The 57,231-nt window shown below is 60.0% G+C and carries 51 protein-coding genes and 2 pseudogenes (2 of these 53 cut by a window edge); 25 read left to right on the top strand and 28 right to left on the bottom strand.

Annotation, left to right across the window (positions count from 1 at the left end):
• Positions 1–570, top strand: the 3' portion of a protein-coding gene (locus AC244Q_RS32175) for a TetR/AcrR family transcriptional regulator (RefSeq protein ID WP_128406051.1). 78 nt of this gene lie to the left of the window's left edge; 570 of the gene's 648 nt are visible here — the last part of the coding sequence; its start codon lies beyond the left edge, outside the window; the stop codon is at positions 568–570.
• A gap of 252 nt (positions 571–822) precedes the next feature.
• On the opposite strand, the gene uxuA is transcribed toward AC244Q_RS32175, so the two are convergent.
• Both uxuA and AC244Q_RS32165 read right to left on the bottom strand, forming a co-directional pair.
• The gene (gene uxuA / locus AC244Q_RS32170) at positions 823–2,010 is read right to left on the bottom strand and encodes a mannonate dehydratase (RefSeq protein WP_128406052.1); all 1,188 of its coding nucleotides are present in this window, start codon (positions 2,008–2,010) and stop codon (positions 823–825) included.
• Positions 2,011–2,052: 42 nt separating this feature from the next.
• Positions 2,053–2,775 (bottom strand): GntR family transcriptional regulator, encoded by a 723-nt coding sequence (locus tag AC244Q_RS32165; protein WP_012759913.1) that lies wholly within the window; start codon positions 2,773–2,775, stop codon positions 2,053–2,055.
• A gap of 273 nt (positions 2,776–3,048) precedes the next feature.
• On the opposite strand from AC244Q_RS32165, the gene AC244Q_RS32160 reads away from it, so the two are divergent.
• The 3 genes from AC244Q_RS32160 to AC244Q_RS32150 all read left to right on the top strand — a co-directional run bounded on the left by AC244Q_RS32160 (position 3,049) and on the right by AC244Q_RS32150 (position 5,365).
• Positions 3,049–3,453, top strand: coding sequence for a DUF2934 domain-containing protein (locus AC244Q_RS32160; protein ID WP_113546821.1), 405 nt, complete (start codon positions 3,049–3,051; stop codon positions 3,451–3,453).
• A gap of 56 nt (positions 3,454–3,509) precedes the next feature.
• The gene (locus tag AC244Q_RS32155; RefSeq protein ID WP_128406053.1) at positions 3,510–3,761 is read left to right on the top strand and encodes a hypothetical protein; all 252 of its coding nucleotides are present in this window, start codon (positions 3,510–3,512) and stop codon (positions 3,759–3,761) included.
• A gap of 329 nt (positions 3,762–4,090) precedes the next feature.
• Positions 4,091–5,365: an O-antigen ligase family protein gene (locus tag AC244Q_RS32150; protein WP_128406054.1), complete on the top strand. Its 1,275-nt coding sequence runs from the start codon at positions 4,091–4,093 to the stop codon at positions 5,363–5,365.
• A gap of 28 nt (positions 5,366–5,393) precedes the next feature.
• Here AC244Q_RS32150 and AC244Q_RS32145 read toward each other — a convergent pair whose 3' ends face one another.
• From AC244Q_RS32145 to AC244Q_RS32120, 6 genes are all read right to left on the bottom strand, one after another.
• On the bottom strand, positions 5,394–7,409 hold the full coding sequence (locus tag AC244Q_RS32145) for a polysaccharide biosynthesis protein (RefSeq protein ID WP_128406055.1): 2,016 nt from the start codon (positions 7,407–7,409) through the stop codon (positions 5,394–5,396).
• Between the two features lie 123 nt (positions 7,410–7,532).
• Entirely contained in the window at positions 7,533–8,099 is a 567-nt protein-coding gene (locus tag AC244Q_RS32140; RefSeq protein ID WP_128406056.1) for a sugar transferase, read from the bottom strand.
• An 827-nt stretch (positions 8,100–8,926) separates the two neighbouring features.
• Complete coding sequence (locus AC244Q_RS32135; protein ID WP_128406057.1) at positions 8,927–9,691, bottom strand: glutamine amidotransferase; 765 nt, start codon at positions 9,689–9,691, stop codon at positions 8,927–8,929.
• 67 nt (positions 9,692–9,758) lie between these two features.
• Complete coding sequence (locus AC244Q_RS32130; protein WP_128406058.1) at positions 9,759–10,763, bottom strand: rhamnose ABC transporter substrate-binding protein; 1,005 nt, start codon at positions 10,761–10,763, stop codon at positions 9,759–9,761.
• A gap of 51 nt (positions 10,764–10,814) precedes the next feature.
• The gene (locus AC244Q_RS32125; protein ID WP_128406059.1) at positions 10,815–11,825 is read right to left on the bottom strand and encodes an ABC transporter permease; all 1,011 of its coding nucleotides are present in this window, start codon (positions 11,823–11,825) and stop codon (positions 10,815–10,817) included.
• Positions 11,825–14,410, bottom strand: coding sequence for an ATP-binding cassette domain-containing protein (locus AC244Q_RS32120; protein WP_487764167.1), 2,586 nt, complete (start codon positions 14,408–14,410; stop codon positions 11,825–11,827). Before AC244Q_RS32120 ends, AC244Q_RS32125 begins: the two co-directional genes overlap by 1 nt.
• 283 nt (positions 14,411–14,693) lie before the next feature.
• Between AC244Q_RS32120 and AC244Q_RS32115 the strand changes: the two genes are divergently transcribed.
• From AC244Q_RS32115 to AC244Q_RS32100, 4 genes are all read left to right on the top strand, one after another.
• The gene (locus tag AC244Q_RS32115; protein ID WP_128406060.1) at positions 14,694–15,926 is read left to right on the top strand and encodes an ROK family transcriptional regulator; all 1,233 of its coding nucleotides are present in this window, start codon (positions 14,694–14,696) and stop codon (positions 15,924–15,926) included.
• Positions 15,927–16,426: 500 nt separating this feature from the next.
• Positions 16,427–17,212, top strand: coding sequence for an SDR family NAD(P)-dependent oxidoreductase (locus AC244Q_RS32110; protein ID WP_113546871.1), 786 nt, complete (start codon positions 16,427–16,429; stop codon positions 17,210–17,212).
• A gap of 13 nt (positions 17,213–17,225) precedes the next feature.
• Positions 17,226–18,005, top strand: coding sequence for a MoaF C-terminal domain-containing protein (locus tag AC244Q_RS32105; protein ID WP_128406061.1), 780 nt, complete (start codon positions 17,226–17,228; stop codon positions 18,003–18,005).
• Between the two features lie 9 nt (positions 18,006–18,014).
• Entirely contained in the window at positions 18,015–18,404 is a 390-nt protein-coding gene (locus AC244Q_RS32100) for a nuclear transport factor 2 family protein (protein WP_113546813.1), read from the top strand.
• Between the two features lie 21 nt (positions 18,405–18,425).
• Here AC244Q_RS32100 and AC244Q_RS32095 read toward each other — a convergent pair whose 3' ends face one another.
• From AC244Q_RS32095 to AC244Q_RS32045, 11 genes and pseudogenes are all read right to left on the bottom strand, one after another.
• Complete coding sequence (locus tag AC244Q_RS32095; RefSeq protein ID WP_113546812.1) at positions 18,426–19,367, bottom strand: helix-turn-helix domain-containing protein; 942 nt, start codon at positions 19,365–19,367, stop codon at positions 18,426–18,428.
• A 10-nt stretch (positions 19,368–19,377) separates the two neighbouring features.
• The gene (locus AC244Q_RS32090; protein WP_128406062.1) at positions 19,378–20,094 is read right to left on the bottom strand and encodes an SDR family NAD(P)-dependent oxidoreductase; all 717 of its coding nucleotides are present in this window, start codon (positions 20,092–20,094) and stop codon (positions 19,378–19,380) included.
• A 15-nt stretch (positions 20,095–20,109) separates the two neighbouring features.
• Entirely contained in the window at positions 20,110–20,829 is a 720-nt protein-coding gene (locus tag AC244Q_RS32085) for an ABC transporter ATP-binding protein (protein WP_128406063.1), read from the bottom strand.
• Positions 20,829–21,533, bottom strand: coding sequence for an ABC transporter ATP-binding protein (locus AC244Q_RS32080; RefSeq protein ID WP_128406064.1), 705 nt, complete (start codon positions 21,531–21,533; stop codon positions 20,829–20,831). Before AC244Q_RS32080 ends, AC244Q_RS32085 begins: the two co-directional genes overlap by 1 nt.
• Positions 21,530–22,567 carry a branched-chain amino acid ABC transporter permease gene (locus AC244Q_RS32075; protein ID WP_206641050.1) on the bottom strand — a complete coding sequence of 346 codons (1,038 nt, stop codon included), beginning with the start codon at positions 22,565–22,567 and terminating at the stop codon, positions 21,530–21,532. Before AC244Q_RS32075 ends, AC244Q_RS32080 begins: the two co-directional genes overlap by 4 nt.
• Positions 22,564–23,430, bottom strand: coding sequence for a branched-chain amino acid ABC transporter permease (locus AC244Q_RS32070; protein ID WP_113546809.1), 867 nt, complete (start codon positions 23,428–23,430; stop codon positions 22,564–22,566). Before AC244Q_RS32070 ends, AC244Q_RS32075 begins: the two co-directional genes overlap by 4 nt.
• A gap of 84 nt (positions 23,431–23,514) precedes the next feature.
• Complete coding sequence (locus tag AC244Q_RS32065) at positions 23,515–24,771, bottom strand: ABC transporter substrate-binding protein (RefSeq protein WP_113546808.1); 1,257 nt, start codon at positions 24,769–24,771, stop codon at positions 23,515–23,517.
• Positions 24,772–24,840: 69 nt separating this feature from the next.
• A complete protein-coding gene (locus AC244Q_RS32060; RefSeq protein WP_128406065.1) occupies positions 24,841–26,436 on the bottom strand; it encodes a GMC family oxidoreductase in 1,596 nt (531 codons plus the stop codon).
• A gap of 3 nt (positions 26,437–26,439) precedes the next feature.
• Positions 26,440–27,846: an aldehyde dehydrogenase family protein gene (locus AC244Q_RS32055; RefSeq protein WP_113546806.1), complete on the bottom strand. Its 1,407-nt coding sequence runs from the start codon at positions 27,844–27,846 to the stop codon at positions 26,440–26,442.
• 126 nt (positions 27,847–27,972) lie between these two features.
• Positions 27,973–28,917: a helix-turn-helix domain-containing protein gene (locus AC244Q_RS32050; RefSeq protein ID WP_409565786.1), complete on the bottom strand. Its 945-nt coding sequence runs from the start codon at positions 28,915–28,917 to the stop codon at positions 27,973–27,975.
• Between the two features lie 170 nt (positions 28,918–29,087).
• Positions 29,088–29,992: pseudogene (locus AC244Q_RS32045) on the bottom strand (helix-turn-helix domain-containing protein).
• Positions 29,993–30,045: 53 nt separating this feature from the next.
• Here AC244Q_RS32045 and AC244Q_RS32040 point away from each other — a divergent pair.
• Together AC244Q_RS32040 and AC244Q_RS32035 are read left to right on the top strand one after the other, a co-directional pair.
• Complete coding sequence (locus tag AC244Q_RS32040; protein ID WP_128406066.1) at positions 30,046–31,608, top strand: 4-hydroxyphenylacetate 3-hydroxylase N-terminal domain-containing protein; 1,563 nt, start codon at positions 30,046–30,048, stop codon at positions 31,606–31,608.
• A gap of 9 nt (positions 31,609–31,617) precedes the next feature.
• Positions 31,618–32,130 carry a flavin reductase gene (locus tag AC244Q_RS32035; protein ID WP_003550320.1) on the top strand — a complete coding sequence of 171 codons (513 nt, stop codon included), beginning with the start codon at positions 31,618–31,620 and terminating at the stop codon, positions 32,128–32,130.
• 121 nt (positions 32,131–32,251) lie between these two features.
• Here the strand turns inward: AC244Q_RS32035 and AC244Q_RS32030 are convergent, their stop codons facing one another.
• Positions 32,252–33,730 carry an aldehyde dehydrogenase gene (locus AC244Q_RS32030; RefSeq protein WP_128406067.1) on the bottom strand — a complete coding sequence of 493 codons (1,479 nt, stop codon included), beginning with the start codon at positions 33,728–33,730 and terminating at the stop codon, positions 32,252–32,254.
• Between the two features lie 58 nt (positions 33,731–33,788).
• Positions 33,789–35,240, bottom strand: coding sequence for an APC family permease (locus AC244Q_RS32025; RefSeq protein ID WP_128406068.1), 1,452 nt, complete (start codon positions 35,238–35,240; stop codon positions 33,789–33,791).
• 322 nt (positions 35,241–35,562) lie between these two features.
• On the opposite strand from AC244Q_RS32025, the gene AC244Q_RS32020 reads away from it, so the two are divergent.
• From AC244Q_RS32020 to AC244Q_RS31995, 6 genes are read left to right on the top strand one after another with little or no spacing between them, the layout of a single operon-like run.
• Complete coding sequence (locus tag AC244Q_RS32020; RefSeq protein WP_128406069.1) at positions 35,563–36,348, top strand: IclR family transcriptional regulator; 786 nt, start codon at positions 35,563–35,565, stop codon at positions 36,346–36,348.
• On the top strand, positions 36,349–37,620 hold the full coding sequence (locus AC244Q_RS32015; RefSeq protein WP_113546800.1) for a Tm-1-like ATP-binding domain-containing protein: 1,272 nt from the start codon (positions 36,349–36,351) through the stop codon (positions 37,618–37,620).
• Positions 37,617–38,267 carry an HAD family hydrolase gene (locus AC244Q_RS32010; protein ID WP_128406070.1) on the top strand — a complete coding sequence of 217 codons (651 nt, stop codon included), beginning with the start codon at positions 37,617–37,619 and terminating at the stop codon, positions 38,265–38,267. The genes AC244Q_RS32015 and AC244Q_RS32010 overlap by 4 nt, the downstream gene beginning before the upstream one ends.
• A gap of 17 nt (positions 38,268–38,284) precedes the next feature.
• Positions 38,285–39,646 (top strand): aspartate aminotransferase family protein, encoded by a 1,362-nt coding sequence (locus tag AC244Q_RS32005; protein ID WP_128406071.1) that lies wholly within the window; start codon positions 38,285–38,287, stop codon positions 39,644–39,646.
• Position 39,647: 1 nt separating this feature from the next.
• Entirely contained in the window at positions 39,648–40,931 is a 1,284-nt protein-coding gene (locus AC244Q_RS32000) for an aspartate aminotransferase family protein (RefSeq protein WP_128406072.1), read from the top strand.
• A gap of 8 nt (positions 40,932–40,939) precedes the next feature.
• Positions 40,940–41,947 carry a phosphotransferase enzyme family protein gene (locus tag AC244Q_RS31995; RefSeq protein WP_128406089.1) on the top strand — a complete coding sequence of 336 codons (1,008 nt, stop codon included), beginning with the start codon at positions 40,940–40,942 and terminating at the stop codon, positions 41,945–41,947.
• Between the two features lie 14 nt (positions 41,948–41,961).
• Here AC244Q_RS31995 and hpaR read toward each other — a convergent pair whose 3' ends face one another.
• On the bottom strand, positions 41,962–42,435 hold the full coding sequence (gene hpaR, locus AC244Q_RS31990) for a homoprotocatechuate degradation operon regulator HpaR (RefSeq protein WP_051040888.1): 474 nt from the start codon (positions 42,433–42,435) through the stop codon (positions 41,962–41,964).
• 122 nt (positions 42,436–42,557) lie between these two features.
• Here hpaR and AC244Q_RS31985 point away from each other — a divergent pair, with 122 nt between their 5' ends.
• The 8 genes from AC244Q_RS31985 to hpaI all read left to right on the top strand — a co-directional run bounded on the left by AC244Q_RS31985 (position 42,558) and on the right by hpaI (position 51,024).
• Positions 42,558–42,950, top strand: coding sequence for a 5-carboxymethyl-2-hydroxymuconate Delta-isomerase (locus tag AC244Q_RS31985; protein ID WP_128406073.1), 393 nt, complete (start codon positions 42,558–42,560; stop codon positions 42,948–42,950).
• Between the two features lie 43 nt (positions 42,951–42,993).
• Positions 42,994–44,511, top strand: coding sequence for a 5-carboxymethyl-2-hydroxymuconate semialdehyde dehydrogenase (gene hpaE, locus AC244Q_RS31980; protein ID WP_128406074.1), 1,518 nt, complete (start codon positions 42,994–42,996; stop codon positions 44,509–44,511).
• Positions 44,512–44,549: 38 nt separating this feature from the next.
• On the top strand, positions 44,550–45,530 hold the full coding sequence (gene hpaD / locus AC244Q_RS31975; protein WP_113546793.1) for a 3,4-dihydroxyphenylacetate 2,3-dioxygenase: 981 nt from the start codon (positions 44,550–44,552) through the stop codon (positions 45,528–45,530).
• Positions 45,531–45,611: 81 nt separating this feature from the next.
• On the top strand, positions 45,612–47,027 hold the full coding sequence (locus tag AC244Q_RS31970; RefSeq protein WP_113546792.1) for a pyridoxal phosphate-dependent decarboxylase family protein: 1,416 nt from the start codon (positions 45,612–45,614) through the stop codon (positions 47,025–47,027).
• 23 nt (positions 47,028–47,050) lie between these two features.
• On the top strand, positions 47,051–48,505 hold the full coding sequence (gabD, locus tag AC244Q_RS31965; protein ID WP_113546791.1) for an NADP-dependent succinate-semialdehyde dehydrogenase: 1,455 nt from the start codon (positions 47,051–47,053) through the stop codon (positions 48,503–48,505).
• A 20-nt stretch (positions 48,506–48,525) separates the two neighbouring features.
• Positions 48,526–49,395: a fumarylacetoacetate hydrolase family protein gene (locus AC244Q_RS31960; RefSeq protein ID WP_128406075.1), complete on the top strand. Its 870-nt coding sequence runs from the start codon at positions 48,526–48,528 to the stop codon at positions 49,393–49,395.
• Between the two features lies 1 nt (position 49,396).
• Complete coding sequence (gene hpaH / locus AC244Q_RS31955) at positions 49,397–50,200, top strand: 2-oxo-hept-4-ene-1,7-dioate hydratase (protein WP_003554880.1); 804 nt, start codon at positions 49,397–49,399, stop codon at positions 50,198–50,200.
• A gap of 11 nt (positions 50,201–50,211) precedes the next feature.
• Positions 50,212–51,024, top strand: a complete 813-nt coding sequence (gene hpaI, locus AC244Q_RS31950) for a 4-hydroxy-2-oxoheptanedioate aldolase (RefSeq protein ID WP_128406076.1) — start codon at positions 50,212–50,214, stop codon at positions 51,022–51,024.
• A gap of 238 nt (positions 51,025–51,262) precedes the next feature.
• Here the strand turns inward: hpaI and rpsU are convergent, their stop codons facing one another.
• Complete coding sequence (gene rpsU, locus AC244Q_RS31945) at positions 51,263–51,502, bottom strand: 30S ribosomal protein S21 (RefSeq protein ID WP_113546788.1); 240 nt, start codon at positions 51,500–51,502, stop codon at positions 51,263–51,265.
• Positions 51,503–51,893: 391 nt separating this feature from the next.
• Between rpsU and AC244Q_RS31940 the strand changes: the two genes are divergently transcribed.
• Entirely contained in the window at positions 51,894–52,502 is a 609-nt protein-coding gene (locus AC244Q_RS31940) for a J domain-containing protein (protein WP_128406077.1), read from the top strand.
• Positions 52,503–52,577: 75 nt separating this feature from the next.
• Here AC244Q_RS31940 and AC244Q_RS31935 read toward each other — a convergent pair whose 3' ends face one another.
• From AC244Q_RS31935 to AC244Q_RS31915, 5 genes and pseudogenes are all read right to left on the bottom strand, one after another.
• On the bottom strand, positions 52,578–52,796 hold the full coding sequence (locus tag AC244Q_RS31935; protein ID WP_113548380.1) for a helix-turn-helix domain-containing protein: 219 nt from the start codon (positions 52,794–52,796) through the stop codon (positions 52,578–52,580).
• Between the two features lie 139 nt (positions 52,797–52,935).
• Positions 52,936–54,006, bottom strand: coding sequence for a lipocalin-like domain-containing protein (locus AC244Q_RS31930; RefSeq protein WP_128406078.1), 1,071 nt, complete (start codon positions 54,004–54,006; stop codon positions 52,936–52,938).
• Positions 53,996–56,398, bottom strand: a complete 2,403-nt coding sequence (locus tag AC244Q_RS31925; RefSeq protein ID WP_128406079.1) for an ABC transporter permease — start codon at positions 56,396–56,398, stop codon at positions 53,996–53,998. Before AC244Q_RS31925 ends, AC244Q_RS31930 begins: the two co-directional genes overlap by 11 nt.
• Positions 56,395–57,054, bottom strand: coding sequence for an ABC transporter ATP-binding protein (locus AC244Q_RS31920; RefSeq protein ID WP_026157679.1), 660 nt, complete (start codon positions 57,052–57,054; stop codon positions 56,395–56,397). The genes AC244Q_RS31925 and AC244Q_RS31920 overlap by 4 nt, the downstream gene beginning before the upstream one ends.
• 125 nt (positions 57,055–57,179) lie before the next feature.
• Positions 57,180–57,231: pseudogene (locus tag AC244Q_RS31915) on the bottom strand (CehA/McbA family metallohydrolase domain-containing protein) (its annotated part continues 2,005 nt past the right edge of the window); the annotation flags it as partial.

Genomic DNA, 57,231 nt, shown 5'->3' with positions numbered 1-57,231 from the left:
ATCGTCGAAGCGGCAGACACCCAGTTTCACGATAACGGCTACGCGGCGGCAAGCATCGCCACGATCGCCCAGGAGGCTGGTGTTTCCACAAAGACGCTCTACCGGCTGTTTCCGACCAAGGCCGATCTCTTCGCCAGCGTGGTCTCCGAGCGTATCAGCCGCTTCCTACTGGCGCTCGATCCCCCGATGCTTGCCGCTGCCGATCTGAGAGATGGTCTGGAGCGCATGCTGATGGCTTACGGCATGCTGACGCTTTCGGAAGATACGGTCACCATCATGCGCCTCGTTATCGCCGAGTCGGACCGTTTTCCTGAAATTGCCACATCCTTCTACGAACGGGCGATCCTGCGCACCAATGCGCTGATGGAAGACTGGCTGCGCCTACAGGTCGACCGCGGCCTCATTGCACTCGACGATCCGCATCTGGCCTGCGGCATGCTGCGTGGCATGATGGCCATGGAGCCGCAGCGCGCGGCGATCCTGCGCCAGGAGCCGCCGCCGAAGATCGAGGCGATCCAGGCGCGGGCGAAGATGTGCGCCGATCTTTTCCTGAAAGGTTGCGCGCTCTGAAGCATCGCTCGGGCTTCAGAGCGCGATGGTTTTTGTTTACGGGCGAGCACTTGCTCTCCCTTCTCCCCAGCGGGGAGAAGATGCCCGAAGGGCAGATGAGGGGGCGCGTGCACTGAGCGCAAGCGAAGGGCAATATTGAGCGGTGTGCCGTGAAGCCCCCTCATCGCCTCGCTATCGCTCCGGCACTTCTCCCCGCTGGGGAGAAGAGACAAGTGGCAACGTCTTGCCCCCTCCTCGGCCAGAGACAACACCTCAGTTCGGCGGCGCACCGAGCGCATGCAGGATACCGCGCAGTTCGGCGAGGCCGCGCATGCGGCCGATCGCCGGGTAGCCGGGTGTGACGACCTTGTCGAGGTCGTCGAGCATGCGATGGCCATGGTCCGATCGGAACACGATGGTGTCTTCGGGACTGCGGCGGCGGTCTTCCGCGACCAGTTCGCTGAGAACCGCGACCATATCGACGTCGCCTTCCAGGTGCGCGCTTTCATGGAATGTCCGGCCGTCACCCTCGCGCGTCGTGGCACGCAGATGGGCGAAATGGATGCGCGAGGCAAAGCGTCGGGCGATCGCCGGCAGGTCGTTTTCGGCGCGGACGCCGAGGCTGCCGGTGCAATAACACATGCCGTTCGCCGCCGATGGCACCGCATCGAAGAGAGCGGCATAGTCGTCCGCCGTCGAGGCAATGCGCGGCAGGCCGAACAGCGAACGCGGCGGATCATCGGGATGCAGCGTCAGCTTGACGCCGCGGGCTTCGGCAGCCGGCGTCACCGCCTCCAGGAATTCGATCAGGTGCCGGCGCAGTCTTGCGGCATCGATACCACTATAGGCGACGAGCTTGTCGCGGAAAGCCGGAATGGTCAGAGGTTCGGTGGTCGACCCCGGCAGAGCCGAGGTGATGATGCGGGTGATGTCGGCGACCTCGTCGTCCGTCATCGCCTCGAAGACGATACGCGCCCGTTCGCGGTCTTCACTAGAATAGTGCTGCGCCGCATCCGGCCGTTCCAGAATGAAGAGATCGAAGGCTGCGAAACGTTCATGATCGAAACGCATGGCGGTGGCGCCGGTCGGTGTCACGAAATCGAGTTCGGTGCGAGTCCAGTCCACCACCGGCATGAAATTATAGCAGACGATCGGAATGCCACAGGCGGCGACCGCTTCGAGACTGGCGATCCACGCCTCGATTTCGGCCTTTGCCTCCCCGCCCTTGCGCTTGACGGCGTCGGGGATCGGGATGCTCTCGACCACCGACCAGACGAGCGGGGAACGGTCGCCGGGCGTCGTCTCGATCAGAGCTTGCCGTTCGCGCACTTCCTTCTCCGTCCAGGCCCTGCCGATCGGCACCTGATGCAGCGAAGAGACGATATTCGTCGCGCCCGTCTGGCGGACATCATCCAGCGTCACCGGCGCTTCCGGTCCGAACCATCTCCAACCCTGTCGCATCCTTCTTCCTTCCCTCGCTTTTCGTTTCGTGTTGGCCTGCCGTCAGCAGAAATAATCGGGGTAACGCGCGCGCAACTCGTCGACATCGGGAATGACGGCACTCAGATGATGGGTCATCGCGCTGCGTGCAACCGCCGCATCATGGGCGGCGAGTGCATCGCGGATGATCATGTGTTCCTGCACGACATTATCCATGCGCCCAAGCACCGGTAACGTCAGGCGCCGTGCCCGGTCGATCTGCACCTTGACCGTTTTCAGGATTGCCCAGATGCCGGGATAACCCGATATCTGCGTGATCGCCTCATGGAAGGCCTCGTCCTCCTCATGGAAGCTCGAGGCATTGCCGGTCGCGGCATGCGCCCGCTGCCGGGCAATGATGGTATCGAGACGAGCGATATCGGTGGCGGAGGCGGTCAGCGCCGCAGCCTCGACCGTCGTGCCTTCAAGCGCCTTGCGCACGACAACTGCCTCAGGGATCGCCGAGACCGGCACCCGCGACACGACGGTGCCCGATTGTGGGTAGATATCGATCAGTCCGCCTTCGGAAAGCCGGAGCAGCGCCTCGCGCACCGGCGTGCGGCTAACGCCGAAATCATCGGCGATCCGCTTTTCCTGCAGCAGCATACCGGGCGGCATCCGCAGCGACACGATGTCTGCATAGAGGCGATCGTAGATGGCGCCGGCTGTGGTGATCCGGCGCAGCCTGCCCCCGACCTCCCGCAAAGCCGGGGCGACCAAAACTTCAGTTTCTGATGCTTGCCGCATGGATATACCAGGACGCTGAATTTCCGTGGCATACTAGTATATCAGTTTTGTTGCCGTGCCAAGACATGCCACTCAAGGTTCGGCGCCTCGCGAATTGAGCAAGTCCACCCGCGTGCCGTAGGCTCGAGGCAAGAACATGGAACGGCAATTACGGTGCGAAGCCCGGGTGAACGGCAGACCTCGCAGAAAATGGACACCCGATCTCTGCACCAAGGCGCTCTTTATTTGGAACTTAGATCGGGCAAGTTGGTTGAGATCCGCAAGGAGACTTTTATGAAAAAGCCAGCACGACCCGAAACGAGCGAAAATACAACCGATGGCGCCCGACCGGGAGTTCGACCCGCCGCGGAGGCAGGCAGACGGAAAGCGACTCCGCGAGCCTCAAAGGAAGTCAGCCGCCAGAGCGGCGGATCGCCGGCAGCAGGCCGCGAGGAAGAGATCCGAAAAAGGGCATATTCCCTGTGGGAGAAGGAAGGGAGGCCGGAAGGCAAGCACGGGCATCACTGGAGCCTGGCTGAACATGAACTCGATGCACAGCAGGGTGAAGCCGACAATCCTCCAAACCTCGCAGCATTGCGAGAAGCTTCGCGCCAACATACGGATACATTTCTCGTCAAGACCGATCTCGAGGACGCCGATCAACGCGAAGCCTCCCCCGGCACACGCGAGCAGGATTGAGCTTTCCGGCTCGCGCCAATCTCAGACCTCTTGCCAATTTCAGAAAGGTACCCGACATGGTCGACAAACAGAACTTGAACGCCGGATTTACCGGAACGCCCACTGAGCAGCCGGAGGGATTGACCAAGGTAGCAAAGTCAGCGGCCAAAGAGATGAAGCGTGAGGCTTATGCCGTCGCCTTCGGTGCCAGAGAGCACCCGCGCACTGCAAGCGCATTGCTGCTCACCACCGGCATTGTCGCATTCGGGCTTGGATATCTCCTTGGTCGATCATCGGCGGAAGGTTCGACACGCCCATATTGGCGATAGCGGCCGCCGCTTCACTTCAACGAGGCGCATGCATCGGTTTTTCGACCAGCCGTGCCGATCTGGATGTCGCCGCCTCCTCTTCTCTCGGCAACGCCCGTTGGCTGCTTGCTATCAACCTTCAAGCCCGCACTTCAAACGTGTTTTCTGTTGAGGCCGGACTTACCGTCGCAGCCATTTTCCACTGATCATCGAATGGAACCACGTCTGTCCGGACGCCTGTTGCTGGAATACCACGTCGAATAAAGCCATAGATTGCACCCTCATCACAGCTTGACAGCTGTGATCGCGATCCTTAGCGAGGCAGCATCGACACGGTCAGGACCGGCAAAGTGAATTATCTTAGACAACTCAAGATGGCAGTGCTTTGTCAGGGGGATGAGGCCGGAAGCGCACTCGACCGAAACAACCGCATTGCCGTCTTTCTCTTTGCAATCCTTCCAGGGCTTTCTCCGAACTTTAACTCCTTCATCCTCCTCGCGTCGATGGTGTGGGGCGTCTACTGTCTGGCGACGGGCCGCCTCGCCTTGAACCTGTCGAGATCCGACCGGCTGGTTGCCATTGGCATGTCAATCTACCCGCTGGTGATGATCGCCAGCATCTTCATCAATCCGCCTTACTCCGACGTAGCGGACTGGATATTCCGCCTCCTGCCTTTCTTCTCGGTCTGGCTGATATTGCCGCGGATGCGCCAATCTCCCGATGGCCGTCTCGTGCCGCTCTTTATCCTCGGCGCAGGCATCGGCATGATCGTCACCTTTGTTTTCAGTCTACTGCAGATCATGTTTCTGATGGAGAGAGCAGAGGCTGGGACTTCGAACGCTGCGCTCCTGGGTGTGATAGGGATCCTGTTCGGCGGCATTGCGCTTCTCAACGTTCAATCTCCCAGAAGCGTGGAGCAAAGAATTGCGATATTGGGATATGCCGCCGGTCTAGGCTGCGTTCTGCTTTCCGGAACGCGCTCGGCCTGGCTGGTCATTCCCATCCATATCGTCATCTTCCTCTGGTATTTTCGCAAGCACAGCTTCCATCTGAGTTTGCGCAGCCTCGCTATTACCAGCGCCTTGCTGTTGGCGGGACTTATCGCCCTGGGCAGCGGCCAGATCCTCCATCGCATCCAGGCGCTTCAGGAAAATCTGACATCGCTCGAACGCACCGACGGCGAGATCACGTCGCTGAGTGCGCGGTTCGCCTTGTACAAAGGCGCACTATCGGCAATCAGTAAGGACCCGTTGACAGGTTATGGCCCGCAGAACCGGATGAGTTCGGTTTTGGCAGAGCTGCCCGATAACATAAGGCCGCAGCTGCCTTACTCGCATGTCCACAACGGCTTTCTGACCGCGGGAATCGACGCCGGTGTTTTCGGCATTGCAGCGCTTTCGCTGATGCTGCTGACACCGGTGATAGGCGCGTTGAGAAAAGAAGCGGGACCGGGCCGGGATTTAGCGATTGCGCTCGCTCTTCTGCTCGTCAGCAGCTACGTCATCACGGGCAGCTTTGGCATCATGTTCAATCAGAAAGCTTTGGATCCGATCTTCGCTTACCTCGTCGCCCTTATTGGTGCGGATCGCGGCAGCACGCGCTTTGCCCCCGTCGTCCGGAGCTGACGTCTGGCATCCCTTGCGCCTGCAGACTCTACAACGTGCTTTGAATTGGCTGAGGCAGCCGTATTGGCTCGGTACCGCTGAAAGCCAGATCCGAGACCTCACCTGTTGAGGAATAGCCGGAGACGAGTTCGGCCAACATCGCACGTGCCGCGACCATATCGTTCCGATCCAATACCGCATTGAGCGAGTTGAGCTTTTTCGAAAGCTCCGACCAGAAGAGGAAATCCTCGCGCGCCTTCATAATGCGAGGATGTTCGGTTGTTTCTGGGTTGTCGCCGATCAAAAGTTCTTCGTAGAGCTTTTCGCCGGGCCGAAGACCGGTAACGGACAGCTCGATATCGCCTTCGGGATTGTTCTCGTCGCGGACGGCCAGCCCGGAAAGCTCGACCATCTTGCGGGCGAGATCGGCGATGCGGACGGGCTCCCCCATGTCGAGCAAGAAAACATCGCCGCCGTCGGCCATCGCGCCGGCCTGTATGACGAGCTGCGAGGCTTCCGAAATGGTCATGAAATAGCGGGTTATATCAGGATGTGTCAGCGTAACGGGGCCGCCTTCCTTGATCTGCTGCCTGAAAAGCGGCACGACGGATCCGGAGGAGCCGAGGACGTTTCCGAAGCGGACCATGCAAAAATTCGTTCGCATTCTGTCAGTCGCCGATTCTGCTGCGAGCGCCTGCAGAACCATCTCTGCCAACCTCTTGCTGGCCCCCATCACATTTGTCGGACGCACGGCCTTGTCTGTACTGATCAGCACGAAATTCGAGACGCCGCATTTATTCGCCGCGCGTGCCGCGACCAGCGTACCCATCACATTGTTCTTGATGCCTTCCACGGCATTATGTTCGACAAGGGGAACATGCTTGTAAGCGGCTGCATGATAGAGCGTCTGAGGTCGCCAGCTCTGCATGACATGTTCCATGCGATCCTGGTCGCGAACGGAACAGAGAATCGGGACGATCTGCGTATTTTCGTGTTTGTACAGTTCGGCCAGCTTCTGCAATTCGGCATGGATATTATAAAGCGCAAACTCGTTCTGATCGATGAGGATCAGGCTCGAAGGCTCGTTGCGCAGAATCTGGCGGCATAACTCGCCGCCGATCGAGCCACCAGCACCCGTGACCATTACCACCTTTTTACGCATCGCCTTGTCGAGCAACTCCTGCCGTGGTGCGACCGCTTCCCTCCCCAGCAGATCTTCGATCTCCAGCTCTCTGATGTCGGAGACGGCGATGCGTCCCTGAGCCAGGGCCGTGAGATCCGGCAACGTGCGAACATTGACCCTGGCTTTACGGATGTGCTCCAGGATTTCATTGCGACGCTGCCGCGATGCGGAGGGAAGAGCAAGAAGCACGTTGTGCACGCCGAGAGATTCTGCAAGCACCGGAAGGTCCGAGGGGTCGTAGATCGGCAAACCACCCATGACGCCGCCCTTGAGACGCGGGTCATCATCCAGATAGCCGACGACATTGAGTTCGGCACTGTTGATCAAGGCGCCGGCCAGCTGCCGCCCGGCCGTCCCTGCCCCATAGATCAGCACCTTGGCGAGCATATTCTTGTGAAGGATGCGCTGGTAGGCATCCCCGAGCCAGTAGCGGATACTCAACCTCGACAGCCCGATCGCAATCAACAGCAGGAAGGGCTGGAGGATACCGACGGTTCTGGGAACACCGGGGACGCTGAGGGCAGTAAATATCGTCATGAAGGCGAAGCCGTAGATCGCAATGGCCTTCAGAACAGTAATGAAAGCAGCCATATTGGCATAACGGAAGATCGCCCGGTACATGCCCATGACGATGAAGATGGGAAGGGCCATGCACAACGAAACGACGACCGGCAACCATTGCACGCCGGTCAGCACCGTCCATTCGTTGAGGCGGAAGCAATAGGCGAGCCAGATGGTCAGAACACAAAAGCTGGAATCCACCAGCAAAGCCAGGGCGCGTTTGGCAACACGCGGCATCGCCAGCAGAGGGGCGACAAGCGCTTGCAGCGGCATTAAGAACCATCCCGAGCGCGGCGTCTCAGTGGGAGTATTTTCAGGCATTGCTTACCAGCGTCTCGCAGATCAATAGACAACCACCTTCTTGTCGCTTTCTGCAACGAGCGCAACTGAAATAATCGGAAATCAAGGTCTTCTGCACCGACTTATCTATCAGAAGTAGGTAACCTAATGCCGTATGCCCTTACGGCGGATGACCTTCTCGGCAGTCATAAACAGGATGTTTATGTCGAAGCCGAACGAGCGACGTTCGAGATATTCGACATCGAATTTTACCTTCTCTGGAATCGGCAATTCGTCCCGGCCATTGATCTGCGCCCATCCCGTCAATCCGGGCAGGAGCTTGTCGACACCATGGGCGGTGCGCAACTCTATCAGATCATATTGATTGTAGAGTGCCGGCCGTGGCCCGACGAAACTCATCTTCCCCTCGAGAATGCACCAGAGCTGTGGCAGTTCGTCGAGGCTGGATTTGCGCAGAAACGAGCCGATGGGTGTCAGAAACCGATCTGGATTTTCGAGCAGATGCGTGGCAACCGTCGGTGTGTCGACGCGCATGCTGCGAAATTTCGGCATCAGGAAGATCTGATTGAAACGGCCGACACGTTTTGACCAATAGAAGATCGGTCCCGGCGAGGTAAGGCGAACACAAAGACCGACGACAAGGATTGGAACGAGCAGGATCGCCGCCGCAATCAAAGCCAGGAAAAAATCCACCGCCCGTTTCAAATCCATGCTCCGCAGTTCTTCCGCCTTATTGACCGACCATCCGCCATTCGGCCTATCGCGTTGCCGTATCGTCAAAAACCGTTTCGCGTCAACTGCCATCATTCTCCGGTGGCGGACGGACGAGGATCGGCAAATCTTGACCGCGCAGGCAGATCGCCTCAAGCAATTCGCGAAAATCGTTCACCATTTTGCGCCAACCGGTCCGTCACGAACGAATCTTCGATCAGGGCGGGATCGAGATCAATCGACGTCTCACCGGTCGCGAGCTTGACCGCGATCGCGTTTGCCGCACCCGCCTTGCAACCAGCGCATCGATACTGCGCGCTGACGGCGCCGAGAGCGCCGATCCCCTTATAGGTGATTTGCTGTTTTCTCGTCCCTGTGCTGAGCCTGGCCGCCTTCGCGGTTCCCTACGATTGAGTAGGATGAGAGCAATGCCAGCGCTTGCAAAGTAACGGATGAGGCAGCGATCGTCGCTGAATAGAGTATGAACCCGACCTGGCGCGGAGGCTATCGGACGTCGGCTACTAACATCGCCATCCGCGTCCTTTCGAACGCGACAGAGCTCAAGTCCTTTCGGACATCGGTTTTTCTACATTGCGCTGCCATCTTGACGCATGTCTCAGCTCACCGTAGCGCGGCATAATTGTCGCCGACGGCCTATGGCCGCGCGATTGGAATGTTGGCGCTGCGCCCTAATTTATATCGACGCCAATGAGGGGAACAGCATGACAAAGCCGAGCTCAGGCAGGGCGTCCCTGACGAGTGACCGCACCTTGCTTCAAAGAAACTGCGGAAGATTTTCGGCGCTCGCCGTCGTTCGAACGATCACCCTAAATTTCTCGAGCGAGCCAGCGGATCATGTTGGCCATCAGCAGATCGTAACCGGGCCATTGCATGAAGTCCTGGGACAGCCAGTGAGGACCGATGTCGGTCGTCCAAGCTAGAGTCCGGCCGGCGCCATAGTCGCGAACCGATAGGAGCGGCATTTGTCCGGTGCGATGGCCGCAATTAATCAGTGTTTTTGTCTCCATGTCGCCGCGGGCAGCAACGCGGTTCATGCCAAGGACATAAGGTATCGGCGATGGCACTCCTGCCAGTATCGGATGACCGATTTCATGAATGACCGGATCCAGGCCCTCTGGCGCCTCCAAGCCATCCGGTCCAGGAAAACACTCGATCGGCAGGCATTCCTCCACCGCCGTGCCGCGGAACATGGCAAGGCCATCGATGCCTTGAAAGCTGCAATATCCGCCTGCCATCATCAGCGCCCCACCTTTATCAACCCACTCCCTCAGAAGCTCGAGGCGGTTCACGGAGCGGCGGCCTGCCCTCGTCTGCGGGGTGTAGAGAAGCGACAGCGCGCCCACGTCGGACAACACGACCGCCGAATAGGCGTCAAGTCCGTCCATCGTCGTCGGAAATTCGCTTTCGCAACGCTCGCCGCCGATCTGGACGACCACGACGCCATGCGCCGCAAGGCCCTGAATATAGCGCTCGGCACCGTTCGAATATCGCGCAGACGCTCCAACTTCATATCCCTTGGAGGCAAAGGAGGTGACGTGAAATGTCTCGCCGGCAAGCAGAACTGGCTTCATGGTGGTCTCCCGATGTCAGTTGAATTGGGTGGTGCCACTGCGGCGCCACCCCTCACGTCGATGGATTTCAGAACTTGAATTCTTCGACGTTTGCCGGCGTCACGATATCCGCAGGTCCAAGAAGAACTTCGCCGTTAGCTCCAACCTTGTAGGAACCGAGCCTGCCTGCTTCGAAGGTCTCGCCCTCCTTGCCGGTCAATTTGCACTGCGCGACAGCCTGGGCCGCATAGTAGGTGAGGTAGCCGAGATCCTTGACGTTCCACCAGATATCCTGAACGGAGCCGTTCTGGATATACTTCTTAATGAGGGTTGCCGGCGCCAGACCGGTCAGCTTGACCTTGCCGAGAAGGCCCGCCTGGTCCATTGCACGGGCAGCTGCGGGCAAGCCGATGCCGGCCGGGATGATAATGCCCTTGAGGTTCGGAAATGCCTGCGCCAAGGCCAGCGCCTGCTGCTGGTTGACCTGCTCGCTCTCCTGGCCATAGGCGACCTGAACGAGCTTCATCTTGGAGTATTTCTTGTCGCCCGCCATCGTCTTCTTCATGAAGTCGATCCAGGCATTCTGGTTCGTGGCCGTCGGGGTCGAGGACAGGATCGCAAACTCGCCGTCATAGTTGATCATCTGCCCCATCGATTCCAGCATCATTTCGGCCAGGCTGTCGCCGGCCGCCTGATTGAGGAAGACGGAACGGGCGGCAGTCGATACGTCGGAATCATAGGATACGACTTTCACACCCTGCTTGGCCGCGCGGCGCAAGGCGGGGGCCACGGCATTGGCGTCGTTGGCGGAGATCGCGATGACATCGACTTTCTGCGAAACCAGATTGTTGATGAAATCGATCTGCGCCTCGGCAGTTGCCTGCGACGGAGCCTGCTTGATCGCCTTGCCGCCGATCTCCTTTGCAGCCTCTTCCGCACCTGTTTGTGCGACCTGGAAATAGGGGTCTGTGTCGAGCTTGGGCAGGAAGCCGACCGTGACCGGTTCCTTGGCGCATTCCTGCGCGTTTGCCGCCGCGATGCTGGCGATCAAGCTGCCCGCGACAAGTAGAGTTTTGAAAAGATGCGATGTCATGTCGGTTCCTCCTCAAGATATCCGGTTCGGTGAAGCAGGCTAGCCCCGGAACTACTCGCCTGTTTTGACTTTGAAATATCGCGTTCGAACGCTGGTGAAGACGCGTTCCGCCGCATTGCTGGCCAACAGCGAAACGATGAGCAGAAGGCCGATGACCGTCCCCTGCGCGTCGCCGCCGATCTGCAGCAGCCCAAGGACGTTGCGAATGGTGGCGACCAGCAGAAGTGCCCACAGCACGCCGGTCAGCCGGCCACGCCCGCCGAAGACGCTGATCCCGCCCAGAAGCGCGATGGTGATAACGTCGAGCTCGATACCGACTGCGTTGTTGGCGCGAGCATTTGCAAGCCGCGCCGCGTAGACCATGCCAGCCGCCGCACAAACCACCCCTGATGTGACGAACAAGCCAAACACCGTTCGGGCGAGACGAATGCCGGAATAGCACGCGGCGTCGGGACTTCCGCCGATCGCATAGATGCGTCGGCCGAGCGGCATCTTTTGAAGCGCTATGGCGAAAATCGGGGCAAGCAGCAGAAAGGGAAGGATGGTCAGCGGCACCGGCGATGTGCCGACAGTATCGATACCGAAATCGAGGAAGCTGTCGGGAAAGTCGTTGATCGAGTCCGAGCCGAGCAGAATATAGGCAATGCCGCGAAACAGAGCCATCGTTCCGAGCGTCACGACAAGGGAGGGAAGACCGAGTTTCGTGACCAGCAGGCCGTTGAAGGCGCCGCAAATTCCGCCGGCGACAAGCGTCACCGGAATGGCCAGCAGGAGTGGCGCGCCTGCCTGGATGAGCAAGCCGAAGATCACGCTGGTCAGCGCTAATATACTGCCGACGGACAGGTCGATTTCGCGCGCAATGATCAGCAGGACCATCGGCAATACAATGAGCGCGCGCTCTGAAATGCCGGCGACAGCCTGCGAAATATTGAAGACGGAAGCGAAGTTCGGCACGCCGAGGAGAGCGTAGGCGACGACGACGATCGTCAGCGCCGCCAGGAAATTATCCCAGTTGGCAAAGCGGGTGACGAAGTCGGGATTGCGCTCGGAGTTCGTGCTCATCAATGTGCTCCCTTGCGCTTGCCGGCGGCGCGGCGGGCGACGAGCGCGTCGATGCCGATGGCGGCGAGAATGACGAGGCCATAGACCCCTTGCAGCCAAAGGGGATCGACACGCACGAGCGTCAGCCCGTTGTTGATGATGAGCAGCATCAGGGCGCCGGCGGCGACGCCCAGCACCGTGCCGGAGCCGCCGCGAACGGCAATGCCCCCGACGACGACAGCCGCAATCACGGTCAACTCGAAACCATATGCAACGCGTGCATCGACTGTGGCGTAACGAGAAGCCCAGAGCGCACCATCGAACCCGGCCAGAAGCCCGGCTGCTGAAAAGGCCATCAGGATGCGCGCACGCGAGGGAATGCCGATGAGGCTCGCTCCGCCGGGATTGGAACCGATGGCAAACAGTTCCCTGCCGATCGAGGTATTGCGGAGGATATAGGCAACGACGAGCAGGGTGGCGATGGCGATCAGGAGCACAGCCGGAACTCCGAAAATATTCGCTGCCGTCATATCAAGCCAGGCTTGCGGCACCTGGTCGGCGCTCACCTGCGTTCCGCCGGCCCAAAGGCTGTTGATGCCCCGGAAGATGGACATGGTGCCAAGCGTGACGACGATGGCCGGCACGCGGCCGTAGGTCACGATGAGCCCGTTCAGGAAGCCCGCGGCGAGCCCGATCGTACAAGCCAGCGCGACACCACCCATCACGCCGATCTCGGGATACAGATGGATCGTCGAGGCCGCTCCATAGGCTGCAAGACCGATGATCGCGGCCACGGAAAGATCGATGCTGCGGGTGATCACGACAAGCATCTGGGCGACGGCGACGATCATCAGAAGGCCGGCGTCCATTGCCAGGGCGGACAGGTTTGCGCCGCTCAGCATGCGTATGTTCAACATCGAAATGGGAATGACGACAGCCGCAATGGCCGCAAAGAGCCCCAATTCCCGGCGGGCCAGAACCCGCCGCCATGTGCCCTGCGCTGCTCTTTCCGGGATCACCGATTTTTCGTCCCGATGCGGGACCGGCTGGACAACGATCTCGCCATCCACCTTCTTCACGATCGCGTCGGTCGCTGCACCGATCACCTTTTCCTGCGTGGCCTCATCGTGCCGAAACTCGGCCGTGACCGAGCCTTCCCTCAGCACGATCATGCGGTCGGCCATGCCAAGCAGTTCCGGCAGTTCGGATGAGATCAGGATGATCGCCATGCCTTTGGCGGCGAGATCGGTCATCATCGCATGGACATCGGCCTTGGTCTGAACGTCGATGCCTTGCGTCGGCTCGTCGAGGATTAGGATGCGAGGATTGGTCGCTAGCCATTTTGCCAGAACGACTTTTTGCTGGTTGCCGCCGGACAGCGCGCCGACCGGCTGATCGAAGGACTTGAAACGCAGCCGAAGACGGTCAAGAAACGGCTTTGCAATGCCAATTTCCTTTTCGCGCGACATCAACCCGCCTCGGGTCGCCTTGTCGAGCACAGTCAACGACGCGTTGTTCAGAATAGGGAAGTCCATAACCAGGCTCTGCCCGATCCGGTCTTCGGAAACATAGGCTATGCCGTTGCCCATGGCATCTTTCGGCGAGGCAAAGCGCATTGTTTTGCCATCGATTGCAATCGTTCCCCCTGTCGGCTGATCGATGCCAAACAGGACCCGGGCGATCTCGGTCCGGCCACTGCCGACCAATCCGCCGAACCCCAGGATTTCGCCAGCTCTCAGTTGAAACGACACATCCTGGAACGAACCGTCACAGGACAGTCCTCTGACGTCAAGAACCACATCGCCAGGCGCCGTGTTGTTGCGCGGATAGAGCCCATCCAGGGAACGCCCGACCATCATCTGGACGGCACGTTCACGGGATAGATCCGCTGCAATCTCCGTTCCGACATGGCGACCATCACGCAGGACGGCGATACGATCGGCGACGCGATAGATCTCGTCCATGCGATGGCCAACGAACATCATCGCCACCCCTTGCGGGCGGAGATTGTCCACAACCGTAAACAACCGTTCCACCTCTCTCTGCGACAAGGCTGCGGTTGGTTCGTCCATGATCAAAACGCGTGCGTCGAGCGAAAGCGCACGGGCAATTTCGACGAGCTGCTGCTCGGATGTCCGCAGCCGCCCCAAAGGGGCTGTGACATCCACGTCGAGGCCGACGAGCGTCAGAAGGCGCGCAGCCTCGCTTTGCATCTGCCTGTGGTCAAGTTTCCAGCGTAACCCGGTCTGCCCGATGAAGAGATTTTCGGCGATGCTGAGATCGGGAAAAAGACCTGGATGCTGATGCATGACGGCGACACCGGCACGCTGCGCCTCCAGTGGAGACGCGAACGCAACGGGCTTGCCCAGCATGACGACCTGGCCGCCATCTGGCCGATGGACGCCGGCCAGAAGCTTGACGCATGTGCTTTTGCCTGCACCGTTCTCTCCAAGCAGGGCAAGCACCTCTCCTGCCCGCAGTTCAATCGACACATTTGCGACAGCGACGGTGCCACCAAAGACCTTCGTGACGCCCTCGAGCGACGCGACGACTTGGCCGGTCGCCCTCGTCCCAGCAGCTTTTGGTCTGCCTGAAACATCAAGCATCCGGCGCATCCGGAATGACGAGAATTTCCAACCACGCGCAGCGAGCCATTCCTGGTGCCTCCTCCGACCCCCTAGGGCAGACAACTCCACCCAACTCCCATCGGGCATTTATTAAAGCAGTTTACTATAATAATGCTTGATTGTGGTCAACCCACATTTAAAAGATGGCCTCTAGAGACAGCGTCCTGGCCTGCGCGATAGTTGCGTAAATTCAGCGGTCGCGTTACCGGTGCTGGCACTTAAAGCAACGTGCTTTTGAATGGTCCTTTCACGGTTGGATCGCATGGCAGGAAAAGGCAGTAATTCCGTCCAGCTTCGCCACTACAACGAGCGCGTTGTTCTGGACGCAGTGCGACGCTTTGGCCAAGCATCGAAGGCGGAGATCGCGCGGTTCGCACATCTTACCCCACCAGCTGTTGCGGCGATCGTTGAGGCTCTTGTGGCGGGTGGCTATCTGGTCGAAAATGGCAAACGCTTCGGGGGCAAGGGCCAGCCGTCTGCAATGTACGGACTTGCCAGCACCGGCGCTTATTCGATCGGCTTTCATATCGGCCGCAGAGCGATGGATGCCATCCTAATCGACTTTGCGGGGCAAATCTGCGCGTTCGAGACCCACGACTACGATCATCCGGATCCCGACAGCATAAAGCGTCTAGGCGCCGCCGCCATCGGGCGTTTCAAGTCACAGCTTGGCGCTGTTCATAGCTCGCGCCTGATCGGCATCGGGATTTCCGCCCCTTATTTCATTGGTGGATGGGACGAGGAGCTTGGATTTCCCGGCGATGTCCAACTGGCCTGGCGGTCCTTTGACCTGAAGGGCCATTTTGCCGACACCCACAATCTTCCTGTCATGATCGAGAATGACGCGTCGGCAGCTGCCGTCGCGGAATTGGTGTACGGGTTGGGTAAGAAATTTTCTGACTTCCTCCACATCTCACTCAGCACATTCGTCGGCGGCGGCCTTGTCCTCGATGGGACCCTGCAGACTGGTCCGAACGGCAATACCGCAGCTTACGGGCCGTTCCCGGTGACACATTCGACGCTAAGCTCCGTTCCCAAGCCGGCTGGAAAATTCGAAGTCCTGCTTCATCGTGCCTCAATCTATACCCTCGTCCATCATCTCAGGACCAACGGTATAGACATCAGGCGGGTCCGTGATCTCGACCCGATGCCGCCAGCCGCGCGCACATTTGTTTCCGAGTGGCAGGACGACTGCGCGGATGCTCTTGCCCAGGCGATTATCGGAAGCATTGCCGTCATCGATGTCGAAGCGGTTGTCATCGACGGGCTTCTCCCCGCTCCACTGCTGATGGAAACCGTTGCCCGCGTCCGGCAATGTTTTTCAGAGATGGTCCCCCCCGGCTTGATCGCACCCACGATCACCGCCGGTGCCCTGGGAGCCCGGGGTTCCGCGCTCGGAGCGAGCATACTTCCGCTCTACCTGATGTTCGGTCCGGATACCGGCGTTCTCATGAAAAAAGGCAACGATAAGAAGCCACTTTTGATTGGCTCTTAGGAAAGTTGATCGTGCCTTTGGCTTCCAGGGGTAGAAACGAATACCTGGCGCTGCGGCGGGCGGGGCGAAACAGGATACGCCATTGCTTTTTGCATTCGGCTTGATGAGAAGCAGGCACAAGACTTTCGCCGGTCAGTTTCCCGGCGCTTATTCTTCCACCGGGAATCGGATGAGGGCGGGCGCGAAACACACTTCCCATCGCGGATGTGTCAAGGCAATGAAGATTATCCTTCGTGCGTGGCAGCATGTACATCTTAGCCCGCCTTTCGATTAGAATGTGCCGATCGTATCGGCCTTACTTGATCATCAGTCGCCGAAACCTCCAGGGGATCGTCGCAAGGTCGTGAGCTTCATGCTTGTGCTCTGACATCCGGCGAATGCCTCGGCCATGCAGCCCGCATTCCAAGGCTGTGCACTCTCAGTCAAAACTTACTGCAGAAGTAGACACGACGGCTCCGCCGCTTTGGGCCATGATATTCCTCAAGGTGAGAGGAGACATCATGCGCTTCAAGAACAAGACGGCCTTGATTACGGGCGGGGGAACGGGAATCGGTGCGGCGGTCGCCCGCCGGATTCGATTGGAAGGTGGGAATGTCACGCTCGTGGGGCGACGTCCCGATCCACTCCACGCAGTTGCCGAAGAGATCGGAGCCACGGTCGTTGTGGCCGATGCAGCCGACGGCGCCAGCATGAAGGCTGCCGCCCTTGCCGTCGCCGAGCAGTTCGGCAGCCTGGATATTCTCGTGGCCAATGCCGGCGGCCATGGTGTCGGCCCTACTGTCAACATGTCAGACGAGACTTGGGATCTGGCGACCAGGCTCAACCTCAACACGGCCTTCGTCAGTGCGCGCGAAACGCTGCCGCATTTGATCGAGAGCAAAGGCAATATTGTCGTGCTTGCCTCGATCGCGGGGCTTTTTGCCGGTCCGGATGCCGCAGGCTACGTCACCATGAAACATGCTTGTATCGGCCTGGCGAAGTCGCTGGCTCGGGATTACGGCCGCCTCGGCGTGAGGACCAACACCGTTTGCCCCGGCTGGGTGACGACGGCGATGGCCGACGAGCAGATGGAATTCATCATGGAAAAATTCAAGCTGAAGAGCATCGAGGACGCTTATGCCCTTGTGACGAAGGACGTGCCGCTTGGCCGTCCCGCAACGCCTGAAGATGTCGCCAATGCAGTCTGCTTCCTGGCCTCGGCGGAAGCCGCAATGGTCAACGGCGCCATCCTGACCGTCGACGGCGGAGCCGGGACTGTCGATCTGCCCACGCTCGCATTCACCTGAGGAGGAGACAATAATGAACCAGAATCCGAAAGACTGGAAAACCTACGATCAGTTCGCATACGGGATCGACGCGAACCGACTGTCAGCGACGAATGCCCTTTCCGGCTCATCCCACGCGATCGCCTTTGACGACGGACGCAAGCTTCAACTCACCTTCCACGATGACAATGTGCAATGGTCGGACGGCGATGACAGCGCAACCGACAAGGTCGAAGTCATCGAGGTTGCGCCCGACACCTTCTTCGTCGAAGTCATTTTCGCGGGGCGACCCAAAGAAGCCGAGACCTTGATCCTGAACGTTTCCAGCCGCCGCGTCCTCTCGATCTATTCGATTGTTCGCGAAAAGGAGCAATCCGTCGGAGAGCCGCAGGTGGCGCAGATTTTCCGACCCGGGATTCTCGAAGGCGGCGCAGTCAGCGGACCGGTGCCCGCCGAAAGCCGGGATCTGATCGGGCTAAGGGCGCATTTCACCTATAGCCCGAACCACGTCTACGAACATACCTATCTCTCGTCGCAACGCTATGCATGGCAATGCCTTGTCGGCGTGCAACGCGGGCACGGTGACGTCGACCTGACGACCACCTACAAGTTCGACGATGATCAGTACATCTTCACCTTCCGCGAATTCAAGATCGCTGTCGCCTCGACATTCTTCTACAATTTCAAGGATATGCGTTCGACAGGCAAATTCCTTGGCATCACTGGTGATGGCCATATCCAGAACAGCCCGGCCGGCGCCTTCATCCGCAAGGCGTCGATGACCTACTATCTCCCCGGGCAGGAACCAGTTTGAGGCAAAACGATGCGCACAGCCTATGAAATCGTGAAGGCACACTACGACGCCAACGCGCGCCGGGATATGGACGGCATGCTTGCCGACATCGCCGCCGATTGCCGATGGACGGAGATGGATGGCTTTCCCTGTGCCGGCACCTATGTCGGTCCGCAAGAGGTTTTCAAAAACGTTTTCTTCGCACTCGGAGAAGCCTTCGACGGCTACACGTTCGGCCTGGAACGGCTGCTGGATGCAGGCAGCGATGTGATCGGAATCGGTGATTATGCCGGGACTTACAGACAGACCGGCAAGTCCTTCAAGGCGCGTGTCGTTCACGTCTGGAGCGTCGCAGACGGCAAGATCCGGCGCTTCGAACAATTCACCGACACGCTGCGTGTAGCGGACGCAATGCGATAAACGCGTGGCGGCCTCGCGGATTCACGCCGGGCCGCCCTTTCTCCAATCGGAGGGCGAAAGCGCATAGCGGCCACGAAACGCCCGGGAGAAATGCGCGCTCGAAGAAAACCCAAGCGCAAAGGCAATCTCCGATATTTCGCCCGGGCGGCATGCAGCGTCCCGTAGTCGGGACGCTGCTCTTTCCAGCCGCAGGCTCCAGATATAGTCGGCCGGCGTCGTGCCCTCGGCCTCAAATGCACGATAGACGTAGCGAATGGAACAACCCATACGGCGCGCGATCATGCCGACATCGAGATCTGGCCGCGAGATGTGGTCCGAGACAAAGTCCTTCACACGCCGTCGCAGCAGGTCAAGGGAATGGGCGCTTGATCGTTCCCGCTGCGGATCAACGCCGATCATGGTGCGAACGAGCTCGATCATCGTCTGGCCGAGGCTGGCACGCACCGTGTCGTCCAACCTGCCGATCTCCCGGATTGTCGAATCCATCAGCGAAAGCAGGATGCGCTGCATCCCCGCATGTTCAGGCATGGCGACAAACGGCTCCATCAGCCGGTTGACCGCTTGAACTGGAAGCGCGCGACGCGGCAATTGCAAGAGAAGCAGGCGGACAGCCGTTCTGTTGGTCAGCACATAGGGACGGCTTGGATCATACATGATGCTCGCGCCGGCGCCGACTGGAACGCTACGGCCATTTTGGTTGAGGGACGAAAAGCCATGTGTCTGGAAAACCAACTTGATGGCATCGGGAGAGTCCGAGCCGAGGGTCACGCGCTCGCCAAAAACCGTGTGCGTATCGGCTTCCAGCAGCGTCAGGCGGCAGGTGCCGAGCCTTGCCGACAACAGCCGGCTTTGATCTTCGTCACCCGATTGAAAATCGAGCCGCACATTGCCGAACAAGCTGCGGGCAACGTTCGGAAAATCCCTTCCCCCTGCAACTTTAACGGATGAGAAAACCGGTTCCATGCTGTCTTCCTCATGAGGTCAGGTAGCCGCCGTCGACCGGCAGGCAGACGCCGGTTATGTAGCGTGCTGCCTCGGACGACAGGAAGACGATCGCGTCGGCGACTTCCGCCGCCTCGCCCCATCGTCCCGCCGGTATGCGGTTTCTGATCGGCGCCGAAACGACTTCATCGGCAAACAACGCCCGGCTCAGCGGCGTTACGATCCAGCCTGGCGCGACGGCGTTGACGCGGATATTCTCCGCCGCAAGTTCCTGCGCCAACGACTTTGTCAGTTGTACGATCGCTCCCTTGCTGGCCGAATAACCTGGCCGATCGGCCGCGCCGAACGTCGAATACATGGATGCAATGTTGATGATGGACGAACCGGATTTCATCCGGCTGCGGCCCAAGCGACAACAATCCATGACGGACGTCAGGTTGATTGCTATGACCTCATCGAACTTCTCTTTCTTCCATTCGTCGCGATCGCGGCTGACACCGGTGCAATCTACGAGCACATCAATCTGATTGAGGTTCGCGAAGAAATCGTCGAGAGCGCCGGGCTGAAGGACGTTGATGTCCCGGCTCTCGATCCGCTCGCTGCGTGGTCCGCCGGCGGCGCCAAGGCCGCAGCAGACGACCCGGGCACCGAGCGCAGCAAAACGCTCAGCCGTCGCAGCCCCAATGCCCGATGTTCCGCCAGGGATAACGACCGTGCGGCCGGTAAAAAGATCGTTGGCAAAGGTCATCGTCTCTCCTTGAGATCAGCTGGCGAGATAGGCGCCATGCAGGATTTCGGGATTGGCCCTCAACGTCGCGGAAGCACCATCATAGACCAGCCGGCCGCGCTCCATGACCATCGCGTGATCGGCCAGATCGAGAGCAAGGTTGGCGAACTGTTCGATCAGGAGCACGCCGATGCCGTTTTGGGCCGCTATCTTTAGTGCTTCCGCCAGCCGCTTGACCACAGCCGGCGCCAGCCCAAGCGAAAGCTCATCGACCACCATGAAGCCTGGCTTGGCGATAAACGCCTGCGCCATCGCGACCATCTGCTTCTGGCCCCCCGAGAGATCGGAAGCCAGCTGGCGTTTGCGCTGGGCAAGTTCGGGAAATATTTCATAGGCTCTTTCGAGTCCCTCGCGGCGGGCGGAAGGCGATCCATCGAAGGCAGCAACGAGAATGTTGTCTTCCACCGACAGCTGGCCCAGCACCCGATGGCCCTCCGGCACCAGCGCCAGGCCGGCCCGGCGGATGCGATCGGGAGAAAGCCCGGTGAGCGACGTCGCGTCGAGCCGCATTCTGCCGCCAGCGATAGGTAGGACGCCAGCAAGCGCCATAACGGTGCTCGACTTACCGGCGCCGTTGGCACCCAGCAACGCGGTGATTTCTCCGCTTTTGATGGCAAAGGAGACATCGTGGATGACCCGTTTGCCACCGCGCTCGACGGCGAGGTTTTCAATAACCACGGATGAGATCGCTGCCATCAGAATTCCCCCAGATAGGCGCGGCGCACGTTCGGGTCGGCAAGCACCGCTTCCGTCGGCCCCAGCGCCAGTAGCTTTCCATAATCGAGCACCATCGTCTCGCTGCACATCGCCCGAATGAGCTCGACGTCGTGATCGATCACCAACACTTGCGCTCCGACTTCGACGGGGATGCGCAAAACGAGTTCGCGAAATATGCCGCCCTCCTCTTCCGTCAGGCCGGCGGCAGGTTCATCGAGCAGGATGAGCCTGGGACTGCCGATCACGCATTTGCCGAGCTCGACCAGACGGCGCTGGAACAGATTGAGCGACTGGCCGAGCTTATCGGTCACCGTTCGGAGGCCGACAAAAGCAAGAGCGGCATCGATGGCCGCGGCCCGATTTAGCGGCGCCACTACATGATCCGCGATCGCGGCGAGATTGCCCGACACCGTCAGATCCTCGACGACCTGCTCTGTCTGGAAAGACCGGCGAAGGCCGGCGCGCACGCGCTGGAGCGGTGCAAGGTCCAGCAGTTGTTCGCCATTCAGTGCGACGCTGCCACGAGCCGGCCTGACGAAACCGGAGAGAACATTGAGCAGGGTTGTTTTACCCGCACCGTTCGGGCCAATCAGACCGGCGATTGGCGCAGCGAGGGTCGCAGTCAATTCGTTGATCGGCTTGACGCCGCCGAACTGGACGACAAGGTTGTCGATGGCGATCATCGCGCCCTCTCCTTTGCCGAACCGAATCGCAGCCGGGCGATCAGCGAGGCGATCTGTCCGGCGATGCCGGATGGTGCCGTCGCCAATGCCTGGAACAGAGCGACGCCGAAAATACCGATGGTCACATATCCATCGATCCCGAGATCGGTCAGCAGCGCCGGCACCGCCCGCAGCAGCAGCCCGGCAATCAGCGCTCCGTACCAGTTGTAGACGCCTCCGACGATCGCCAGGGCGAAGAGGTTCAGGCTTTCGAAGGCGCCAAACGCACGACCATCGAGCTGACCGATATTTCCGGCAAGCAGTGCACCAGAAACGCCCGCGAGGAAGCCGCTGAGCGCGAATGCCCATGCCTTGTAGGTCAGCACATTGACGCCGCTTGCAATGGCGACCGTCTCACCCTTGCGGATCAGAGCCCAGGCGCGGCCGGGTCGTCCCAGCTTGTGCCATTGGGCGATCAGCAGAGCGATCGTTGCGGCAAGGCAAACATAGAGGAAATAGCCGACGGCTCCCTCTGCGATTTCCGGCCGGGGGAGCATGGCACGGCCGGAACCGTCGGCGCGGCCGAGAAAACCGTTGCCGCCGTCGGGAAAGCCCCAGGCGCTGATGATGATCTGAAACGCGCCCGCGAGCATCAGCGTGACAAGGGCAAGATAAAGCCCCCTCAAGCGCAGCGCCGGCAAGCCGAAGGCAAGGCCGACCACGGAAGCGACGATGCCTCCGGCCAGAAGGCTGATTTCGAACGGCGGGTGAAAGGCGTGGCCGACACGAAGCGTTACCCAACCGCCAACCCCGACGAGCGCGAATTGGCAGAGCGAGACGAGGCCGAGTTGCCCATAGAGGATCGCCAGCCCTGCCACCGAGAGCGACAGCGCCACCGCCGACGTTGCGGCCGACAGCCAGTAGGAATTGGCAAGACACGTGACCACGGCAGCAAACAGAGCCATCGTCGCGGGAACTTGAAGAAGCTGTTTGGGAAACCGGGCCACCGGAACGCGCTCCGGTAGTGCCTGTATCGTCTGCTGCGAAGTCATCATCGGTCCTTCAACACGGCCTTGGCCGTGCTCCCCAAGATCGTGACCGCGACGAGCGCGATAATGAAAGGTGCGGCCGCGCGATAGGGTGAGATCCAGCCGACCGGGGTGAGCGCAGCTTCGGCAATGCCGATCAGAAGCCCAGCGACAGCCGTTTCCCAAAGCGAGCGCAACTGGCCGAGAATTGCCGCCGCGATCGCTGGGATCACCAGCAATGTCAGGAACGTACCCTGGAGGCGGACGAGGTCGGCAAGCAGCAGGCCGGCGAAACCGGAAAAAATGCCGGTAATGACCCATGCCGCCGTCTCTGTGTAGAGAATGCGAACACCCAGAATTGCGCTCAGGTCGCGGTCGTTGGCCAAGGCTCGCATGTCAAGGCCCAGGCGCGTTCGATTGAGCAGCAGCGTGATCGAGCCAACCATCACCACAGCAAGCAGGATGGCGATGATGCGCGTATAGGTCAGGCGAACACCGAAGAGGGAAACGAACATCTGGTCGGTCGGAAACTGCAGGCGACGCGGCAGCTCACCCCAGATAATTCCCATCAGGGCGATCAGCACCAAGGCCGGCGCCAAGGTCCCGACGGCACGCACGACCGTATCGCGATGCGATAGCATAGGCGCAAAGATCCGCCCGTAGAGATAGCTGATGGCCGTGGACACGACGACGGCCGCGAGGATGGCAACGGAAAGCGGCATTTTCCATTCGAGAAGCTGCCAGGCGCAGTGCGCGCCGATGGCACCAAAGGCGCCGAAAGCGAAGTTAAGGACCCCGGTTGCCCGAAAGAGGATGACAAGGCCGACGCCTGAGAGGGCATAGACGGCCCCAATTCCGAGACCCGATATCAGAAATGGTAAAAAGGTCATGAGCGGATTCCGATGTGCGGCCGAAGAGACGGCGGGCAGCGTATCCCGTGGCTCGGACCACGGGACGATGCGTGATGCCTCAATTTACGGAGCTATTCCGGCGCTCTTTTCAAAGGCGCGGACGTCGGCCAACTCCGGATCAGGCGATGGCGCGCAATCGGAAATCACCTTCCACTTGCCGCCTTCGCTGACTGCCATGCGCGTCGTTGAATTTGCATTGTGGCGCGGCTGACCATCGCCGAAATACCAAGGCGCGCAGAAAATATCGCTGGCAAAGCCCTTGACCTGCCGAATGGCGGCACTGGTGCTTTCACGGCTGATGTCCTTGGGATCAAGTGACATCAGTGCCTTCTCGGCAATCCGGGCGGCAAGATATCCGGCCTGGGCGAACGTGTCGCGCGGATCGGAAGGCTGGCCATATTTGTCCATGACGGCAAGCCAGTTCTGATTGTCGGGCGTCGCGGCTTCGAGATCGTTGAACTCCATGTTGACGTAGAAGTTTCCATCCCAGCCTGCGCCAATTGTACCGGGCACCGAAAGGTCATAAGCCGATGCGGCACTGAGGAACTTGATGGTCTGGTTGAGCCCCTGTTCTTCGGCCGCGGTCAGAAGCGGGATTGTGACGCCCTTGGGAAGGCCGAGGATAATGACATCAGGCTTGGAAGCCGCCGCCTGCAGGATGATCGAGGTCGAGTCAGCCGTACCGGGATCCATCAGGATCGTTTCCGCCGTGAAGCCTTTTTCCTTGGCCAGAGACTTAATGCCGTCGCAGGACCATGTACCGACATTCGGGATGTTCGGACCGATACAGACCACCGACTTTGCCTTGAGCTGATCCAATGCGTAGCCCATGGCGCCCAGCGTAGAGACGCGCGGTCCGGCATTCGTCGCGGCGTAGTTTTCGGCAAAGAAGCATTCGCGAGGAACGCCGACGCCAGCGACGACGACAATGCCGGATTTCTTGTAGAAATCCGCGTTTGCGCCACATTCGACAAAGCTCGAATTGCCGACCATCAGCACCGCCTTCTCGTCGTTGACGAGCTTGGCGGCCAGCTGAGCGGCCGTCTCAGGATTCCACTGATCGTCTTCGACCAGATATTTGACCGGCCGCCCCTTGATGCCGCCATTGGCGTTCAAGCAGTCGAAATAGGCCTTGGCGGCCCTGGTCGAATTCGAAAAATCGTCCGGACCGGTTTTGCCGGTGATCGCACCGATGACAATCGGTTCGCCGGTCGCGGCTTTGCCGGTATTGTCGCCGCAGGATGCAGCGGCATGAGCACTGAACGCCGAAAGCAGCGTCAGGCCGAGGCCGACCACTAGCCCCCTCATATCTATTCTCATCGTTTCCTCCTCCAGTTTCCGTTATTGTCCGCACTCCCCGCGAACGTCTTCCATCGTGGAATCTCTGCCTCAGCCAGCGATCGCCTTGCCTGTCATGAAGGCGGCCGCGCGGGCTGCAATCATCATCACCGGAGCATTGGTGTTGCCCGATACCAGCGTCGGCATCACCGACGCGTCGCATACCCTCAGACCCTCGACGCCGCGCACCTTCAGATCGGCCCCGACAACCGCCATCGGATCGTCTGCTCGCCCCATGCGCGCCGTGCCCGCTGGATGGAAAACGGTCTTGGCGGTCTGGCGGATGTAGTCGCGCAATGCCGCGGGATCACTTTCGACCCCCGGTTTCGGCAGGACGCGTCGCTTGATAAGCTTCGCAAGTGCTGGCGCATCCAGAATGCGGATGGCTGTCTCGACACCGCGCACCAGAGTATCGAGGTCAGCCGGGTCCGAGAGGAGATTGGCGTTGAACTCCGCCCTGTCATTCGGGTCGGCGCTTCTGAGACGAATGGTGCCGCGCGAGCGCGGCCGAAGGTAGCAGGGGCCGATGCTGAGACCATGACCGGGTTCGGGATCGCGGTCGACGAAGCCCACAAGAACCGGCAGGACATGGAACTGAACATCCGGCTGGCCGGTGCCGGCCGTATCGACGAAACCACCGCATTCGACGACGTTCGATGAAAGCAGACCACGATGCGACAGCAGGTAGCGCGCCATGTGTCCGGCGGCGCGAATCCCACTGTCATGCCCGAGGATGGAGATCGGCTCGTGGGTCTCGCCTTGAACCGGCGCTTCAAGATGATCCTGATAGTTTGCGCCGACGCCCGGCAGGTCGGCCACCACATTGATGCCGTGAGATCGGAGATGCTCGGCCTCGCCAATGCCCGAAAGCTGCAGGATCTTGGGTGTCGCGATTGCCCCCGCCGTCAGGGCGATTTCCTTGGAAGCGGTGAATATGGTGCCGTCCTGCAACGTCACACCCGTCGCCCGCCGGCCTTCGAACAGGATGCGAGCGACCTTGCGTTCGGTCAGGACCGTGACGTTCGGCCTTATCTCCGCGTCGCGCAGGAACGCCTGCGCGGAACTCCAACGACGCCCCCGGTAAGTCGTACTCTGGTAGAACCCGACGCCTTCCTGGTCCGCACCGTTGAAGTCCGGATTATACGGAATGCCGACTTCCCTGGCTGCCTGAATGAAGGCTTCGCTCAGCGGATGGCGGTGACGAGGGTTCGAGACGTGCAGGCCGCCGCTGCGGCCATGAAATTCGCCACTGAGGCTCTCGTTATTCTCAAGCGATCGGAAAGCCGGCAGCACATCGTCGTAGGACCAGCCGTGACACCCCATCTGCGACCAGGTATCGTAGTCGTTCCTGTGGCCACGGATGTAGATCATCGCATTGACGGAACTGCCGCCGCCGAGCACGTTTCCCTGCGGGGTAATGCAAGGGCGGCCGTTGAGGCCCTTCTCCGGCTCGGAGGCATAGGGGTGAATGTCGACACCCTTGCCGAGAACCTTAAAGAAGGTGGCTGGAACATGGATCCAGGGGTCGGCGTCGCGCCGACCGGATTCGATCAGCAGGACTTTATTTTCCGGGTTCTCGGAGAGCCGGTTTGCCAACACACAGCCGGACGATCCGCCACCGACGATGATATAGTCGAAGTTCGCCATGGCTCAGCTCAACACCGTCTGGATTGTGGTGAATTCCTTCAGCCCTTCGGCGCCGAACTCGACACCGATGCCCGATTGTTTGACGCCGCCGAAGGGGGCGTTCGGCTGGATCGTTCCGTGCTTGTTGATCCATACCGAGCCGCATTCGAGCTGCATTGCATAGCGCTTGGCCTTTTCGGCGTCCGCCGACCAGACAGAGCCGCCAAGCCCGGCGGGATTGGTGTTGGCGCGGGCGATGACCTCATCGATATCGGTGTAACGAATGATCGGCAGTGCCGGCCCGAACTGCTCTTCGTCGACGAGACGAACACCATGGTCGACGTCGGCAACAAGCGTGATCGGATAGAAGTAACCCGGCCGATCGATCGGCGTGCCGCCGGCGAGAATTCGGCCGCCATTGGCGCGCGCATCATCGACAAGTTCGCGAACTTTGTTGAACTGCATTTCGTTCTGGACCGGGCCAAGAATGCTGGTTTCGTCAAGGCCGTCGCCGATCACGATCCTGCCGGCGTAGTCGGCAAGCCGTGCGCAGACGTCTTCATAGATGCTGTCGTGCACATAAAGGCGTTTCAGCGCTGCGCAGGTCTGGCCGTTGTTGATGAAGGCTCCCCAGAACAGGCCCTCGGCGATCTGTGCAGGGTCGGCATCGGGAAGAACGATACCGGCATCATTGCCGCCAAGCTCGAGCGTCAGGCGTTTCAACGTCGCGACAGCCGAAGCCATGACCTTCTTGCCGGTCTCGGTCGAGCCTGTGAAGGTCATCTTGGCGATGCCGTCATGGGCGGAAAGTGCTGCACCAATGCTGTTTTCGCCGGTGATGACATTGACGACGCCGGGCGGCAGCACTTCATTCATGATCTCGACAAGACGGATTGTCGAAAGTGGCGTCAGCGGCGAGGGCTTGATGATGACCGTATTGCCGGCGCGCACCGCTGGCACGATATGCCAGCAAGCGATCATCACCGGCCAGTTCCAGGGTGTGATCGAACCGACGACGCCAATCGGCTTGCGATGCAATTCGACACGTCCTTCATTGTCGTCCTGCAGAATTTCGATGGGTAGATTCAGCTCTGCCGTATGGCGTGTCCACGCAAGTGCACCACCAATTTCAAACCGGGAACCGAGACCATTGAGAGGCTTGCCCTGCTCCAGCGTCAAAAGGCGTGCAAGTTCCTCGCCATTGGCTGCAATCTTTTCGGCAATGGCGCGACAGGCGGCCTGGCGCTCTTCTTCCGACGCCTGGCTCCAAGTGCGAAAGGCGACTGAGGCTGCGGCAACGGCATGATCGAGATCCGCCGGAGTCGCCAGCGGCATCTGACCGACGACTTCGCGGGTCGATGGGTTGCGAACGTCGGCATAGGTTGCGGTCTCGATGCGTGCTCCGCCGATGAACAGACTGTACTGCTTCACGATTGGCTCCTCCCTGAGCTTTGGAAGGAGTATGACGGGGCAGAAGAAAGCCGTCTTGGGCAGGAGCGCGCCGCGACTTGGTTTCAAACGCAACAGGCCGTCGGCTCATCAACTATTCAAACCGCACTATTGTGCGGTTGATGTCACCGGCCTGAGCAGATCGGTCGGCGCGCAGTCGAACAGATCCTTGAAGCTGCGATTGAAATAGGAAATATCATTGAAGCCGGCCGAATAGGCGACTTCCGCGATCGTCCTTGGGCTTCTTTGATCTTTGATCTGCGCAATCTTTTCACGCACGAGGCGCAACCGCTTGTCACGGATGACCGTGGTGCAGGTCATGCCGATACCTTGAAAATCCTGCTGCAACGTGCGGATGGATACCCCGATCCGTGTCGCCAGCCACTTGGCGCTGAGATCGCTCTCGGTCAGGTGTCGGTCGATCAGTATGTCGACCATTTCCAGCCGCCGCGAAGCGCTGTCGTTGAGAGCGGACATGGCGTCGCCGTTTGAGACGAAGGCCTGTCGCGTCGCATTGAACATCAGGTGCCGCAGATTGGCGGACGCGGCATCCGATGCCGAATTGGACATGATCTTCGCCACCAGCGCACGCAGCATCATTGCCATCGGGTCAAAGGCCTCGAGTTTGCGGGCGATGTCGAAATCGATCGGGCTTTCGGCATACATGATCTGGCGTGGCAAATGCAGCGACAGATGATTGCTGAATTGCCCGCCGAAATGGAATGTCGTGGGCCGGGTCGAGTCGACGAGAATGCAATCACCGACATCCAGGACTGCCTGGAGTCCGACGTGCTCGAGACCACAGGACCCTTCGAGCTGCACGATGAGAAAAAGGTGTTCGTTGGCGTCTCGGCGAATGTCATCCCAATCTCGATGGACGCGATCGAGATCATTGGAAACATGGGCGAACTCCATACCGCAGACATCGATACGCCGGGCTGCCCCCGTTACGGCCTTGCCGCTCTCCATTGCTTTCGGATTGAAGTTGCCGCAGATCGATTGGAGATCACTGGTCCATTGATCATAGGGAACGGTTGCCCATGCGTGTTGCATCAGGGCCTGATTGTTCAAGAGCTCCAACTCTGCCTCCCAACAGTGTCAGTCAACGACATGTCCGTCTCGCGCGACTCTCCCACAAGCGCAAAAAGGCGGCAACACCTGAGACCGGTAAACTGAAAGAGTGTCGAAGATAGATCGCCCTGTCAATATATTTCACATGTTAACTAGAATCCGTCATCCCGACTCTTCTCACCAGCTATGTTTTGCCGCCGCCATTCACTGGGCGGCATACCGGTCCGCGCGCGGAAAAAGCGCGAAAAATAAGCGGCATCCTTCAAGCCCACCTCGTAAGCTATGTCCTCGAGCGATCGGATGGTGAAAAGCAACAGACGTTTGGCCTCGAGCAGGCGGCGCTCGGCGATCATGTCCTTGACGCCCTGGCCGAAAGCCATGTGCCCGGCCTTGGCAAGAAGATGCGGCGTGGTGCCGAGGCTCGAAACGTAGCGCGCAACCGGCCAGTTCTCACGAAAATGCCGGTCGATCAGCCGTCGAAGGTCACCAGCAAGCAGGCGTTGTGGCGATTGTGCCAGCATCGGCGCGTCGGACGCCAGGCGTCCGATCTGGGTCAGCATGGCGGCAACCAATGGTGAAAGTACTCCTCCAGAATTAGTTGCATAGTCCGCCGAAGCCTCTCCCAGAACGCTTCCGCGCCCTGCCCCGTCACCATCACCGGGCGATCCAGCGGCAGCGTCGTCTGACCGGCGATCGACGGCAGCAGACTGTCTGCGATCGACACGACGACCGCGTCTGAAACAAGCGGATCGACGTTGAAGCCGTGGATGACGCCGCTCGGCACAAAGCTGACGGCAGGCGCCAAAAAGTCCAAACGTTGATCTTCTATGAAATAGGATCCGTTGCCGCTGGTCCAGAAAGTGACCTGCATCATCCGATCATGCTTATGGGCTCGAACCTGGCCGGAATGGAGATTTGCGCGCGCCATCACCGTTTCGACATGAAGAAATCCGATCTCCAAAGGGCGATCCGGTTCGCCGTAGACAAAGAAACTTGGGACGATGTCGTTCATGCTGGCCGCCGTAAAAAGTACAAGTGATTTCCCTATTCTGTCCATGGTGGAAAGCGAACGCAAGGACTAGCATTTGTCTCACATCAAGGGAGGACGACATGCGATCAGAAGATTTCCGGGCCGATACCAAGCGGCCCTTCACCGGTGAGGAATATCTGGCATCCCTGCGTGATGGGCGGGAGGTCTACATCAATGGTGAGCGTGTCAAGGACGTGACCGCGCATCCCTCGATGCGCAATTCCGCCCGCTCGCTCGCCAGGCTTTACGATGCGCTGCATGCGGAAAAGACCAAGGAACGGTTGACATCGCCCACCGACACCGGCTCTGGGGGCTACACCCACAAATATTTCCGTGTTGCAAAGTCCTCCGCCGATCTCGTCGCTCAACAGGGTGCGATCGCCGACTGGGCCCGCATGTCCTATGGATGGATGGGCCGAACCGCCGACTACAAAGCAGCATTGATGAATACGCTGGGCGCCAATGCCGACTGGTACGGTCCCTTCAAGGACAACGCACTCGCCTGGCACAAGCGTGCCCAGGAAGCGGCTCTCTTCATGAACCACGCGATCGTCAACCCGCCGATCGACCGCCACAAGCCGGCGGATGCCGTAAAAGACGTATTTGTTCATATCACCAAGGAAACCGACGCCGGCATCTACGTCTCGGGCGCCAAGGTGGTGGCGACGTCCTCCGCTTTGACGCACTACAATTTCCTGGCGCAAAGCTCGGCGACGGTCACGGAAGACCCGTCGCTGTCGGTGATGTTCATCGTCCCGATGAATGCGCCCGGCATCAAGATGTTCTGCCGCGTCTCCTATGAGGAAACGGCAAATCGTGTCGGCACGCCATTCGACTACCCGCTCTCTTCCCGCTTCGATGAGAACGATGCCATCCTGGTTCTGGACAACGTCTTCATCCCCTGGGAGGATGTGCTGGTCCTGCGCGATGCGCCGAAGATCCTGTCCTTCCATCCCGCTTCCGGCTTCATGCACGGCTACTGCTTCCAGGGCTGCACGCGTTTCGCCGTCAAACTCGACTTCCTGGCCGGTCTGCTCGCCAAGGCTTTGCGGGCGACCGGCGGCGATGCCTTCCGCGGCAATCAGGCAGCACTTGGCGAAGTCATCGCGTTGCGCCACATGTTCTGGAGCTTCTCCAACGCCATGGCCTACAATCCGATCCCCTGGGCGAACGGCGCAGTGCTGCCCAATCTGGAGGCGGCTCTCGCCTATCGCACCTTCATGTCGGAAGCCTATCCTCGCGTCATCGAGACGGTCCGCAAGGTCGTCGCCTCGGGATTGATCTATTTGCCTTCCTCGGCCAAGGATTTCGGCAATCCGGAGATCAACCGCTATCTCGGCCAGTATGTGCGCGGCTCCAACGACATGGGCCATATCGAACGCATCAAGATCATGAAGCTGTTGTGGGACGCAACCGGAACCGAGTTCGGCGGACGGCATGCGCTCTACGAGCTGAACTATGCCGGCGCGCCGGAAGAAGTCCGGCTTCAGGTGCTGAAGGGGGCCGAGCGTGGCGGACGGTTGCGCGAAATGGAGGCCTTGGTCGATACCTGCATGAGCGACTACGACGAAAACGGCTGGACCGGTGACACCTGGTTGCCGCCGATCGGCAATGCAGACCAGTTCAAGTCCGCTGCTGAATAGGAGGCGACCATGGAGGAAGCCTTTTCCAAAACCGAGTTCCGCAACGCCATGGCGCGCGTTTGCGCGCCGGTCAACGTCATCACCACCAATGGTCCCGCCGGTCGCGGCGGGTTCACCGCCACGGCCATGTGCAGCGTCACGGATGAGCCGCCGACGCTGCTCGTCTGCATGAATAGCCGATCCGCCCAAACTGCCCTGTTTCTGGAAAACCACCGGTTCTGCGTGAACGTATTAAGTCACGACCACAGAGAGCTAGCCGGGAAATTCGCCGGAGCAACCGCCGATATGGAGGCGCGTTACGCCTCTGCGGATTGGGTCGCAATGCCTTCAGGTACGGATGCTCTCGCGGATGCGATCGTCTCGTTTGATTGCGAGCTGTCCGAGGCAAGACTTGTCGGCAGCCATCACATTTTCATCGGGCGGATCGCCGGCATCCGATCCCGCCCCGATGGCAACGCGTTACTGTATTTTGACCGGAATTACGTTCATGTCCCGACGCAAATTGGCAGCTTCGGAGGTTGAAGGCATTCGCTGTCAGCCGCGTTGCTGCTGGCAGCGGATGGGCTGCGCGCGGGAGCTTTGACTTCAGATGCGTCCGACATTTCAACTGCGACCCCTGCTCTCAGCATAGTGTTCGACCAAGCTAGAGCTGGATCCACGCCGTCTTCAGATTGTGATACTTGTCCATGGCGTGTAGCGACTTGTCGTGGCCGTTGCCCGACTGGCGGATGCCGCCGAGCGGCACGGTGTTGTCGGCGCCGCCATAGGTATTGACGTGGACGACGCCGGCCTTGACCCCTCGCACCATGCGATGGGCGCGAGACAGGTTGCTGGTCCAAACGGCTGAAGCGAGGCCATAAGGCGTGGCATTGGCAATGTTGAGCGCATCCGTCTCGTCATCGAAGGGAATGATGGAGAGGATCGGCCCGAAAACCTCCTCTTTGGCCAGCGTCATCTGCGGCGTCACCTCGAACACGGTTGGCTGCATATAGAAACCGCCGGTGTCTTGAAGAATGCGCCCGCCGCCGGTTCTCAGTCTTGCGCCTTCGGACAACGCCTGATCGGCGAAACCGAGGTCCTTCTCGAGCTGTATCTCGCTGGAGATGGCGCCGGATTCCGTCGAGAGCAACAGCGGATCACCAACCTTTATCCTCGCGGCAATAGCTGAAATCCGTTCTGCGAAGGCTTCGTGGATCGACCGCTCGACCAGGAGTCTCGACCCGGCAACGCAGACCTGTCCCGAGTTTCTGAAGATGCCGAATGCCGAGACCTTGGCGGCCTGTTCGAGGTCCGGCGCATCGGCGAAGACGATGTTGGGCGATTTGCCGCCCAGTTCGAGATAGACCCGCTTCAGGTTGGAGCGCGCCGAATATTCGAGCAGCCGGCGGCCGACGCCGCCGGAGCCGGTGAAGACGAGAACATCGATATCGCCATGCAGGCCGATCGCCTCGCCGGCGACCGTGCCGCGGCCGGTGACAACATTGAGCACTCCCTCCGGCAAGCCGGCTTCAGCACACAGCGCCGCCAGTTTCAGAAGGCTGAGCGATGCGCCTTCGGCGGGCTTCAGCACCACCGAGTTGCCGGCTGCCAGCGCCGGCGCGATCTTCCAGGCGCCGATCATCATTGGGAAATTCCACGGCACGATAGCGGCGACGACGCCGACGGGCTCGCGGTGAATGAGGCCGAGAACGCTTTCGGAGGTGGGTGCAATTTCGCCGTAGACCTTGTCGAGGGCTTCGGCGTAATAGCGGAAGGTGGCGGCGGCGCTGCCTGGCTCGGCTTTCACGGCCATGCTGATTTCCGTACCGTTGTCGCGCACGCCGAGAACCGCCAATTCCAGCGTATCACGCTCGATCAGTTCGGCGATCCGGAACAGGATTTTCTTGCGCTCGCCGGGCGCTGCCTTCGACCACGCGCCGTTCTCGAAAGCGGTGCGCGCAGCCCTAACGGCGAGATCGACATCCGCCGCCCCGGCATCGCCGATAGTCGTCAATTTCGATCCGTCGATCGGCGAGATGACATCCATTGTCGCGCCGCTTAAAGGTGTACGCCACTCGCCGCCAATGAACAGCGATTGCGGCGAGACGACGCTCGAGCGGAGTTGGTCGATCTTGTCCTGCATCTCAATCTCCTTACGAAAGAGATGGCGGACCGGCGTCCGCCATCATGATCCAGATATGTCAGGCTTCCTGTCCGGCGCCGAGCCGGGCAAAACCGGCAGCATCTTCCGACTTCAAACGGGCAGCTGCCATCAAGCCGACAATGGCGGCAATCACCACCAGACCCGGCAGAAGCACCGCGAGCACACCGCTTGCGCCGGCGATCGCGCCGAAATTCACCGTGATATAGTAGACTAGACCCAGCAGGATGATGCCGGTGATCACCGGCAAGATCTTGGTCACCACAACCTTGCCCTCGAGGCCGGGATTGCGGCTGAAGAAGGCGACGATGGCGAATGCGGTGAAGGCCATCAGCAGAATGATGGCAAGCGTGCCGACATTGGTGAGCCACGAAAAGAGGGCAAGCACGGGATCCTGCCCCGTAAAGGCGAAGAGCGCGATGACGAGAGCGGCAACAATCGTCTGGATCACCGAACCGACATGCGGGCTCTGGAAGACAGGGTGGGTGACCCCAACAGACTTCGGCAGCAGACCTTCGCGGCCGGCGACATACATGTAGCGGGCGACGCCATTGTGGAAGGCGAGCACGCCGGCAAACAGGCTGGTGATGAAGAGTACGTTCATGACCGGGACGATCCAGTGACCGACATAGCGTTCGGCAAGGCCGAAGAGGAAGGTCGTAGGATCGGCGAGGCCCTGCAGTTCGGGAACGAGCTTATCGGCGCCGGCGCCGTTGACCATCAGCCACGAGGTCAGCATGTAGAAGAGGCCGATAATAAGGACAGAGATATAGGTCGCGCGCGGCACGGTCTTGTGCGGCTCGCGGGCTTCCTCGCTGTATATCGTGGTTGCTTCGAAGCCGATGAACGCTGCAAAGCAGAAGAGAATGCCTATTGCCGGCGTTCCGCTCATCAAGGCGGCGGGCGTGAAGGGTACGGCTGAGATGCCGCTGTCACCGCCCTTGAGCAAGATAGCGGCGTCGATGACCAGCACGACGACATATTCAAGAATGACGAGGACCGTCAATATCTTAGCCGACAGATCAACGCGCCGATAGCCGAAGACCGCGACGACGGCGATGCCGATATAGGTCCAGACCCACCATGGCAATTCAAGGCCGATGCCCGCGAAGAACCCTGCGGTTGCCGCACCGAAGAGACCGAAAACGCCAATCTGCATGGCATTGTAGGCAAGGATGGCAATGAGGGCGGCTGCACCGCCCATCATGCCGCCGAGACCCTGGGCGGTATAGGCATAAAAGGCACCGGCATTGCGGATGTGGCGCGCCATGGCGACGTAGCCGACCGCAAACAGTACGAGGATCGCCGTGACCAGCAGAAAGGTCAGCGGGATGCCCGGCCCATTGCCGAGCATCATCGACAGAGGCACGCCGCCAGCGACCGCCGTCAGCGGCGCTGCGGCCGAAACCACCAGAAATGTCACGGCGCCGACGCCGAGACTGTTCTTGCGCAGCTGGTTTTCACCTGCGCCTGTTGAGAATTGATTGTCCATTTTGCTCAAGTTCCCCTTGTTGCAACTATCCGATTGGGCTCCGGGAAAACGCGTCCTCCCAAATCGCCGTCATTTCGAACCGGACTAATCTGCCGCGTTTTTTCTTTTGCTCTTGGCCGCGCGCAGGTCAGCGCATATGGTTCATATATTGAACCATTGCTTCAAATATAGACTTGCAAATAACGGCTACACCTGTCAAGTTATTTCGCATGTTAAGTAGTTTGGCCGGCATGGAGGACCGGACATCGACGATGATGACCCAGACAGGTGCCCGTAACACCAACCGGTATCGAACGGCGACCGGACAAAAAGAGGAGACCGCATGAGCACCGTCGGAAAAGCACTGTCCTTGCTGGACAGCCTGTCGCAACTCAACCACGAAGCGGGATTGACGGATATCGCCCGTCTCTGCGACCTCGACAAGGCGACGGCCCGCCGCCTGCTTGTCGAATTGGAAAAGCATGGCTTCGTTGAGCAGGATCCGGAGACGCGCAGATACCGGATCGGTTCAGCGCCGGTTCGCCTGGCGCGGATTCGCGAGGCGCGTTATCCGTTCCTGCGGGTCGCCATCCCCTTCGTAAGGGAGCTCGCTGAAAAGTCTGAGGAAACTGTTCATCTCGCCGAATTCAGCGGCAGCACACTTTCAACGATCCACGTCGAGGACTCACCGCGCGCGCACCGGGTCATCGTCGAGATCGGCACGCGCCTGTCTTTCCACGCTACGGCGTCGGGCCTCGCCTATCTGGCTTTCTCAGATAAGAAATACATCGAGTCGGCCCTGTCGCAGCCACTGGACGCTTTTACCGAGCACACCGTGACCGATCCGGCCGCCGTCCGCAAAATGATAGACGAAACGGTCGCGCGCGGATTTTCGATCAGCAGCCAGGGTCTCGAGGTCGGCGTCGTCAGCACCGGAGCTCCCATTCTTTCGCCGGCCGGTCAACCGATCGGCTCCATCACCATCGCGGCGCCGCTGGCGCGCGCGCGCGCCGCCACACTGGCAAACTTCGGCGCAGCCGTCGTCGACACAGCCAAACGCATCTCAGAAAAATACTACGGGCCGGAGCGGCCTTCGGGAACAAAAATGCAAACAAAGAGGACCGGTTGAATGAGCCCAGCAGAGCCGTCGCCAGAACAATCACGTCCACTCAGCATCCTTCTGATTGGAACCGGCGACACCAAATCCGACGAGCTTCAGTTCATGGCGGGCATCATCCGCGATGCTGGCGCAAAACCGATTTTGGTCGACGTCAGTATCCTGTCAGATCCGCCTTACACGCCTGATTACTCCCGGCACGACATCGCCAAATCGGCGGGAACATCGATCGAAGCGATCATCGGCAGCGGCGACGAAAATTCAGCCATGAGGCTGATGTCAACCGGCGCCGCGGCTCTCGTCGGAACGTTGCACGCGACCGGAAAGGCGGATGGCATCATTGTTCTCGGCGGCTCGATGGGCACGGACCTGGCGCTTGACGTGGCGGCTGCCCTGCCGCTCGGCGTTCCCAAATTCGTGGTCTCGACAATTGCCTATTCGCATCTCGTGCCGCCGGAGCGCATCGCCCCGGACTTGATGATGATACTGTGGGCCGGCGGACTTTACGGATTGAACGATATCTGCCGCGCCGTGCTTTCCCAGGCCTGCGGTGCCGTCGTCGGAGCCGCCCGTTCCTGCGTGAAGCCCAAGGCGGAGCGGCCGTTGATCGGAATGACCTCACTCGGTTCCACCTGCCTCAAATACATGAAACACCTGAAGCCGGAACTCGAAAAACGCGGCTATGAGGTCGCAGTATTCCACTCGACCGGCATGGGCGGACGGGCCTTCGAGGCGATTGCCGCGCAGAAAGGCTTTGCCGCGGTGTTCGACTTCTGCATGCAGGAAGTCGTCAACCACCAGAATGGCACCGTGGTCACCTCTGGTCCGGACCGCATGGAAAATGCGGGCCGCGCAGGCATACCGCAGATCGTTGCACCCGGCGCCGTCGATATGGTTGACCTGCCCGCGTGGCAGCCGCTGCCGGCGGCACTTGCCGACCGACCTTATCACGCACACAACCGGCTGATCGGCTCCGTCACCACCTCGCCGGAAGGACGCCGGGCGACGGCTGCGCTGATCGGAGAAAAACTTGGCGGCGCACAGGCGCCGGTTGCCCTGATCCTGCCGCTCGAAGGCATACAGGAATGGGACCAGCCAGGCGAACCATTGCATGATCCGGTAGGCCTTTCAGCCTTTATCGACGCGATGCGCCTAGCCCTCCCCCAATCCGTCGACTTGCATGAGGTCGATGGCCACATCAACTCCCCCCAATTCTCCACAAAGGCCCTTGCCGTATTCGATGCGTGGGTTGCACAGGGCATCATCCCGGAAGGCAGGCCATGACAGGCGATCGCGCACTCATCCTCGATTTCGGCGGCGTCGTCACCCGCACGCTGTTCGAAACGCACGACGTCACCGAGCGGGCGCTTGGCCTTGCCGCCGGCACACTCACCTGGCGCGGTCCGTTCGATACAACGACTGATCCACTCTGGGTATCGATGCATAACCGTGAGATCACCGAACGCGACTACTGGATGACACGGACCGCGGAAGTCGGCCGGCTGGTCGGTGAGGATTGGACCGACATGAAGACCTTCGTCCAGCGGGCGCGCGGCGCCGATGCCGATCTCGTGCTGCGTCCGGAGGCGGCAGACGCCATCACCCGCGCCAAGGCCGCCGGCCTGCGGCTCGCCATCCTTTCGAATGAACTCGATCTTTTCTACGGTGTCGAATTTCGCAAGCGTTTCCCGCTGATCGATCTCTTCGACGTCATCGTCGATGCCACCTACACCAAGATCCTGAAACCGGATCCGCGCGCCTATGAACAGGTGATCGCCGAGGTCGGGCTTCCGCGCGAAGCCTGCGTCTTCGTCGACGATCAGTTGAAGAACATCGAGGGCGCCGACGTCGTCAAGCTTCCCAACGTCCATTTCGACGTTACCCGGCCCGCGGACGGCTATGCCCGCGCCCTTTCCATGCTTGGACTTTGAACGAAGAGGACTGCGATATGCGCGAAACCAATTTTCTGACCGAAAACAACGCCCGTCATGTCTGGCACCCGATGGCGCACCCGGCCGACATGTTGGCCAATCCGCCGCGCATCATCAGGGCGGCTTCCGGTGTTGAAATCACTGATATCGACGGCAAGACGGTGCTCGATGGCGTCGGGGGGCTCTGGAACGTCAACCTCGGCTATTCCTGCGATCCGATCAAACAGGCCATCCGTGACCAGCTCGAGGAACTCCCTTATTATTCCGCCTTTCGCGGCACCACCAATCCGCCGCTGATCGAACTGTCTTACGAACTGGCTGAGTGGTTCAAGCAAGACGGCCTCAGCCGATCCTTCTTCACCTCGGGCGGCTCGGATTCCGTGGAGACCTGCCTGCGGCTTGCCCGCCAGTACCACAAGGTCAATGGCCAGGCGGAGCGCACCAAATTCGTGGCGCTGAAGAAAGGCTATCATGGGACCCATTTCGGCGGCGCGTCCGTCAACGGTAATGCCAACAACCGTCGCAACTACGAGCCGCTGCTCCCGGGCGTTTCGCACCTGGCGGCTCCCTATGGCTACCGCAATCCTTTCGGCACCGACGATCCGGCGGAAATCGCCGCGGCCATCGGTCGTCAGTTCGAAGACGAGATCGCCTTCCAGGGCGCCGACACCATCGCCGCCTTCATCATGGAGCCAGTTCTGGGTGCCGGCGGCATCATGGTGCCGCACGAAACCTTCATGCCGCTGATGCGTGCCATCTGCGACAAGAATGGCATTCTTCTGATCGCCGACGAGGTCATCACGGCCTTTGGCCGCACCGGCGCCTGGACGGGATCACGCCTTTGGGGCACCAAGCCCGACCTGATGTCGACCGCCAAGGCGATTACCAACGGCTATTATCCCTTCGGTGCCGCAATGATTTCCGACAAGATCGCGGAAGCCTTCGAGGCCAACAAGAACACCGTCGGCACCATCGGCCATGGCTACACCTATTCCGGCCACCCTGTGGGTGCAGCGGCGGCGCTGGCGACGCTCAAAGAAACCAAGCGCCTCAACGTGGCCGCCAATGCAGGCGCGCGCGGCAACGAACTGCTGACCGGTCTGAACAGACTGAAGGAAAAACACGAACTGATCGGCGACGTGCGCGGCAAAGGGCTGATGTGCGCGCTGGAACTGGTGACGGACCGCGCGGCAAAGACCGGCGCGCCGAAGGATGTGGTCCAGCGCCTGCAAGACGCGGCCTACGACGCCGGCGTGATGGTGCGTACCTCCGGCTCCAACGTCATCATCTCGCCACCGCTTATCATCACCACGGCCGATGTAGATCGGATCCTCGCCGCACTCGAGGCAGGCCTGACAGCTGCCGCGGGAGGCAAATGACATGGTGGAAAACGCAGCACTTCTCGCCCGCCGCGAGCGGCTTCTTGGCCGAAACATGTCCACCTTTTATGACGAACCGGTGCAACTGGTGCGTGGAGAAGGTGTCTGGCTGTGGGATGCCGACGGCCGGAAATATCTCGATTGCTACAACAATGTGCCGCACGTCGGCCACTGCCACCCACGCGTGGTCGACGCGATCACCCGGCAAGCGTCGACGCTGAACACCCACACGCGCTATCTGCATGAAGGCATCCTCGACTATGTCGAGCGGCTGACGGCAACATTCGACAAGAGCCTCGATACGGCGATCATGACCTGTACCGGCAGTGAAGCCAACGACATCGCGTTGCGTATGGCGCAGGCGGTTACGGGAAAGACCGGTGTTATCGCGACCAACCACACCTACCACGGCAATACCGCGGCCGTGTCGCAGCTCTCTACCCGCATGCCCCCGGTCGGCGGTTTCGGCGGCCATGTCCGCCACGTGCCGGCGCCCGACAGCTATCGGCCGATGGGTGGTATGCCCGGCGAAGCCTTTGCGGAGGCTTTCGCCGCTGAAGTGGAAAAAGCGATCGCCTCGCTGCAGAGTAGCCCGCACGGCTTTTCGGCGCTCATCATCTGCCCGTTCTTTGCCAATGAGGGATTTCCCGACCTGTCGCCGGGCTTTCTCGACAAGGCAATCACCGCCGTGCGCAAGGCGGGAGGGCTTGTCATATCCGACGAGGTGCAGCCGGGTTTCGGGCGCACTGGCGGCCATATGTGGGGCCACCAGCGCGCAGGCTTCGTGCCCGACGTGGTGACGCTCGGCAAGCCGATGGCCAACGGCCATCCGGTCGGCGGCGTCGTCGCCAATGCCGACACGCTGAACGCCTTCCGCAAGGCCTTTCGCTATTTCAATACCTTTGGCGGCAATCCGGTTTCCTGTGCTGCGGCCCTGGCGGTTCTCGACGTGATCGAAGATGAAGGACTGATGGAAAACGCCCGTGCCGTCGGCGCCTATGCGCAAGACGGCCTCAAACGCCTGTCCGAAAAACATGACGTCATCGGCAACGTGCGTGGCAGCGGCCTGTTCTTCGGGGCGGAGCTGGTTCTCGACCGTGAGAAAAAGACCCCGGCGCCGGACATCGCCACGAAGGTCATCAATGACATGCGGGCGCGCGGCGTCCTAATGGGCAAGATCGGGGTGCATCAATGCGCGACCAAGATCCGACCACCCATGCCATTTTCGAAGGAGAATGCCGATTTGATGCTTTCCACGCTCGACGACGTTTTGTCCGGATTTTGACGGTGGCCATGTCGGAACATGAATCCATCCCTTTCATGGAGGCGCTGAGTGCGCGCGCATGCCAAGCCCTTGGCAGCTGGGAGCTGGGCGCCCAGACACCCCAGCTCCTGAAATACCGGGAGAATGCGGTGTTCCGGGTGACGCTCAGGAACGGCGAGCCTGCAGCCCTGCGGCTGCACCGGCCAGGCTATCGCAACGAAATTGCTTTGGTTTCGGAACTCTGCTGGATGGCAGCCTTGCGCGAAGCGGGCCTGCGTGTTCCGGCACCAGTTTCCACGCCGGATGGACGCCAAATCGTTGCGCTTGCCGCAAATCCTGAGTTCGGTGACCAATACGCCGACATCGTCAGCTGGATGACCGGCAGCCCACTCGGCCAATCGGGCGTCCTTCTCGTGCATTCCAGTGAGCGCCTCGTCGTGATTTTCCGCTTGCTGGGCGAAGCCATCGCCCGGCTGCACACCGCCGCCGATGCCTGGAGACCACCGGCCGACTTCCACCGCCCGGCATGGGACGGCAATGGTTTGCTTGGCAGGCAGCCGCTTTGGGGGCGATTCTGGGATTGTGCGGGACTGTCGCCGAATCAGGCGATGCAATTATCGGATCTCAGGCTTTTGCTGCGGGAGAAAACCGATGCACTCCGCCATCTCGACTATGGTCTCATCCATGCCGATCTCGTTCGGGAAAACGTGCTCATAGACGGCGATCATGTCGAATTGATCGACTTTGACGATGCCGGCTACGGCTGGCGAATGTTCGACATCGCCACAGCCTTGTTCAAGAATCGCGACGAGCCGCACTACGAACGCATCAAAGCAGCGTTGATCGCGGGATACCGCGGCGTGCGGTCGCTGCCGGACAGCGCCATTGAAACCCTGCCACTCTTCATGGTTCTGCGCAGCATCACGTATATCGGCTGGATCGGTCAGCGAATTGACGCGCCGGATGCGGCAGAGCGGCTTCAGCGTTATGTAGCAGACGCTCTGGCGCTGGCAGATGGCCTCGGCGCCAGCAGATAGGAGCGGAGGCCGTGCTATTTGTTCAGCGTCGCCAGTTCGTCGAGCATGTCGAGCAAGGTATCGATGCGCTCGCGGCCGAACCGCTGCTCAAGCGCGGTATAAATCATCCGGCTGTCGGGACTGACCTCGTTGATGATCTTCAGCCCTGCGGCGGTGATCTGCAACAATATCCGGCGGCCGTCTTCAGCATCCTTGCTCTTGGTGATGAAGCCGCGCTCCTCGAGAGAGCGAATGATCCGCGTCAGGCTGGGAGCAAGGATAAAGGCCCGTTCGGACATCTCCGATGCATCCAGTGTTCCGGCTTCCGCCAGAATGCGAATGACGCGCCATTGCTGTTCCGTCACATCATGCAGCGCCAGCATGGGCCGGAAGTGCCCCATCACCGCTTCACGCGCCCGAAGCAACGCAATCGGCAGCGAGCGGCGCGTATCGCGGGGCAGCAAGGCATCCTGCATTATGCCGTTATCGTCAGGGGATTGTTTGGTCATAAGGGTTCTATGGATCAATTTCTTGAACCGCGCAACGTGGCCGGCAGACACGATGCCCTTGACAGAGCCGACAAAATATTTAACATGTTAAATATACTGAGGTCGTGGCGCGGGGAGGAACGATGCCGCATTTCACCATGGATTATTCGGCTAATCTCGACGGAAAAGTGGACTTCGACGCGCTGTGCCGTGTGATCCACGCCGAGATTCTCGGCACGGGTCTGTTCGAGACCGGTGCCGTGCGGGTGCGCGCCATCCGGTGCGAAGCCTATGCGATTGCCGATCTGCTCGATGAAAACGCCTTCATCGATATGTCCTTTCGTATCGGCGAAGGTCGTAGCCAGGAGGACAAGCGGAGGACCGGCGAAGCGATCTTCACCGCCGTCACGGAACATCTCCGCAAGCTGTTCGAGACGCCGCACTTCGCCCTCACCCTCGAAATCCGCGAAATCGACCCGGCGCTGAGCTGGAAGAAAAACGCCATCCACCCGCGCCTGCGCAAGACAAACGGTTAGCGCCGCAGTGATTGACCACAAGCAGGACACATCGGAGAAAAGCATGTCGACACTGGAAGAAAACATCGCAAAGGCCGAAGCCTATTTGGCTCGCTTTCGCAAAGACGGCGTCCTGAACCATATCGCTGGCGAAGCAATTCCTGCAGCCGATGGCACCACGTTCGACATCATCTCTCCGGTCGATTTGAAGGTCTTGGCAAAGGTGGCACACGGCAAGGCTGAGGATGTGGACCGGGCGGCACAAGCCGCAAAAGCTGCCTTTCCTGCCTGGGCCGCGATGTCGGGCGACGCGCGCAAGAAACTTCTTCATAAGATTGCCGACGCGATCGTAGCGCGTTCCGAAGAGATCGCGTTCGTCGAATGCATGGATACCGGTCAATCGCTGAAATTCATGGCGAAGGCAGCCCTTCGCGGAGCCGAGAACTTCCGGTTCTTCGCTGACCGCGCCGTGGAAGCCCGTGACGGCAAAACGTTGCGTGCGGATGGTCAAGTCAACTTTACCAGCCGTGCACCGATCGGGCCAGTCGGCGTCATTACGCCATGGAATACACCCTTCATGCTGTCGACCTGGAAGATAGCACCGGCGCTCGCTGCCGGCTGCACCATCGTCCACAAGCCGGCGGAGTTTTCACCGCTGACGGCACGGCTGCTGGTCGAGATCGCCGAAGAGGCGGGCTTGCCAAAGGGCGTCTGGAACCTCGTCAACGGCCTCGGCGAGGACGCCGGCAAGGCGCTGACCGAGCATCCCGCCATCAGAGCGATTGGCTTCGTCGGCGAAAGCCGCACCGGCTCGATGATCATGAAACAAGGCGCCGACACGCTGAAGCGGGTACATTTCGAACTCGGCGGCAAGAATCCCGTCATCGTTTTTGCCGATGCCGATCTTGAACGCGCCGCCGATGCTGCCGTCTTCATGATCTATTCGCTGAATGGCGAGCGCTGCACCTCGTCTTCCCGCTTGCTGGTGGAGGAAAACATCTACGACCGCTTCACGGCGATGGTCGCCGAGAAGGCCAAGCGCATCAAGGTCGGCCACCCCCTTGACCCAGAAACTGTGGTCGGTCCGCTGATCCACCCCGTGCACGAAAAGAAGGTACTGGAGTATATCCAGATCGGCAAAGCCGGCGGCGCGACGGTTGCCGCCGGCGGCACGAAATTCGAGGGACCGGGTGGCGGATGTTACGTATCCCCCACCCTCTTCACCGGCGCCAACAACCAAATGCGTATCGCGCAGGAAGAAATCTTCGGACCGGTTCTGACCGCGATCCCCTTCAAGGACGAGGACGATGCGCTGGCCTTAGCTAACGACGTGCAATACGGCCTCACCGGCTACCTCTGGACTTCGGACGTCACCCGCGCCTTCCGCTTCACCGATGCCCTGGAAGCCGGAATGATCTGGGTGAACTCGGAAAACGTCCGCCACCTGCCGACCCCTTTCGGCGGCGTCAAGAATTCCGGCATCGGCCGTGACGGCGGCGATTGGTCCTTCGATTTCTACATGGAGACCAAGAACGTAGCTTTCGCCACCAAGGCGCATGCGATCCAGAAACTCGGCGGCTGAGTGCACCGGACACCCTATTGAATTTGGAGGAGAACCCCATGCCCCTGCCCACACCCAATCTTTATCCGGCTTTCAACATCGTGCGCCTCAGCCATGTCGAGCTTGCCGTGACCGACCTTGCGAAATCGCGCGCCTTCTACGTCGATACTCTCGGCTTGCAGGTGACCGACGAGACGGCAGACACGATCTATCTGCGTGCGCTCGAGGAACGCGGGCATCACTGCATCGTCCTGAAGAAAGAAGCCGCCGCCGAAGCGCGCGATCTCGGCTTCAAGGTGTTCTCCGACGAGGACCTCAATAAGGCGGAGCATTTCTTCAAGGGCAAGGGCCTGCCGGTCGAATGGGTCGAGCGGCCCTACCAGTCGCGCACGTTCCGCACGCGCGATCCGCACGGCATTCCGCTGGAATTTTATTCCAAGATGGATCGCCTGCCGCCGATCCACCAGAAATATGCCCTCTACAGAGGCGTGAAACCGCTCCGCATCGATCACTTCAACTGCTTCTCACCGAATGTCGACGAAAGCGTCGCCTTCTACAATGAGATCGGCTTCCGGGTGACGGAATACACCGCCGACGAGGAGACCGGCAAGCTCTGGGCTGCATGGACGCACCGCAAGGGTGGCGTCCACGACATTGCGTTTACCAATGGTCGCGGCCCGCGGTTGCATCACACCGCGTTCTGGGTTCCGACGCCGCTCAATATCATCGACCTGCTGGATTTGATGGCGACCACCGGTTGGCTGCCCAATATCGAGCGCGGACCGGGCCGGCACGGCATTTCCAATGCCTTCTTCCTCTACATCCGCGATCCCGATGGCCACCGCATCGAGATCTACTGCTCGGATTATCAGACGGTTGATCCCGACCTGGAACCGATCAAATGGGATCTCAAGGATCCGCAGCGCCAGACGCTATGGGGTGCTCCGGCGCCGAAATCCTGGTTCGAGGAAGGAAGCCTGTTTGCTGGCGCCCGTGTGGTAGATTCGATCCTCAAGGCCCAGCCGATCGTCGCGCCCTGACCGGCAGGCAGAATACTCATTTGTTCTGATCGCGGCCAAAGCCGCGCTCAGACGTGTAAATTGGTCCTAGCGGAGCGATCAATGAACGGGACAGATTTTGCCGAATGGTCGCGCAAGGCCGCGGACTGGGGCGTCGCCTACAGGGCATCTCTTCGTGACAGGCCTGTGCGTGCGCAGACCGCCCCCGGTGAGATCGCCGCGCGGTTGCCGATGCAGCCACCGCAAACCGGCGAAGACATGGACGCCATCTTCGCCGATTTCGAAAATATCATCCTGCCAGGGATGACGCATTGGCAACATCCGCGCTTTTTTGCTTATTTTCCTGCCAACGCGGCGCCCGTGTCGGTCGTTGCGGAATATCTTGTGACGGCAATGGCGGCGCAATGCATGCTCTGGCAAACCTCTCCGGCAGCGACCGAGCTCGAGACAAGAGTTCTCGATTGGCTGCGGCAGGCGATCGGACTGCCGGAGGGTTTTGCCGGCGTCATTCAGGACTCTGCCTCCTCTGCCACGCTTTCGGCGGTGCTCGTCATGCGCGAACGCGCCCTCGACTGGAATGGTAACAAGGCGGGCCTTAGCGGAAATCCGCAACTACGCATTTATTCTTCTGATCAGGTGCACACGTCCATAGACCGGGCGATCTGGGTATCCGGCATCGGCGAGAATAATCTCGTGCGTATTCCCGCTCGCGGCGCATTGCGGGGCATGGACTGCGACGCTTTGGAAGCGGCAATCGTAAAGGACACGGAGGCCGGGTATGTGCCGGCCGGCATCATCGCCTGCACGGGCGGCACCAGCACCGGTGCCTGCGACAACATTGCCGATGTGGTGCGGATCGCTCATCGACACGGCCTCTATGTCCATGTCGATGCGGCATGGGCAGGATCGGCGATGATCTGCGAAGAATTCCGCCATTTGTGGGCGGGTGTCGAAGAGGCAGATTCCGTGGTCTTCAACCCGCACAAATGGCTGGGCGCGCAGTTCGATTGTTCGGCCCATTTCATTCGAAATCCAGCCGACCTCGTGCGCACGCTTGCCATTCAGCCGGAATATCTGAAAACCCACGGTCGCGACGGCATCATCAACTATTCGGAATGGACGGTCCCGCTCGGCCGCCGCTTCCGGGCTCTGAAGTTATGGTTTTTACTGCGGTTTCACGGACTGGACGGCCTGAGAACAATGATCCGCAACCACGTGGGTTGGTCTGCAAAACTCTGCAAACGCCTACGTGCTGGCGACAATTTCGAGATCGTCACCGAGCCAGCCTTCTCACTGTTTTCATTTCGTCACCTTGGCGCAAAAGATCTCGACGCCCATAACCTTGCTTTGGTGAACGCGATCAATGACGACGGTCGCATCTATCTGACCCAAACCCGGGTGGACGGTCGGGTAGCGATCCGCTTTCAGGCGGGTCAGTTCGAGATGACGGAAAGTGACGTTGACACCGCCTTTGACGTCATTTCCGAAGTCGCGGCGAGAATGCCGAACGCTGGCTAGACTCAAAAGACAGGACCAACACAATGCTTCTGAAAGACCCTTCGCTATTCCGCCAAGCAGCGCTTGTCGGCGAGATGTGGATCGAGGCGGATCCGAAAAACGCGATCGAGGTGAACAACCCGGCGACCGGTGAGATCATCGGTCTCGTGCCAAAGCTTGGTGCCGCCGAGACCAGGACGGCCATCGAGGCCGCCCGCCTGGCGCAGAAGAGTTGGGCTGCCCGCACCGCGAAGGACCGCTGCGCCGTCCTTCGCAAGTGGTTCGATCTGATGATCGAGAACAAGGAAGACCTCGGCCGCATCCTGACGCTCGAACAGGGCAAGCCGCTGGCCGAGGCGACTGGCGAGATCGTCTATGGCGCAAGCTTCATCGAATGGTTCGCCGAGGAGGGTCGTCGCATCTATGGCGACTTGATCCCCGGCCACCAGCCCGACAAGCGCATCATGGTGATGAAGCAGCCGATCGGCGTCGTCGCGGCGATCACGCCGTGGAACTTCCCGAACGCGATGATCACCCGCAAGGCGGGCCCGGCTTTCGCCGCCGGCTGCGCCCTGGTCTTGAAGCCGGCCTCTCAGACACCGTTTTCGGCGATCGCCATTGCGGTTCTCGCCGAACGCGCCGGCCTGCCAAAGGGCCTTTTCAGCGTCATCACCGGCTCGGCCGCGGCGATCGGCGCCGAAATGACCTCGAACCCGGTCGTGCGCAAGCTGACATTCACCGGCTCCACCGAAATCGGCACCGAGCTTTACAAGCAGAGCGCCCCGACCATCAAGAAACTCGGTCTGGAACTCGGCGGCAATGCGCCGTTTATTGTCTTTGACGATGCCGATCTCGATGCTGCGGTCGAAGGCGCGCTGATTGCCAAATACCGGAACAACGGCCAGACCTGTGTTTGCGCCAACCGCATTTACGTGCAGGACGGCGTCTATGACGCCTTCGCTGCGAAGCTGGTGGCGGCCGTCGGCCGGCTGAAAACCGGCAACGGCTTTGACGAAGGCGTCATCCTCGGACCGCTGATCGACAAGGCGGCCCTTGCCAAGGTCGAGGAGCATATCGCCGATGCCTTGGGCAAGGGTGCGCGTATCCTGCAGGGTGGCAAGCCACATGCGCTTGGCGGCACCTTCTTCGAAGCGACCATCCTGGGCGATGTCACCAAGGACATGGCGGTGGCGCGCGAAGAAACCTTCGGGCCGCTGGCGCCGCTGTTCCGCTTCAAGGACGAGGCCGACGTCATCGAGCAGGCGAACGATACCGAGTTCGGCCTTGCCTCCTACTTCTACGCCAAGGATCTCGCCCGGGTATTTCGCGTGGCCGAGGCACTGGAATACGGCATGGTCGGCGTCAACACCGGGCTGATCTCAACGGCAGAAGCGCCGTTTGGCGGCGTCAAACTGTCGGGTCTCGGCCGCGAGGGCTCGAAATACGGCATCGAGGAATTCACCGAAGTCAAATATGTCTGCCTCGGCGGCATCGGCTGAACTGAACAGGAAGAAAAGCGATGTCGCACCCGAAGTTTGTCAGCTTTACCCGCAACGGCCACAGTGGATACGGCCTTCTTGCGGGAGATGGAATTATTGACCTTTCCGCCCGCCATGGCACGAAGTGGCCGACGCTGCGCGAGGTGATAGCCGACGGCGTGCTGCTGAAGCTCGCTGAGGAAGCGGCGAGCTTGGAGCCCGATTTTCCCGTGTCGGACATCCGTTATGAAATCCCTGTTCCCGGCCCGGAGAAGATCATCTGCGTCGGCGTAAACTTCCCCGACCGCAACGAGGAATACAAGGATGGGCAGGCCGCGCCTTCCAATCCCTCCCTGTTCATCCGCTTCCCGCGCTCGTTTACCGGCCACGATCAGCCGCTGATCCGACCGCCGGAAAGCCCGGAGCTCGACTATGAAGGCGAAATCGTCATCGTCATCGGCAAGGGCGGCCGGCGCATTCCCGAGGCTGAAGCATTGTCCCACATCGCGGCGCTGTCGCTCTGCAATGAAGGCACAATCCGCGACTGGGTCCGCCATGCCAAGTTCAACGTCACCCAGGGCAAGAATTTCGACCGCACCGGCTCGATTGGCCCCTGGCTGATCCCGTTCACGCACGAGGCACAGATCGCCGACATCCGGATCGAAACCCGCGTCAACGGCGAAGTCCGCCAGAGCGACCGCACCAGCCGGATGATCTTTTCCTTCCGCAAGATCATCAACTACATCTCGACCTTCACTACGCTGGTTCCCGGCGATGTGATCGTCACCGGCACGCCAACCGGCGCGGGTGCCCGCTTCGATCCGCCGATCTGGCTGAAGCCCGGCGATGTCGTCGAGGTCGAGGCCGATGGTATCGGCATCTTGCGCAACGCGATCGCTGACGAGGTGTGAGATGCTGACTTCAGATGAGATCAGGCAGGCGGCAGAGCGTCTCGACATCGCCGAGCGGACGCGCGAACAGACGGGGCTTCTGTCGCTCAAATATCCGCATATGACCATGGACGACGCCTATGCCGTGCAGTCGGCCTGGGTCACGAAGAAGATCGCTGCCGGGCGCAAGGTGATCGGGTGGAAAATCGGGCTGACCTCAAAGGCGATGCAATATGCCTTGAACATCGACACGCCGGATTCCGGCGTGCTGTTCGATGACATGCTGTTCGAGGACGGCGCGACGGTCCCTGCCGACCGCTTCATCCAGCCGCGGATCGAGGCTGAGATCGCCTTCATCATGAAGGCTCCGCTGAAAGGCCCCGGCGTCACCGTGTTCGACGTGCTGAACGCCACGGACTATATCACCCCAGCCCTGGAAATCCTCGATACGCGCATCCTCAGGGTCGATCCCGGAACAAAGAAGGCTCGCACCATCGTTGACACGATTTCCGACAATGCGGCCAATGCCGGTATCGTGCTTGGCGGGCGCATGGCGCGACCCGACACTGTCGACATGCGCTGGATGGGAGCAATTGTCAGCCGCAACGCCGAGGTCGAGGAAACCGGTCTTGGTGCCGGAGTGCTCAACCAGCCGGCGCGCGGCGTTGCCTGGCTTGCCAATCGGTTGGCTGAATATGGTGATGGCATCGAGGCGGGCCAGATCGTCCTTGCAGGCTCCTTCATTCGCCCGATCGAAGCACGCCACAACGATACGATCGTTGCCGATTTCGGATCCTACGGCACCGTCAGCAGCTATTTCGCATAGGAGGGATGCCCATGCCGGCGCCAAAAAACACCTTCAAAGCGGCCTTGATGGAGAAGCGTCCGCAGATCGGACTGTGGCTCGCGCTCGCCAATCCCTATACGGCTGAAATACTGGGTGATGCCGGCTATGATTGGCTGTTGATCGACGGCGAGCATGCGCCGAACGATATCCCTCTGATGATGGCGCAATTGCAGGCGCTCAAGGGTTCGCCGAGCCATCCGATCATACGGGCGCCGATCGGCGAGGCCTGGCTCTTAAAGCAGATCCTCGATATCGGCGCGCAAACCGTGTTGGTGCCAATGGTCGAGAGCGGCGATCAGGCGAAGGCGATGGTGCGCGCTGTGCGTTATCCGCCGCATGGTATGCGTGGGGTCGGCGCCGCCCTCGCCCGGGCCTCGGCGTTCAACCGCATTCCCGACTACCTGCAGACGGCCAATGAGGAGATTTGCCTGCTGCTGCAGATCGAAAGTCGCGCCGGACTGGCAGCACTCGATGACATCGCCACCACCAACGGCATCGACGGCGTTTTTATCGGACCAGCCGATCTTGCCGCCGACATGGGCCATCTCGGCAGGCCCGGCGATGTCGAGGTGCAGCAGGCGGTGGAAGCGGCGCTGATCCGTATCCAGGCGCACGGCAAGGCCGCGGGTATCCTGACCGCCGATCAGGCGCTGGCCAAGCGCTACCTGGAACTCGGCGCCAGTTTCGTCGCCATTGGAAACGATGTCAGCCTGCTGGCGAACGGCGCCTCGCGCCTGTTGTCCGATTTTCAAAAGGCAAATGCCGCCGGCACCGGAAGTTCGGACACGGCAAAGGTCTACTAAAGCGCCTCGCAACTTTCAGATTGGCTGACGGCGCTATCCTCTGGATCGGCCCCTGAAGCGCGGCGAGCTGTTCTGCAATCAGCCGCCGTGTCGGGTTGCACACCCCGCTTGATAAAAGGGCGCCAGGGGCGTCGATGCTTTCGATCAGTTTCAACTCGGTACGGCGAGTGGGAAAGGAATGTCTCGGACACAAGAAGTCCTATCCCCGACGGACAGAACATCCGTCATTCGATCCCCTTTAGCGACCAGAAGCTCTTACTTTCTTGGGGGCCGAAATACCGCTTTCCCGCTCAAGCTTTTTGCGAGCGAGTTTACGGACACGCCTGATGCCCTCGGCCTTCTCACGAGCACGTTTTTCGGAGGGCTTTTCAAAACGCTCCCGAAGTCGGGCCTCCCGGAATACGCCCTCGCGCTGCAACTTCTTTTTCAAAAAACGGAGCGCTTGCTCAACGTTGTTGTCACGTACCAGAACCTGCATTCTAAAACTCCTAGGATCGCTAACGCGCCTCATTAGATCCACGCGCGTTGATGATCAAGCCTTGGAAGGCCGATTGCCTAAATTCTCTGTCGTCACTGTTTCATGGGCACGATCGCGAATGGGGCTAGAGGTATGCTCTGCCAGCCATTTAAGGGTCGCAGGTTTCGCAGCTAAAGGATGACTGAAAACCTCCCCAATTGGACTGAGTTGCCCGCGTGAAATCGAACGAGATGATTTACCAGTTTCCTATTTGCGCCCTGTTGATGATCACCACGATTGCTCGAAGGGCAGCCGCGGCATTGCCCAATTTGACCGGATTAGGAGATTATAGCCGGGCCGACCGACCGCGTGGCAGCTTGCCGGTTCGATGAAAACCGCCCTATAACGCGCGATGACGTTTGATTCGAAAATTTTCGTCGGCCTGAGGCCAACGGGCAAAAAATCAGATCTTCCCCCCGAGCCTTCCCAGTCGAAATGCCAGTGGGACGGTTGCGAAAGCGGCGGCACCAATCGTGCGCCCGTTGGGCGAGATGCGGAGGGTTTGTACCTGCTGTTCTGCCCGCAACATGCGAGAGAATACAATAAGGGATATAATTTCGCGAGCAATCTGTCCGATCCGGTGACCGCCCGCTATCAGAATGAGGCAGCAAGCGGCGCCCGTAAGACGTGGGGTACCCGCGTTGATCATGCGACAGAGATGCCGCTTCCTTCGACCGTCCGCTCGGGCACGGCAAAAGCCCTTAATGCACGCAAGAGTGCTGCCCAACATCAAGCAACGAAAGCTGATCTCCAGCGACGTAAGCTCAAGGTATTGGAAGCGAAAGCCTTCGAAACGCTCGGCCTTTCGCAGGGCGCGGCGCCCGAGGAGATCAGGCGCCGCTATAAGCAGATGCTCAAGCTACATCATCCAGACGCCAACCGAGGAGATCGAAACTCGGAAGCTGAGCTCCAAGCGGCAATCGACGCCCATAAAATCCTCAAGTTGAACGGGTTCTGCTAAATCGGAGACACAGTCTCTGCGGGTCAACAGATAAGACGTCGCCGTGGAAAAGCTGTGTAGTGCGCGCCGCACGTCTCAAATCTTGTCTAAAACCCCTAGAGCGGCCGCGGTCCTTCGTATCCTTGACGCGTCGAAATCCGTGTCGTTCTCCAGAGCTGTCACTTCGGCCACAGTCAGACCAGTGGTTTCTGCAACGTCATCCAGCGAATAGCCGCGAGCCGCGCGAGCTTCCGCAAGCAAGCCGCCGACGGACAGAGCAACAGGGGATTTCACAATCTTCGAGGCCATGTTCATGTCGTTAAAGCTCCTTTTGGCGGGCCGAAAAACGTACAAAACAGTTTCATAGTTCCAACGCACTGCCCGGGTCCGGGCGATTTCCGCCGGTTCGCACCGTTCGACGTAGGAGCTGTTACCTACGTGTGAGACGTAGCAGCTAATAGCCGGTCATTTCAAGATATCCGACACCCGACGTGGAGCCTGTGAAGTTGATCGGCCCCTCCCAATAAGGCGTAGAGGTCGCCATCCAGGACTGCTCGTTCAGCGGTTTCGTCGTAATATCAAGTGACTTACTCGGCGCGCGTATGCGCCACTCAACCGGCATCCGGCGCCCATCGACCGTTGCCTTCCGCGTCGGCTCCAGTTGGACGTCGTCTTTCGACAAAAGTGTCGTTCGTCCATCCGCCGATATCCAGTTCGCGGAGATAAACCCGTCCTTGTCATCACGAAGGCGAAAAGCCATCAGCTTGTCGCCGGAATTCAGATGCAGTGAGAACCAATCCCACCCCGTCTGATTGGACGCAAGCGGCTGCGACGACCACTCCCGATCCAGCCAGGCTTTGCCAGTGACCTTAACCGGCGCTCCGGATGTCGTGATCGTTCCCGCCACCTCATAGAAAGGCTGCGAGTAATAGTAGCTCGCCTGCCCGTTCGCCGACTTCACGGAAAAGCCGTTTTCCCCCTGAAGAACGAGCGGGCCGTCGGCCTTGAGGTCTAAGGTGTAGCTGAAGTCCAGCCCGCCCGCAGAGACTGAAAGGTTGCCAAAGGCGTCCGAGCCGGTTCGCTCGCTACCCTCCAACCGCCAGTCGTCTATCCAAGCCCGAAATGGTCTTGCGGCAACGCCTGCCTGCCCGACGCCTCCCCGCCCCAAGCGCTCAGCGACGTACTGATGACCTTGGGTGGTGATCGCCGCGTGCCCAGCCCAGATCTGCGGATCCGCGAAACCTGCCTTGTCTCCCGGAGCCAGCGCAGAGCGAAACAGCGTCCACTGCGCTCCATATTGCCTGCCATCCTCGTCTTTGAGATTGGCAGTCACATACCACCACTCAATGCGATAATCAGGATGAGCGCCATGATCGGTGGGGAAAGAAAGAACAGAACCCCGCTCCGGGATCGCAAAACCTTGCGCATCCGATCCCAATCCGGCGAAGCCTTGCGCGAATGCCTGACCGCTCGCGCAGATCATAGCCGCCGCTATCAGGACAGATGCCGACTTTCTACCGTTCATTGGCGAAAATCCTCAGCAGGTCCGCAGGATTGATCGAGGCCAGACGCCGAACCGGCACCAGCACCGACAGCAATGCAGCAGCAAGAGCAATTGCTCCCAGCCAAAACCAGTCCATTGGAAACACCATCATTGGCAATCGCCAACCAAAAGCCTCCACGTTCACGATCGCAAGCAGGACCCACGCCAGGGTAAGACCGACCGGGATCGCAGCCATAAATGTCGCCAGCCAGAGTGCAAGTGTCCGGGCAACTTCGTAGAGCGCCAGATCCCGTCGCCGTACACCCATTGCCCATACCGGCGCGAGTTGCGGAAGCCGAATACCAGACAGCGTCAGGAGACTTGAGAACATGGCAAACCCTGCCACAGCAAGGGTGAGGACGTTCAACGCGCCGGTCACCTTGAACGTCTGATCGAAGATGGCTCTCGATTGCCGCTTAAGTGAGGCCTGGTCAACGATGGCGGTATCCGGAAGGCCAAACTCCTCGACCAGCCGACGCTTGAGATCTTGGGCTTGCTCGGGAGCAACTCGGACACCGTAGCGAAGTTTCGGGACATCGCGGTAATGATCGACGAGCGTTTTGACCCCGACTATCACTTGCCCATTCGGATTTCCATAGTCCGAGTACACGCCGACCACAGTTGCGCTCCAGCCTCCAGGCATGACCAACGGTTGGCCGATCTTGGCTTTGCCGCGACGCCACATCTGTTCGTTGATCAGAGCACCCTGCCCGGCGGCGATCCTTGCCCAAACGTCGTTTTCGGAAGCGATCAACGGCCACTGCTCCCGGTAGGTCGAATCGTCCGCAACGCCAAAGATCTGGGTCTGTTCGCCAAGCACCTCGGCGTCGACGCTCCAGATGGGCAAGACCGCCCTTGAGCGTGGTGGAAGCCAGACGCGGAGACGCGCAGCTTCCTCCTCATCCTTGGCAGTGACGTAAAGCTCGGCGGCCAGGCGTTGATCCAGCCATCCGATGAAAGTCAGCCGGAAGCTCGATACCATCGTGCCGACACCGATGTTTGCCGACAATGCCAGCAGCAGAGCCATCAAAGCCAGCGACAAGCCGGGAAGCTGTATGCGGGTGTCGGCCCAGAACCATTCCATGAGGGCGGTTCGTGCCAAATGCTGCGCTTTGGTCAGGATGACCGCAAGAAGTCCAGGTAGCACCAGAGCTGTTCCAAGAAGCAGGCAGCCAAGTGTCGCAAAACCCGCCACCAGCCCGGACGCAGCTATCGCCAGGATAGCAGCCAAGATCAGCAGAACTCCGCCCGTTCCCGCTTGAAAGGCAAGCGATCTGGCCGACTCTCTTGCCCATGCTCGCGGCTGGGCGGCAGCTAAAATCGGCAGCTTCCAAACCCGCCACAGGCTCTGGGCAGACGAGACAGCGGTTCCTCCGAGAGCAATCGCCAGTCCAGCCAACCACCACTCCGGCCGAATGGATAGCGAGCCTGACACATTGGCACCGTAGAGGCCCCTGAGGGTCGCGGCGACACCCGGCATCAGGAGCCATGCTATGACGTAGCCGAGCATGACGCCGATCAAGCCCGATATCAGCGCCAGCATCGAAAGCTCGATCAAGAGCACCGTGATCAATGCTCGAAGCGAGACACCAAGAGATCTAAGTGTACGAAAAGTGCCTCGACGCTGTTCGAAGGTCAGGCCCGTGGCCGAATACACGATGAAGAGCCCGACGATGAACGAAAGGAAGCCGAAAGCCGTAAAGTTGAGGTGGAAGCTGTCTGTGAGGCGAGCGACGTCTGGTTGTTCACCGGGTTCGCGGATCGTCAATCCCGCCTGATCGATTGCTTCCGCGGTGATCCTTTGATCGGCCGCGACCACCAGGCGGTCGATCTTCCCGTGCTTGTCGAGCAACCTGTCGGCGACCGATATGTCGACGAAGGCAGCACCGTCGGGAACTTTGCCATCGATTTTGACGCTCATGTCGGTACTGCCACGGAGCCGCTCGGCAGTCGCGCTCGACACAAGCAACTGTCCACTGGCTGAAAAGAAGCCGGATAGGTCTAGACTGCTGGCGACGGTCTGGTTCCGGGTGTCCCTTGGCATCGTCAGAGGTTCGATACCAACCAATCTTATTCTTGTGCTTCCGAAGCGGTAGTTGCCCTCGATCACGGGCGAAACATTCAGACCCGCTCGACGCAGGCTGCCATAGACCTCGCTCGCTATGCCGTCACCGTCCTTGGCGACGATCTCCCGGAGGTTGCCTTGCTCCAGAACCGAAGCCGCCCGCGCATAGCTCGCCCTCGCCTCGGCGTTGATAGCCTGAACGCCGGACCAGAGAGCCGTCGCCAGCGCAATCCCCATGACCAGCGTCAGAAGCTGGAGAGGTCTCCGACGCCAGTGTGACAGCAGGGCTGCGAATGCGACGAAGTTCATTCTGCAATCTTCCCACCGCGAAGGACCACTGTTCGGTCCAGACGCGCTGCAAGCCTCGTGGAGTGGGTGACGAGAAGCAGAGCCGATCCCACCGTCCGGGCCAGGTTGAGCATCAGATCGAGGACGGCATCGCCTGTTTGCTCATCCAGGTTGCCCGTTGGCTCGTCCGCAAGGACGAGAGGAGGTCGAGCAGCCAAGGTTCGCCCGATTGCAACGCGCTGCTGTTGGCCTCCGGAAAGTTGCTCGGGATATCGGGCGGTGTATTCTTCCAACCCCAATTCCTCGATCAACTGCCTTTCCCAAGCGTGATCGTACCGGTTTGCAAGCTTGGCGTGGAACGAGATGTTGGCTGCGACGCTCAGTGATGGGATGAGGTTAAACTGTTGAAAAACGAGGCCGACCTTCGTTCTCCTGTATCGGGCCCGTTCGCTTTCAGCAAATAGCCCCAGATCGCTGCCATCCATCACGACCGAGCCGCTGTCTGCACGGTCGAGCCCGCCTGCCAGATGCAGCAATGTGCTTTTGCCACTGCCAGACTCTCCGGTTAGAGCAACACTTTCGCCCGCAGCGACTTCCAGATCGACGCCCTTCAGGATTTCAATCGGGCTCTCCGCAGTGGAATAGGATTTTCTAACGCCTGCGAGGGTGAGGATCATCTCGGTCTTCTCGAACACGGAGTTTGCAGAATGCAAAACCTCCGGTGACCTAAGAACTTTCGAGATGGATCGCAAGATCCGTGCGGCAGCACAAAAACAGCGGCCCGCATCAGCTTACGCTCAGTTCAAGCTGTCATGAACAGCGGTGACGTCCAAATGCGGGATTGATCCCTCTGT

The sequence above is a fragment of the Rhizobium sp. CB2179 genome, assembly GCF_057653455.1.
The sequence above is the reverse complement of the archived record's forward strand: the minus strand, read 5'-3'. Positions and strand labels throughout refer to the sequence as shown.

What these genes read in the sequence shown, in the direction of transcription:
- uxuA (WP_128406052.1), bottom strand. Translation starts at nt 2,010, where the DNA reads ATGCGACAGGGTTGGAGATGGTTCGGACCGGAAGCGCCGGTGACGCTG.
- AC244Q_RS32165 (WP_012759913.1), bottom strand. Translation starts at nt 2,775, where the DNA reads ATGCGGCAAGCATCAGAAACTGAAGTTTTGGTCGCCCCGGCTTTGCGG.
- AC244Q_RS32160 (WP_113546821.1), top strand. Translation starts at nt 3,049, where the DNA reads ATGAAAAAGCCAGCACGACCCGAAACGAGCGAAAATACAACCGATGGC.
- AC244Q_RS32155 (WP_128406053.1), top strand. Translation starts at nt 3,510, where the DNA reads ATGGTCGACAAACAGAACTTGAACGCCGGATTTACCGGAACGCCCACT.
- AC244Q_RS32145 (WP_128406055.1), bottom strand. Translation starts at nt 7,409, where the DNA reads ATGCCTGAAAATACTCCCACTGAGACGCCGCGCTCGGGATGGTTCTTA.
- AC244Q_RS32140 (WP_128406056.1), bottom strand. Translation starts at nt 8,099, where the DNA reads ATGGATTTGAAACGGGCGGTGGATTTTTTCCTGGCTTTGATTGCGGCG.
- AC244Q_RS32135 (WP_128406057.1), bottom strand. Translation starts at nt 9,691, where the DNA reads ATGAAGCCAGTTCTGCTTGCCGGCGAGACATTTCACGTCACCTCCTTT.
- AC244Q_RS32130 (WP_128406058.1), bottom strand. Translation starts at nt 10,763, where the DNA reads ATGACATCGCATCTTTTCAAAACTCTACTTGTCGCGGGCAGCTTGATC.
- AC244Q_RS32125 (WP_128406059.1), bottom strand. Translation starts at nt 11,825, where the DNA reads ATGAGCACGAACTCCGAGCGCAATCCCGACTTCGTCACCCGCTTTGCC.
- AC244Q_RS32120 (WP_487764167.1), bottom strand. Translation starts at nt 14,410, where the DNA reads ATGCTTGATGTTTCAGGCAGACCAAAAGCTGCTGGGACGAGGGCGACC.
- AC244Q_RS32115 (WP_128406060.1), top strand. Translation starts at nt 14,694, where the DNA reads ATGGCAGGAAAAGGCAGTAATTCCGTCCAGCTTCGCCACTACAACGAG.
- AC244Q_RS32110 (WP_113546871.1), top strand. Translation starts at nt 16,427, where the DNA reads ATGCGCTTCAAGAACAAGACGGCCTTGATTACGGGCGGGGGAACGGGA.
- AC244Q_RS32105 (WP_128406061.1), top strand. Translation starts at nt 17,226, where the DNA reads ATGAACCAGAATCCGAAAGACTGGAAAACCTACGATCAGTTCGCATAC.
- AC244Q_RS32100 (WP_113546813.1), top strand. Translation starts at nt 18,015, where the DNA reads ATGCGCACAGCCTATGAAATCGTGAAGGCACACTACGACGCCAACGCG.
- AC244Q_RS32095 (WP_113546812.1), bottom strand. Translation starts at nt 19,367, where the DNA reads ATGGAACCGGTTTTCTCATCCGTTAAAGTTGCAGGGGGAAGGGATTTT.
- AC244Q_RS32090 (WP_128406062.1), bottom strand. Translation starts at nt 20,094, where the DNA reads ATGACCTTTGCCAACGATCTTTTTACCGGCCGCACGGTCGTTATCCCT.
- AC244Q_RS32085 (WP_128406063.1), bottom strand. Translation starts at nt 20,829, where the DNA reads ATGGCAGCGATCTCATCCGTGGTTATTGAAAACCTCGCCGTCGAGCGC.
- AC244Q_RS32080 (WP_128406064.1), bottom strand. Translation starts at nt 21,533, where the DNA reads ATGATCGCCATCGACAACCTTGTCGTCCAGTTCGGCGGCGTCAAGCCG.
- AC244Q_RS32075 (WP_206641050.1), bottom strand. Translation starts at nt 22,567, where the DNA reads ATGATGACTTCGCAGCAGACGATACAGGCACTACCGGAGCGCGTTCCG.
- AC244Q_RS32070 (WP_113546809.1), bottom strand. Translation starts at nt 23,430, where the DNA reads ATGACCTTTTTACCATTTCTGATATCGGGTCTCGGAATTGGGGCCGTC.
- AC244Q_RS32065 (WP_113546808.1), bottom strand. Translation starts at nt 24,771, where the DNA reads ATGAGAATAGATATGAGGGGGCTAGTGGTCGGCCTCGGCCTGACGCTG.
- AC244Q_RS32060 (WP_128406065.1), bottom strand. Translation starts at nt 26,436, where the DNA reads ATGGCGAACTTCGACTATATCATCGTCGGTGGCGGATCGTCCGGCTGT.
- AC244Q_RS32050 (WP_409565786.1), bottom strand. Translation starts at nt 28,917, where the DNA reads ATGCAACACGCATGGGCAACCGTTCCCTATGATCAATGGACCAGTGAT.
- AC244Q_RS32040 (WP_128406066.1), top strand. Translation starts at nt 30,046, where the DNA reads ATGCGATCAGAAGATTTCCGGGCCGATACCAAGCGGCCCTTCACCGGT.
- AC244Q_RS32035 (WP_003550320.1), top strand. Translation starts at nt 31,618, where the DNA reads ATGGAGGAAGCCTTTTCCAAAACCGAGTTCCGCAACGCCATGGCGCGC.
- AC244Q_RS32030 (WP_128406067.1), bottom strand. Translation starts at nt 33,730, where the DNA reads ATGCAGGACAAGATCGACCAACTCCGCTCGAGCGTCGTCTCGCCGCAA.
- AC244Q_RS32025 (WP_128406068.1), bottom strand. Translation starts at nt 35,240, where the DNA reads ATGGACAATCAATTCTCAACAGGCGCAGGTGAAAACCAGCTGCGCAAG.
- AC244Q_RS32020 (WP_128406069.1), top strand. Translation starts at nt 35,563, where the DNA reads ATGAGCACCGTCGGAAAAGCACTGTCCTTGCTGGACAGCCTGTCGCAA.
- AC244Q_RS32015 (WP_113546800.1), top strand. Translation starts at nt 36,349, where the DNA reads ATGAGCCCAGCAGAGCCGTCGCCAGAACAATCACGTCCACTCAGCATC.
- AC244Q_RS32010 (WP_128406070.1), top strand. Translation starts at nt 37,617, where the DNA reads ATGACAGGCGATCGCGCACTCATCCTCGATTTCGGCGGCGTCGTCACC.
- AC244Q_RS32005 (WP_128406071.1), top strand. Translation starts at nt 38,285, where the DNA reads ATGCGCGAAACCAATTTTCTGACCGAAAACAACGCCCGTCATGTCTGG.
- AC244Q_RS32000 (WP_128406072.1), top strand. Translation starts at nt 39,648, where the DNA reads ATGGTGGAAAACGCAGCACTTCTCGCCCGCCGCGAGCGGCTTCTTGGC.
- AC244Q_RS31995 (WP_128406089.1), top strand. Translation starts at nt 40,940, where the DNA reads ATGTCGGAACATGAATCCATCCCTTTCATGGAGGCGCTGAGTGCGCGC.
- hpaR (WP_051040888.1), bottom strand. Translation starts at nt 42,435, where the DNA reads ATGACCAAACAATCCCCTGACGATAACGGCATAATGCAGGATGCCTTG.
- AC244Q_RS31985 (WP_128406073.1), top strand. Translation starts at nt 42,558, where the DNA reads ATGCCGCATTTCACCATGGATTATTCGGCTAATCTCGACGGAAAAGTG.
- hpaE (WP_128406074.1), top strand. Translation starts at nt 42,994, where the DNA reads ATGTCGACACTGGAAGAAAACATCGCAAAGGCCGAAGCCTATTTGGCT.
- hpaD (WP_113546793.1), top strand. Translation starts at nt 44,550, where the DNA reads ATGCCCCTGCCCACACCCAATCTTTATCCGGCTTTCAACATCGTGCGC.
- AC244Q_RS31970 (WP_113546792.1), top strand. Translation starts at nt 45,612, where the DNA reads ATGAACGGGACAGATTTTGCCGAATGGTCGCGCAAGGCCGCGGACTGG.
- gabD (WP_113546791.1), top strand. Translation starts at nt 47,051, where the DNA reads ATGCTTCTGAAAGACCCTTCGCTATTCCGCCAAGCAGCGCTTGTCGGC.
- AC244Q_RS31960 (WP_128406075.1), top strand. Translation starts at nt 48,526, where the DNA reads ATGTCGCACCCGAAGTTTGTCAGCTTTACCCGCAACGGCCACAGTGGA.
- hpaH (WP_003554880.1), top strand. Translation starts at nt 49,397, where the DNA reads ATGCTGACTTCAGATGAGATCAGGCAGGCGGCAGAGCGTCTCGACATC.
- hpaI (WP_128406076.1), top strand. Translation starts at nt 50,212, where the DNA reads ATGCCGGCGCCAAAAAACACCTTCAAAGCGGCCTTGATGGAGAAGCGT.
- rpsU (WP_113546788.1), bottom strand. Translation starts at nt 51,502, where the DNA reads ATGCAGGTTCTGGTACGTGACAACAACGTTGAGCAAGCGCTCCGTTTT.
- AC244Q_RS31940 (WP_128406077.1), top strand. Translation starts at nt 51,894, where the DNA reads ATGACGTTTGATTCGAAAATTTTCGTCGGCCTGAGGCCAACGGGCAAA.
- AC244Q_RS31935 (WP_113548380.1), bottom strand. Translation starts at nt 52,796, where the DNA reads ATGAACATGGCCTCGAAGATTGTGAAATCCCCTGTTGCTCTGTCCGTC.
- AC244Q_RS31930 (WP_128406078.1), bottom strand. Translation starts at nt 54,006, where the DNA reads ATGAACGGTAGAAAGTCGGCATCTGTCCTGATAGCGGCGGCTATGATC.
- AC244Q_RS31925 (WP_128406079.1), bottom strand. Translation starts at nt 56,398, where the DNA reads ATGAACTTCGTCGCATTCGCAGCCCTGCTGTCACACTGGCGTCGGAGA.
- AC244Q_RS31920 (WP_026157679.1), bottom strand. Translation starts at nt 57,054, where the DNA reads ATGATCCTCACCCTCGCAGGCGTTAGAAAATCCTATTCCACTGCGGAG.